The 57,671-nt window shown below is 71.8% G+C and carries 26 protein-coding genes and 1 pseudogene (1 of these 27 running past the window's edge); 18 read left to right on the forward strand and 9 right to left on the reverse strand.

The genetic code is table 11. The annotated features are described in order from the left end of the window. The 4 genes and pseudogenes from ACIBJH_RS42855 to ACIBJH_RS42870 form a co-directional block, all read right to left on the reverse strand. A pseudogene (locus ACIBJH_RS42855) lies at positions 1–98 on the reverse strand (sulfate adenylyltransferase small subunit); the annotation flags it as partial. A gap of 5 nt (positions 99–103) precedes the next feature. Then, positions 104–655 (reverse strand): adenylyl-sulfate kinase, encoded by a 552-nt coding sequence (gene cysC, locus ACIBJH_RS42860; protein ID WP_399122376.1) that lies wholly within the window; start codon positions 653–655, stop codon positions 104–106. Positions 656–785: 130 nt separating this feature from the next. Next, a complete protein-coding gene (locus ACIBJH_RS42865; RefSeq protein WP_399122377.1) occupies positions 786–1,610 on the reverse strand; it encodes a PaaX family transcriptional regulator C-terminal domain-containing protein in 825 nt (274 codons plus the stop codon). Between the two features lie 123 nt (positions 1,611–1,733). Next, a complete protein-coding gene (locus ACIBJH_RS42870) occupies positions 1,734–1,928 on the reverse strand; it encodes a DUF5999 family protein (protein ID WP_262064304.1) in 195 nt (64 codons plus the stop codon). 253 nt (positions 1,929–2,181) lie between these two features. Between ACIBJH_RS42870 and ACIBJH_RS42875 the strand changes: the two genes are divergently transcribed. Next, entirely contained in the window at positions 2,182–2,613 is a 432-nt protein-coding gene (locus ACIBJH_RS42875) for a DUF6299 family protein (protein WP_399122378.1), read from the forward strand. A gap of 60 nt (positions 2,614–2,673) precedes the next feature. Here the strand turns inward: ACIBJH_RS42875 and ACIBJH_RS42880 are convergent, their stop codons facing one another. Next, entirely contained in the window at positions 2,674–3,828 is a 1,155-nt protein-coding gene (locus tag ACIBJH_RS42880; protein ID WP_399122379.1) for a hypothetical protein, read from the reverse strand. 229 nt (positions 3,829–4,057) lie between these two features. Here ACIBJH_RS42880 and ACIBJH_RS42885 point away from each other — a divergent pair, with 229 nt between their 5' ends. Both ACIBJH_RS42885 and ACIBJH_RS42890 read left to right on the forward strand, forming a co-directional pair. Continuing rightward, on the forward strand, positions 4,058–7,402 hold the full coding sequence (locus tag ACIBJH_RS42885; RefSeq protein ID WP_399122380.1) for a right-handed parallel beta-helix repeat-containing protein: 3,345 nt from the start codon (positions 4,058–4,060) through the stop codon (positions 7,400–7,402). Continuing rightward, positions 7,399–8,661, forward strand: a complete 1,263-nt coding sequence (locus ACIBJH_RS42890) for a S8 family serine peptidase (protein ID WP_399122381.1) — start codon at positions 7,399–7,401, stop codon at positions 8,659–8,661. The genes ACIBJH_RS42885 and ACIBJH_RS42890 overlap by 4 nt, the downstream gene beginning before the upstream one ends. Before the next feature lie 311 nt (positions 8,662–8,972). Here the strand turns inward: ACIBJH_RS42890 and eccCa are convergent, their stop codons facing one another. After that, the gene (gene eccCa / locus ACIBJH_RS42895) at positions 8,973–12,914 is read right to left on the reverse strand and encodes a type VII secretion protein EccCa (RefSeq protein ID WP_399122474.1); all 3,942 of its coding nucleotides are present in this window, start codon (positions 12,912–12,914) and stop codon (positions 8,973–8,975) included. Positions 12,915–13,268: 354 nt separating this feature from the next. On the opposite strand from eccCa, the gene eccD reads away from it, so the two are divergent. From eccD to ACIBJH_RS42955, 12 genes are all read left to right on the forward strand, one after another. Beyond that, on the forward strand, positions 13,269–14,669 hold the full coding sequence (gene eccD / locus ACIBJH_RS42900; RefSeq protein ID WP_399122382.1) for a type VII secretion integral membrane protein EccD: 1,401 nt from the start codon (positions 13,269–13,271) through the stop codon (positions 14,667–14,669). Between the two features lie 198 nt (positions 14,670–14,867). Continuing rightward, the gene (gene eccB / locus ACIBJH_RS42905; RefSeq protein ID WP_399122383.1) at positions 14,868–16,448 is read left to right on the forward strand and encodes a type VII secretion protein EccB; all 1,581 of its coding nucleotides are present in this window, start codon (positions 14,868–14,870) and stop codon (positions 16,446–16,448) included. A gap of 221 nt (positions 16,449–16,669) precedes the next feature. Further along, positions 16,670–17,008 (forward strand): hypothetical protein, encoded by a 339-nt coding sequence (locus tag ACIBJH_RS42910; RefSeq protein ID WP_200717421.1) that lies wholly within the window; start codon positions 16,670–16,672, stop codon positions 17,006–17,008. Positions 17,009–17,054: 46 nt separating this feature from the next. Further along, a complete protein-coding gene (locus ACIBJH_RS42915; RefSeq protein ID WP_043678268.1) occupies positions 17,055–17,378 on the forward strand; it encodes a WXG100 family type VII secretion target in 324 nt (107 codons plus the stop codon). Positions 17,379–17,493: 115 nt separating this feature from the next. Further along, the gene (locus ACIBJH_RS42920) at positions 17,494–17,940 is read left to right on the forward strand and encodes a type VII secretion system-associated protein (protein WP_399122384.1); all 447 of its coding nucleotides are present in this window, start codon (positions 17,494–17,496) and stop codon (positions 17,938–17,940) included. 135 nt (positions 17,941–18,075) lie between these two features. After that, positions 18,076–21,084, forward strand: coding sequence for an AAWKG family protein (locus tag ACIBJH_RS42925; RefSeq protein ID WP_399122385.1), 3,009 nt, complete (start codon positions 18,076–18,078; stop codon positions 21,082–21,084). Continuing rightward, positions 21,081–21,530 (forward strand): YbaB/EbfC family nucleoid-associated protein, encoded by a 450-nt coding sequence (locus tag ACIBJH_RS42930; protein WP_399122387.1) that lies wholly within the window; start codon positions 21,081–21,083, stop codon positions 21,528–21,530. The genes ACIBJH_RS42925 and ACIBJH_RS42930 overlap by 4 nt, the downstream gene beginning before the upstream one ends. Positions 21,531–21,537: 7 nt before the next feature. Next, a complete protein-coding gene (locus tag ACIBJH_RS42935) occupies positions 21,538–21,897 on the forward strand; it encodes a hypothetical protein (protein WP_399122389.1) in 360 nt (119 codons plus the stop codon). 18 nt (positions 21,898–21,915) lie between these two features. After that, positions 21,916–49,680, forward strand: coding sequence for a hypothetical protein (locus ACIBJH_RS42940; RefSeq protein ID WP_399122391.1), 27,765 nt, complete (start codon positions 21,916–21,918; stop codon positions 49,678–49,680). 38 nt (positions 49,681–49,718) lie between these two features. Then, on the forward strand, positions 49,719–50,948 hold the full coding sequence (locus tag ACIBJH_RS42945) for a ricin-type beta-trefoil lectin domain protein (RefSeq protein WP_399122393.1): 1,230 nt from the start codon (positions 49,719–49,721) through the stop codon (positions 50,946–50,948). Between the two features lie 75 nt (positions 50,949–51,023). After that, positions 51,024–52,334: a hypothetical protein gene (locus ACIBJH_RS42950; protein ID WP_399122394.1), complete on the forward strand. Its 1,311-nt coding sequence runs from the start codon at positions 51,024–51,026 to the stop codon at positions 52,332–52,334. A 146-nt stretch (positions 52,335–52,480) separates the two neighbouring features. Next, a complete protein-coding gene (locus ACIBJH_RS42955; protein ID WP_399122396.1) occupies positions 52,481–52,843 on the forward strand; it encodes an ArsR/SmtB family transcription factor in 363 nt (120 codons plus the stop codon). 54 nt (positions 52,844–52,897) lie between these two features. Here ACIBJH_RS42955 and ACIBJH_RS42960 read toward each other — a convergent pair whose 3' ends face one another. Next, the gene (locus ACIBJH_RS42960; protein ID WP_399122397.1) at positions 52,898–53,338 is read right to left on the reverse strand and encodes a sec-independent translocase; all 441 of its coding nucleotides are present in this window, start codon (positions 53,336–53,338) and stop codon (positions 52,898–52,900) included. A gap of 266 nt (positions 53,339–53,604) precedes the next feature. Here ACIBJH_RS42960 and ACIBJH_RS42965 point away from each other — a divergent pair, with 266 nt between their 5' ends. Both ACIBJH_RS42965 and ACIBJH_RS42970 read left to right on the forward strand, forming a co-directional pair. Then, entirely contained in the window at positions 53,605–53,796 is a 192-nt protein-coding gene (locus tag ACIBJH_RS42965) for a hypothetical protein (RefSeq protein ID WP_398854581.1), read from the forward strand. Positions 53,797–53,869: 73 nt separating this feature from the next. Beyond that, entirely contained in the window at positions 53,870–54,316 is a 447-nt protein-coding gene (locus ACIBJH_RS42970) for an SMI1/KNR4 family protein (protein ID WP_399122399.1), read from the forward strand. 58 nt (positions 54,317–54,374) lie between these two features. Here ACIBJH_RS42970 and ACIBJH_RS42975 read toward each other — a convergent pair whose 3' ends face one another. Then, complete coding sequence (locus tag ACIBJH_RS42975; protein ID WP_399122400.1) at positions 54,375–55,904, reverse strand: helix-turn-helix domain-containing protein; 1,530 nt, start codon at positions 55,902–55,904, stop codon at positions 54,375–54,377. 64 nt (positions 55,905–55,968) lie between these two features. After that, the gene (locus ACIBJH_RS42980) at positions 55,969–56,166 is read right to left on the reverse strand and encodes a DUF4236 domain-containing protein (RefSeq protein WP_078532723.1); all 198 of its coding nucleotides are present in this window, start codon (positions 56,164–56,166) and stop codon (positions 55,969–55,971) included. 314 nt (positions 56,167–56,480) lie between these two features. Here ACIBJH_RS42980 and acnA point away from each other — a divergent pair, with 314 nt between their 5' ends. Continuing rightward, positions 56,481–57,671, forward strand: partial view of an aconitate hydratase AcnA gene (gene acnA / locus ACIBJH_RS42985; RefSeq protein ID WP_399122401.1) — the beginning only. 1,524 nt of this gene lie beyond the right edge of the window; 1,191 of the gene's 2,715 nt are visible here — the first part of the coding sequence; it begins with the start codon at positions 56,481–56,483; its stop codon lies off the right edge, out of view.

Consider the following 57,671-nt stretch of genomic DNA (forward strand, 5'->3'; position numbering starts at 1 on the left):
CCGCCGGAGAAGAGGATCACCGGCCGCTCGAACTCACCCGCCACCTCACGGAAGATGTGCACCGCCTCGGACTCCAGAGCGTCCAGATGCGAGAGCGAGAAGGTCACAGCAGCCCCCGCTCGGCCAGCACCGCGTACACCGCGTCCGCCGACTCCCGCGGGCTCTGCGTCTGCGTCGCCAGCGTGAGCGCCGGGTCGGTGGGCGGCTCGTACGGGTCGTCGACGCCGGTCAGACCGGTCAGCGCGCCCGCGGCCTGGCGGGCGTAGAGGCCCTTCACGTCGCGCTCGCTGCACACCTCCACCGGGGTCGCGACATGCACCTCGATGTACGGCGTCCCGCTCGCCTCGTGCCGTTTGCGGACGGCCTCGCGGCTGTCGGCGTAGGGGGCGATGACCGGGACGACGGAGAGCACGCCGTTGCGGGCGAGGACCTCGGAGACGAGGCCGATGCGCTGCACATTGGTGTTGCGGTCCTCGCGGGAGAAGCCGAGGCCGGCCGAGAGGAAGCGGCGCACCTCGTCGCCGTCGAGGACCTCCACGCGACGCCCTTCGGCTCTCAGCCGGTCGCTCAGGTGCTGGGCGATCGTCGTCTTGCCCGCACTCGGCAGTCCGGTGAGCCAGACGGTGGCTCCCTGAGCCCTTGCCGTGGTGGTCATGCGCAACAGTCCTCTTTCTTACCCGACGAGCGACGTCGTCGAAGGCTAGGTAAGAACTCTGAGAGGACCTGTTAAAGAGGCTGAGGTTTAGCTGAGTGACTGGTGGTGCGCAAGAGATCACTGCGCTTCGTCATGAACTGTTCATGATGCCCGCGAACACCGCCCCCGCGTCCCGGAGTCGTGCGTGCAGTCCCCGGAACACCTCGGCCGAGCGGGCGCCCGGCCAGTCCCGGGGGAGCAGGCCGGCGGGGAGGCCGGGGTCGACGTAGGGGAGGTGGCGCCAGGAGTCCAGGGCGAGGAGGTAGTCGCGGTAGGCCTCCTCGGGCGGGGTGTCCGCGCGCCGCTCCCAGTCGGCCAGCACGCGCGCGTGGCGGTCGAGGAACGCCTCGTGCTCCTTGGCGATCGCGGTCAGGTCCCACCAGCGGGCCACGGCGTCGGCGGTCGCCGCGAAGCCGAGGTGCTCGCCGCGGAAGAAGTCCACGTACGGGTCGAGTCGCAGCCGCCCGAGGATGTGCCGGGTCTCCTCGTACAGGCGGGCGGGCGCGATCCACACGCCCGGGGCGGCGGTGCCGAAGCCGAGGCCGGACAGCCGGGAGCGCAGGATGTGCCGCTTCTGCCGTTCGGACTCGGGGACGGAGAACACCGCGAGCACCCAGCCCTCGTCGTCCGAGGGGTCGGCCGCGTAGATGCGCCGGTCGCCGTCGTCGAGCAACTGCCGTGCCTCGGGCGAGAGTTCGTAGCCGGCGGCGCCCTGGGCGGTACGGGCGGGCAGCAGCAGCCCGCGCCGTTTGAGCCGGGACACCGACGAGCGCACCGAAGGCGCGTCGACGCCGGCGGCGGCCAGGAGCCGGATCAGTTCCGCGACCGGAACCGGGCCGGGCACGAAGCGGCCGTACGCGCCGTAGAGCGTGACGATGAGAGACCGTGGAGCATGCTGGTCGGACACGTTGATCATCTTAGGTCGTCAGCATCGCTGCTGGTCACCTCGGGTACGCAAGCTCAACCTTCACGGTTCGAAGATCACCGTGGGCGGCGCGTCCATGAAGACGATCACGCGGGAATGATCAGGTGGGAACGGTCAGGCGGCGACGGCGAGTTGGCCGGCCGGTACCCGGTGCGGGGCGACGATCCGGCCGTCGGGGAGCAGCAGGCCGCTGTCGTCGAAGACGATCGCGCCGTCGCACAGCAGCGTCCAGCCCTGCTCGGGGTGGGCGGAGACGACGTGCACGGTGTCGGTGTCGGTCACGGGGCACGAGGACTGGTGGGAACACATGGCGTACCTCCACGTCGGATGCGATCCGTTCCGGCGGCTCCTTCGCCGCCCGCATCGCATATACAGACCATCCTCCCGTCGCGAACTCATCGGAACAGGCTGCTGTGAAGCGTGACAACACGCGGACAACACTCGGACGGTTCCACGACGCTCGGTGCGGACTCGCCACCGAAGGAGTGACGATCACGGGAGTTGGGCCGCTCGACCGGTACCAGTGGACACCTCTGCTTCGGATACTTCAGGAGGTATTCCCATGTCCCTGCGTTCCGCCCTCGGTTCGGCGGCCGGTGCCGCGCTGCTGCTGGTCGCCGCCGCCCCCGCCGCGACCGCGTCCGCCGGCCCCTACGAGACGGTGACGGTCGACCCCACGGGCAGCATCGCCCCGGACGGCACCGTCACCCTTTCCGGCACCTACCGCTGTCTCGGCAACTCGGGCCCGGCCTTCGTCAGTTCCTCCGTCTCCCAGGGCGACTCCGCGGTCCGGCACGGCATCGGCGGCACCCGGGCGGTCTGCGACGGCACGGAGCACAGCTGGGAGAACTCGGGCAAGCCGTCGTCCGACCCGCTGAACCCGGGCCCGGCCCAGGTCGAGGCCACGGTGATGGAACTGTCCCCCCAGGGCGGTCTGCCGCTGCCCCGCTTCCACGCGGTGCAGCACCAGGACATCACCCTGACCGAGAGCTGAGTTCCGCGACTTCGGCCCGCCGACCTCAAGGGCGGCGGGCCGAAAGGGAGTTCAGGTCGCTCAGTGCTGGGTGTTGCTCGCCCAGATCGCGGTCGAGCCGCCCGAGTAGATCACCATGTTGCCGTCGCCCTGGAGCCGCAGGATCGAGCCGTCGTGGCCGCCGGTCTGGCTGGCCCAGACGGGCTGGTTGCTGGCGGTGTAGACGACGAGGTTGCCGTCCGCCTGGAAGACCGCGTGGTAGTTGGAACCGAAGGTCATGGTGGCCCAACGGGGCTTGTTGTTCTCGTCGTACAGCACGAAGTTGCCGTCGGTCTGCATGCGCAGCCGCGCCTTCTTCGCGTTGATGGACTGGCCCGCGCTCAGCACCCGGGTGGCCGTGACGAGGACGTCCGACGGATAGCTCGACGTCGTGGTGGAACCCGAAGTCCCCGACTTCGTACCGGACTTGGTCGTGGTGGACTTCTTCGTCGGCTTCGCCGCCGCGGCCGGCTTCTTCGTCTTCACGGTCGTCGGCCCGCTCACCGGCTGCGCGACGCTCGTCTTCCCCGGCGAGGACTTGTGCGGTTGGGCGATCTTCGGTGTGCCGGACTGCGCCGGAGCGGACGGGTCGGACGAGGCGTACGCCCCGGTGCCCTGCGTCGCGCCGTCGCCGAGGATCGTGCCCGCCTGGTCGGCGACGACCCGGTCATGGTTCTCCGGCGTTCGGTCCCCCCGGCTCATCAGCAGCCCCGGTACGGCGATCAGCAGCGCGCCGAGCACCGCCGCACCGGCCAGCAGCGGGCGGCCCGGGCGGCCGACCGACGCGGCGGCCGTGTCGCCGGGGGTGGGTCCGTCCCCCTCGGGGGCGCTCGCGGCCACCGCCACGGCGGGTGCCTCGGGCTCGGCGGCCTCCTGCCGCGCAGGTCCGGCGGCAGCGGACTCCGGGCCGGCCGGCCCGTCGGGTTCCGCCGTGCCGCGGCCGGCACCGGCGAGCGCCTCGGTCTCCGCGGCCGAGGTCGCGGGAGCGCTCAGCTCCGCCGCGACGGATTCCGCGGAGACCGTCCCGGCCGAACTGACGGCCCCTGAGCGGGACTTGGGTGTCGCACTCGCTGTGCTCGTCGCCGCGGATTCTTCGGTGGCCGAGGTCGACGCGGTGGCGGTCTCCCCGGCCGGGGTGGCCGCTGCCGAGGTCTCTGCCGCTGTCTTCCTCGCGGTCGGTCCGGTTCGGTCTGTCATCCGCCCTGTCCGCCCCAATCGCCCAACAGTTCGTCATACGCGTGTATGGACAATCCTTTCACGCGCATACACGCGCGGGTGTCAACAGCGGTTCCTTTCCCGGGAGTTAACAATCGTCACGCACAAGCTCCGGCGCTGGTACGGCTGTTGCGCGACGGCACATAATTTGCCGTACGGCATGATGGGGTTGGCCGCAACCGACAGGTGCCGACACGAGGAGGTCAGCTGAGTGCGCCAGGTACTGACGGTCTGTCCGGAGGGCACCGGGGACGCCCGGACGATCGGAGAGGCCCTGGCCAGGGCGCGTGGAGGCGCGGTGCTGAGTGTGCGCCCGGGGACGTACGAGGAGAATCTCGTCGTCACCACCCGGGTGACCATCGTCGCCGAACAGGCGCGCGGCACCGTCCGGTTGGCACCGCGCAAGGGCATCGTGATCTCGCTGCGCGTGGACGCGGTGATGCTGACCGACCTGGTGGTCCAGGGCCACGACGAGGAACAGCCCGCCGTGGACGCCTCGCACGGGCAGGTCGCGATGCAGGGCTGCGATCTGTCCGGCGCCTCGTGGACGACCGTACTGGCCCGCAACTCCGGCTCGTTGGCGATGCGCGAGTGCCGGGTCTCCAACCGCACCGGCGCCGGAGTCGTCGTCACCTCGCCGACCGAGAGCTCGCTGGAGTCCTGCACCCTCGAACACCTCGGCACCAGCGGTGTGGTGATCGGCGAGCGCGGCCGGGCCACCCTGCGCGGCTGCACGATCCGGGACGCGCGCGGCAACGGCGTGCTCGCCAACGGCGACGCGCAGGGCTCCGTAGAAGACTGTGATCTGGCCTCGACGGACAAGCCCTCACTGGCACTTGAGGAGCGCAGCGCGATCCGGGTGCTGCGGACCGTGGTCCGCGACACCTCCATCGGGGTGCATGTGACCAGCTCCGCCCGCTGCGAGCTGGAGGAGGTGCGGGTCACCGGGTCCAGCGGCCCCGGCATCATCGTCTCGCACGGCAGCGACCCGGTGCTGCGCCGCTGCCGCACCGCCCGCACCACGGGCAACGGCCTTCTGGTGACGGACCGTTCGCGCGGCACCTACGAGGACTGCTGGCTGACCGGCGCCCAGACGGCGGCGCTGCGGGTGGCCGGTGCCTCCTCGCCGACGCTGACCTCGCTGACCGTCCGGGACGGTGAGTCCGACGGCGTCCTGCTCGAAGAGGACGCGGCGGCCGAGCTGGAGCGCGTGGAGATCATCGACGTCAAGGGCGCCGGTGTGGTGATCCGCGGCAACGCCAACCCGCTGGTGCGGCGGGCCCGCATCACCGGCGCGGGCGGCTCCGGTGTCTCCGTGCGCGACGGCGGACGCGGCCGGGTCGAGGACTGCACGGTGGAGGCACCCGGCGGCGCGGGCGCGGAGGTCGCGGCGGGCGGCAACGTCTACCTCGCCGGATTCCGGGTCAACAACCCCGGCGGCGCGGGTCTGGAGATCGGCGGCGAGGGCACGGCCGCGCTCCGCGACGGCGAGCTGGTCTCGGCCGGCGGCTGCGGTGTACTCGTGGACACCGGCGGCGAGTTGACGGCCAACCGGGTGCGGACCGCGGCTTCCGCCGAACACGGCTTCCTGGTCCGCGACGGCGGCCGGGCCTCCCTGAACGGCTGCGAGGCGGCCGGCAACGAGCGCGACGGCATCCGCGTCGAGTCGGAGGCGCCGGTCTCGGTCGTGGGCTGCACGGTCCGCGACAACAAGGGCGGCGGCCTCGTCCAGGCCAAGGCGGGCGGCCGGCTCGCGGTGGAGAACCTCACCAGCACCGGCAACGAGGCCCGCGACGCCTGGGGCTTCGGCGAAGCCGAGGGCACCGACCCGGCGGGCACCGTACCGGAGTCGGAGGGCCCCGGACGCCCCGACGGACCGATGGCCGCGCTGGAGGGCCTGATCGGCCTCGACAACGTCAAGGAACAGGTCCGCACCCTCGTCAACCTCACCCAGCTCGCCGCCCGCCGCGCCCAACTCGGCATGTCCGCACCGCCGATGAGCCGCCACCTGGTCTTCGCGGGCCCGCCCGGCACCGGCAAGACCACCGTGGCCCGCCTCTACGGCACGATCCTCGCGGAGTTGGGCGCCCTGCGCTCCGGACACCTCGTCGAGGTCTCCCGCGCCGACCTGGTCGCCCAGGTCATCGGCGGTACCGCCATCAAGACCACCGAGGCCTTCGAACGGGCCCTGGGCGGCGTCCTGTTCGTCGACGAGGCGTACACCCTCACCTCCGACTCCCGTGGTTCCGGGGCCGACTTCGGGCGCGAGGCCGTCGACACGCTGCTGAAGCTGATGGAGGACCACCGCGAGGACGTGGTCGTCGTCGCGGCCGGCTACTCCGACGAGATGCGCAGCTTCCTCGGCTCCAACCCCGGTCTGGCGTCCCGCTTCTCGCGCACCGTCGAGTTCGAGAACTACTCCGTGCCCGAGCTGGTGGAGATCATGGAGAGCATGTGCGTACGCCACCAGTACGCGCTCGCCGACGAGACCCGCCACGCGCTCGCGGTCCACTTCGAGCGCATACCGAAGGACGCCGGGTTCGGCAACGGCCGTGCCGCACGGCAGGTGTTCGAGGAGATGGTGGACCGCCAGGCCGTACGGCTCTCCGCGCTCACCGACGTCACCGAACAGGACCTCTCGCTGCTGCTGCCGCAGGACATCAGCGAAGAGGCGGCCCGTACCGCCGCCGACGGCCCGAACGCCGTCGACCCCGGCGACGACGCGCTCAGCAGGCTGGACGCGCTGGTCGGACTGCACGCCGTCAAGCGGGACGTCACCGACCTCGTCAACCTGGTCTCCACCGCCAAGCAGCGCGAGGCCGCCGGACTCCCGGTGCCCCGCCTCAGCCACCACCTCGTCTTCACCGGCCCGCCCGGCACCGGCAAGACCACCGTGGCCCGCCTCTACGGCGAACTCCTCGCCTCGCTGGGCGTGTTGCCGCGCGGCCAGCTCGTCGAGGTGTCCCGCGCCGACCTCGTCGGCCGATACGTGGGCCACACCGCGCAGTTGACCCGGGAGGTCTTCGAACGGGCCCTGGGCGGCGTCCTGTTCGTCGACGAGGCGTACACCCTCACCCCGCGCGAGGCCTCCGGCTCCGACTTCGGCCGGGAGGCCGTGGACACGCTGCTGAAGCTGATGGAGGACCACCGGGACAAGGTGGTCGTCATCGTCGCCGGCTACACCCAGGAGATGGAGACCTTCCTCGCCTCCAACCCGGGCCTGTCGTCCCGGTTCTCGCGCCGGGTGGAGTTCGCCGACTACTCCTCCGACGAGCTGGTCACCATCGTCCGCGAGCACGCCGTACAGCTCGGCTACGAGTGCGCGGCCGGACTTGGACCGGTCCTGCGGCAGTACTTCGACGCGCTGCCCCGCGACCGGTCCTTCGGCAACGCGCGCACCGCCCGTCAGATCCTGGAGCGGATGATGACCCGACAGGCGGGCCGGCTCAGCAGACTGGCCGTCCCCAGCCTCGACGACCTGCGCCTCCTCCTCCCGGAGGACCTCGCCGACCCGACGGCCACCTCTCCCTCCTCCAGCGGCGCGGCCCACGCATGACGACGACACACGGCAAGATCTCCGCCGCCGCTCTGGCGCTGCTGCTGACCGCTTCCGCGAGCGCGCTCGGCACCGGGTCCGCCGCGGCGGCCGGGAACACGGTCCAACTCCCCGTACTGGCAACGCGGTTGGACGCCGACGCGGCCTGTACGGCGGGCTCGGCCGTCCGTGCCACCGACGTGCCGTGGGAACAGGTCTCGCTGCAACTCACCCGGACCTGGCCGTTCGCCTCGGGCGCCGGAGTGACCGTCGGCGTGGTCGACACCGGCGTCTCGGCCTCCGCCCCCGCCCTCAAGGGCCGGGTCACGGCGGTCGGCGACGCCGGGACCGACTGTGTGGGACACGGCACCTTCGTGGCCGGGCTGGTCGGCGCCGCCGTAGCGGACGGGGTGCGGTTCGCGGGCGTGGCGCAGCAGGCGCGCATCCTCGCGGTGCGGGGCAGCGACGCGCGCGGGGCGGTCACCGCGGAGCGGGTCGCGGACGGCATCAGGGCCGCCGTGGACGGCGGGGCGAAGGTGGTGACGGTGTCGGCGGCGCTCGCGGCCAACACCCCCACGCTGCGCTCGGCCGTCGCGCTCGCGGCGAAGAAGGACGTCCTGGTGATCGCCGCCGCCGTACCGGACACCCCGGCGACGGCGACCTCGGCGACGGACAGCCCGCCCGCCCGGAACTACTACCCGGCCGCCGACGACGGTGTCCTCTCCGTCCTCGACGTGGACGTGGACGGCAAGCGGCCGACCGGCGCGTACACGACTGACAGCGCGGCGATCGCCGCGCCCGGTGACGGAGTTGTCGGCATCGGCCCGAAGAAGGCCGGCCACTACATCGGCTCGGGCGCGTCACTGGCCGCCGGGTTCGTGGCGGGGGCGGCGGCGCTGGTGCGCTCCGTCCACCCGGACCTGACGGCCGCGCAGACCGCGACCCTGCTGCGCGGCTCCGCGTACCCGGCCGACGTGCCACGCCTCGACCCGTACGCGGCGGTCACGTCGGTCCTGACCGACGCCACCACACCCCCGCAAGGTGACTCCGCCTCCCCGGTCCACCTCCCGGCCGACAAGGCCGCCGGACCGCTCCGCCGTGCCCTGTGGCCCGCTTCGGCCGGCCTCGCCGTGATCATCGCGGTGGTGTGGCTGGGGCTGGTGCTGCCTCGGGGGCGGCGCTTGGGGTGGAAGCCGTCTGTCCGGACGGAGGGTGCAGAGAACACGGTTGCCGTGGAACCGGCGGTCCCGGCGGGCGCGGGCACGCCACTGGAAGGTTGAGCCCTTCGGCGGTGCCGGACCGGTCAGTGGGCATCTGCGGGCCGGTGGGGGCTGGTCGCGCAGTTCCCCGCGCCCCTGGGGGGGGTGGGGCTTGGGCAGTCTTGAGGTGTGGGGCGGCCGAGCACCCGGCCCGATGTACCCGCGCATGCCCAACGCCCCGCGCCGACTCAGCCGTAGCCCCTGCGGCCCACGGGCACCCCTGCCGACTCGGATCCGTACGGCGGCCCCCCGAAACACCAACCGCCCCAACCCACTACGGCCCCCGGGACGAGTCACCCCGCCCCAGGAGCCGTAGCACGGCGGCCAGTTGTCTACGCTTCCTCCTCCGCCCCCGCAGCCAGTGCCGTCTGGATGAGTGACGGCTTGCGGCGGACGATGTGGAGGGCTCGGCCCGGGGGGAGTACCCGGGGTTTGACGTTGCCGAAGACGTAGCCCTCGGACGGGGAGCAGGACATCAGGATGCCGGGGGTGTTGACCTCGTCGAGGCGGCGCAGGAGCTGGTCGTTCAGGCCGCGGCCCGCGCCGGTCGCCGAGCGGGCGACCACCACGTGCAGGCCCAACTCGTGGCCGAGCGCGAGGTGTTCGAAGAGCGGGGCGAAGGGGTGGTCCATGACCGTGCCGCCGCCGATCATGTCGTAGTCGTCGACGAGGACGAACAGGCGGGGGCCCGTCCACCAGTCGGCCTGCCGCATGCGGGCCGGGGTGATCTCCTGGCCCGGGACGCGGGTGCGCAGGGCCTTCGCCGAGCCGCCGACCAGTTGCTTGAGGGCCTCCAGGGCGACCGCGTGACCGAGGCGGTACTCCTCGGGGACCGCGTCGACCAGGCCGCGGCGGTAGTCCACGACCAGGATGCGGGCCTCGGCGGGGGAGTAGCGGGCGACGACCGAGTCCGCGACCAGGCGCAGCAGGTTGGTCTTGCCGCTCTCCGTGTCGCCGACGGCGACCAGGTGCGGGGTGCGGGAGAAGTCGTGCCAGACGGTGCCGAGGGTCTCCTCGTCCTGGCCGAGCGCCAGCTTGAGGCTCTGGCCGTCGCCGAGTTCGGGCTCGGACAGTTCGGCCGCGGGCAGCCGGTGCGGGAGCATCCGGACCTGCGGGGCGCGCGGCCCGTGCCAGGCGCTCGCGATCCGGTCCACCAGGTCCGCGACGCCCTCGCTGAGCGTCTCGGGGTCGGTGGAACCGTCGCCGCGGGGCAGCGCGGACAGGAAGTGGAGTTTCGTCTCGACGGTCAGACCCCGGCCGGGGATCTGCGGCACCGCGCTCGCCTTGCGGATGTCCACGACGGAGTCCATCGTGTCGCCGAGCCGCAGCTCCAGCCGGGTCGCGGACTGGTCGCGGACCGGGGCGGTGAGTTCCAGCCAGCGGGCGGTCGCGACGATCAGGTGGATGCCGTAGTTGAGGCCGCTGGTGGCGATCTGGTTGAACGTGGGGATGTACTGGTCGAAGTTCTGCCGGACCGCCGACCAGCCGTCGATCACCAGGAAGATGTCGCCGTGCGGTTCGTCGGGGAACTCCCCGGCCGCACGCCGGCGCCGGTAGGTGGACATCGAGTCGATGCCGTTGTCGAGGAAGAACTGCTCGCGCTGGGTGAGGACGGCGGTGACCTCGGCGACCGTACGGCTGATCCGCTCGGTGTCGAGGCGGGCCGCGACCCCGCCGACGTGCGGCAGACCGGTGAGCTGGGAGAGCGTGCCGCCGCCGAAGTCCAGGCAGTAGAACTGCACTTCGCGCGGGGTGTGGGTGAGCGCGAGCGCCATGATGAGGCTGCGCAGCACCGTCGACTTGCCGCTCTGCGAACCGCCCGCGACGGCGACATGGCCGCCCGCCCCGGCGAGATCCACGACGAGCGGGTCACGGCGCTGGTCGAACGGCTTGTCGACCAGGCCGACCGGGACACGGAGTTTCCCGGCGCCCGTCCAGCGGGACGCGGTGAGACCGCGGTCCGGGTCCTCGGCGAGACCGCCGAGCAGCGTGTCGAGCGGGGACGCGGTGTCCAGCGGCGGCAGCCACACGCGGTGCGCGGGCGGCCCGGAGTCGCGCAGCCGGTCGAGGGCCACCGCGAGCAGGCTCTCGGCGGCCTCCTCCGCCTCGGGCTCCGGGGCCGCGATCGCGGCCGGCGCCGGAGCGCGCGGCACGATGTACCCGGTCGACCAGGGCACCACCTGCGTGGCGACCCGGGCCTGCGCGACGGCACCGCCGCGCCTGCGGTACGGGCCGGAGACGTAGGCGGCGCGGAACCGGGTCAGGGCCTCGATGCCGCTCTTCAGGTAGCCGCTGCCCGGCTGGGACGGCAACTCGTACGCGTCGGGCACGCCGAGGACACCCCGGGACTCCATCGCGGAGAAGGTGCGCAGACCGATCCGGTACGACAGGTGCGACTCCAGCTGGTGCATACGGCCCTCGTCCAGACGCTGCGAGGCCAGCAGCAGATGCACGCCGAGGGACCGGCCGAGGCGGCCGATCATCACGAACAGCTCCATGAACTCCCGGTGCGAGGCGAGGAGTTCGCTGAACTCGTCGACGACGACGAACAGGCTGGGCAGCGGGGCGAGATCGGCGCCGCCGGCCCGCGCCTTCTCGTACTCCAGTGCCGAGGTGTAGTTGCCGGCCGACCTCAACAGCTCCTGGCGGCGGATGAGTTCACCGTGCAGGGCGTCCTGCATGCGCTCCACCAGGGCGGCCTCGTCGGCGAGGTTGGTGATGACGGCGGAGGTGTGCGGGAGTTCGTCGAGACCGAGGAAGGTCGCGCCGCCCTTGAAGTCGACGAGGACGAAGTTGAGGGTCTCGGAGGAGTTGGTGAGCGCGAGACCGAGGACGAGGGTGCGCAGCAGCTCGGACTTGCCGGAACCGGTCGCGCCGATCAGCATCCCGTGCGGGCCCATGCCGCCCTGCGCGGACTCCTTGATGTCCAGCTCCACGGGCCGCCCGTCCGCGCCGACGGCGACCGGGACGCGCAGCCGGGCGGAGCCGGTGTGCCGCCGCCAGATCGTGTCGGGGTCGAGCCGGTGCAGGTCGGCGATACCGAGCAGGGTCGTCAACTCGGTGTCGTTCGACAGCGGTTCGACCGCGTCTGAGGACAGACTCATCCGGTACGGCGCGATCAGCCGGGCCAGCGACTCGGCGGCCACCGGACCCACCCGGTCGGGGCGGCCCAGGACCGTGGTCTGCTCCTTGCGGCTGCGGTCGGTGCGCACCAGCGCGACCGCGTCCGGGGTCACGTCCAGGCGCAGCGTGGTGCGGCCGGGCCGCCAGGTGAGCGAGTCGGAGAGGTCGAGGACGATCGCGTTGCGGTAGCCGGGCCCGTCGAAACGGTGGCCGGACGGGATGCCCGCGCCGTCCACCACGACCACCACCAGCGGCTCGTCACGGCCGGGCACCGCGTCGGGGTCGAACGCGGGCCGCTCGGAGAACTCACTGCCGAGCTGGTCCTCCAGATCGGTGAAGGCGGAGGCCACCATGCGCAACGGCCCCGCGCCGTCCGTCTCCTGGGGGTGGTGGTTGTGCGGCAGCCACTTCACCCACTCCCACTCCGCGCGCACCTCGTCGGCGGCGCAGACCGCGATCCACAGCTCCTCCGGCGGGTGGAACAGGGCCAGTTGGGCCAGCGCGGCGCGCAGCATCCCGCGGGACGCGTCCCGGTCGCCGCGGACCAACACCCTTGACCAGGAACGGAGATACAGCGCGATGGGCTGGCCGGGAACGGTGCTGTAGGCGCGGATGAAACGGCGCAGCGCGTGCGCGCACAGCGGTTCCAGGTCCTCAACGGGCTTGCTGGAGACGGGAGTCAGCCGCATGGCGAGCTGCTGGTCGCCGACCGCGATCCGCACCTCGCCGAAGTCGTCGTCCTTCACCCGGCGTTCCCACAGCCGCGTGGTGCGGACCATGGTGCGCAGCACCCGGGGCTCGGGATGCCGCCAGGCCAGCGCGAGCTGCTGCTCGATCACGGCCCGCTGCACGGTACGCCGGCTCTGCGCCAAGTAGCGCAGATAGTCCCGGCGTTCACCGCGCAGCCGCTGCTTGCGGTCGCCCGCCTTGCGCATGACCTGACCGACCATCATCGCGCCGGCGGCCATCACCATCATGCCGAGCGCGAGATACATGAAGATGCCGTTGGACTGACCGCCCGACCGCATGAACATCATCATCATCGAGACCGACATCATCGCCATCGGCAGATACGTCCACACCGCGGAGGTGTCCGGGACGATCTCCATGAGAGTCGGCGGCTCCTGGAGGACCAACTCGCCGGCGGGCATGTCGGGTCCGCGACGGCGGGCCGGGCGACGGAACAGGACCACGCTCAACGCTTGGGGCTCCTAACGGACTTCGCGCACCGCGGCGGTACGTGGGGGGCGTGCACCGGATCAGGACTCGGCGATGCACGGTGGAGGACGCCGTCAACGTCGTTCGTGGGGGCTTCAGTTGACACGCGTCGTAGGGAGTGTCAGTAGTGTGCACCCCGTCAACTCTGTACGTCCATGTCACCCCCGCACCACCAGCGCTCTATTCCCCCCACCCTGCTCTCCCCCACCCAGCCACCCTGTTCTCCCCCACCCCGCACGCCGCGCCGCGTGCCCCCGTTTCGATGTCCAGGAGACGTGAGCCCCGGTATGACCGACACTTCCGTGACCGGCCTGTGCCATCTGACCGTGCGGGCACCGGCCCGCACCATCGACCTCGCCGTGCCGTCCGACGTGCCCGTGGCGGACCTGCTGCCCACGGTGCTGCGGTACGCGGGCGAGGAGGCCGAGGAGACCGGTCTCGAACACGACGGCTGGATACTCCAGCGCCTCGGCGGCCGGCCGCTCGACGAGGAGGCGACCCTCGCCTCCCTCGAACTGACCGACGGCGAGGCGCTCCATCTCCGCCCGCGCACCGAGGCGTTGCCCGAAGTACGCCTCGACGACCTGGTCGACGGCATCGCCGCCGTCACCCGGGACCGGCTGCACGGCTGGAGTCCGGAGGCGGCCCGCCGGCTGCTGCGCGGCCTGCTCGCGCTGGCGGTGCTGACCGGTCTCGTCCTGCTCGCCCTGCCGGGCGCCCCGGCGTCCCTGCGCGCGGCGACCGCCGTGGGAACGGGCCTGTTGCTGCTGGCCGGGGCCGCGTCGGCGAGCCGGGCGGTGGACGATCCGGCGACCGGTGCGGTCCTGGGTCTGCTGGCGTCCCCGGCGCTCGCGCTCGCGGGCTGGCTGGTGCCGGGCGGTGAGCTGAGCGGTCCGCAGGCCCACCAGGTGCTGGGGGCACGGCTGTTGGGGGCGGCGGCGGCCTGGGCGGGCGGCGCGGTGCTGGCCCTCGCGGCCTCCGCGACCCGCACCCCGCTGTTCCTGGCCTCGGCACTGGTCGCGCTCGCCGCGGCGACCGGCGGCGCCCTGATGACGGTGTTCGACGTACGGCCGGCCGCCGCGGCCGGGGTGATCGCCGCGCTGACGGTGCTGCTCGGGGGCCTGGTGCCCTCGCTGTCGTTCAAGTTCGCCGGGATGCGGATGCCCCCGCTGCCGACCACCCCGGAACAGTTGCAGGAGGGCATCGAGCCCTACCGGGGCAACGACGTCACGATCCGCACCGAACTCGCCGGCGAGTGGATGACCGCGCTCTACGGCGCGACGGGCGTGCTCTCGTCGGCCTGCCTGGTCGCCCTGGCCCGCCGCCCGAGCCTCCCGGCACTGCTGGTCGCCCTGGTGCTGTCGCTGCTGCTGCTCCTGCACGGCCGGGGCCTGGTCAACACGGCCCAGCGGCTGGTGCTCGTACTCCCGGGCGCGTGGGGCCTGTTGCTCCTCGCGTTCGGCTGGGGCCTGCGCCTGTCCGGCACCGAGCGGACCCTGCTGGTCGCCGGGCTGCTCGCGGTGGCGGCGGCGCTCACGGTCGCGGTGTGGACCGTACCGGGCCGCCGACTGGTCCCGTACTGGGGCCGCGCGGCGGAACTGCTGCACTCCTTGCTGGCGATCGCCCTGCTGCCGCTGGTGCTGTGGCTGCTGGGTGTCTTCGGCACCCTGCGCGGCATCTTCGGCTGACCGGGCGCCTCGGTCCCGTTCACGCGGGTCGGGTCAACCGGCCGCCGTTCCGGGCCGGTTGGAGAACTCCCGGTCCGGTGCACGAGGGCCGGGTGAACCGGCCCTGAATCCGCGGCGGTTCGAGAACCGCCGAACCACGAGCAAGGCCCCGGAACAGCCGGGCGAACACGAAGCAGAACGACCAGCCGGGAGGAAAACGTGCGGTCCAAGCGCGACCAGGTGCAAGCGCACACGTTCATGATGGGCCGCCTGACCTCGGGCATGCTGCTGGCCGACCCGGACGCACCGGAGAGCCCCTTGGGCCGGACCAGCAGAGGCGCGCTGGTCGGGCTGATCGTCGGTGCGCTGGTCTGCGGTGGCGCGCTGGTGTACGGGCTGATCAGGCCGGGCGGCAACGACGCCTGGCGCAGCGGCGACACCCTGATCGTCAACAAGGACACCGGCGCCCGCTACCTGTACGCCGACGGCCGGCTGCGCCCGGTGCGCAACTACGCCTCGGCCGTGCTGATCGGCGGCTCCGACCTGAAGACCACGTCGGTCGGCTCGGCGTCGCTCGCCGGCACCCCCGTCGGCCGGCCCGTCGGCATCACCGGCGCCCCCGACTCCGTACCGTCGACAGGGGAGTTGGAGTCCTCGCCGTGGCAGGTCTGCTCGACGGGCTCCGGCGCGCAGACGACCCTCGTGCCGGGTGCCCCGGTGGAGACGGCCCCGGTCGGCGCGAAGTCGGCGCTGGTGGTGAAGGGCCCGGACAAGCACACCTACCTGGTGTGGCAGGGCAGCCGGCTGGAGCTGGACGAGGACTCGGGCGCGGCGGAGTCCCTCGGCTACGCGTCCGTGACCCCCCGCCCGGTGTCGGCGGCCTTCCTGGACGCCCTGGTCACCGGCCCGGACCTGGCCACCCCGAAGGTCGAGGGCCGCGGCACGGCAGGGCCCGAACTGGGCGGCCGGGCCACCCGGATCGGGCAGGTCTTCCGGGTGGTCGCGGGCTCCGGGAACCAGGAGTACCTCCTGCAGAAGGACGGCCTGCACCCGGTGACGGACACCCAGTCGGCGCTGCTGCTCGGCGATCCGGACACCCGCACCGAGGCCTACGACGGCGGGGCCCCGAACGTCGTCACGATCGACGTCTCCGACCTGCGCGCGCACCAGGCGCCGGGGTCGGCCGGGACGGACCCCTCCGTCGCCGGCCTGCCGGACAGCCCGCCCAGCGCGCTGGCGCTCGCGGCGGGGGAGTCGGTGTGCGCCCAGGTCGACCCGGCCGACGGGCAGGTGCGGGTGACCTCGGTACGGGTCGCCGAGTCCGCGCTGGCCCCGGCGGCGCAGGCCGACCCGACGGCGCTGACCGCGGCCTGCGTGCCGGTGGACCGGGTGGTGGCCCGGCCCGGACACGGCACGCTGGCAAGGGCGTTGGGCGCGGCCGGCGAGACGGTCGGCGACACCACGTTCCTGATCGGCGACGACGGAGTGAAGTACCGCATCCCGGACGCGAACGCGCTCGCCGCCCTCGGCTACGACGGGGCGACCCCGGTCAAGGTGCCGTCCACGCTGCTGGCGATGCTGCCGACCGGGCCGGAGCTGAGCGCACGGGCCGCCGCCTCGGACTCGGGCGGGGCGGCACAGGCGCCGGGCACGGCGGCACAGTGCGGGACCGGTGGGTCCGGCACGGGTGGGACCGGCTCGGGTCCGGCCGCGATCGCCGGGCGGGCCCCGGCGGGCGGTTCGGCGGGGGTCCCGCAGTCGGCCGTGAACCCCAACTCGCTCTCTGCGTCCGGGAACTGACGGATTCACGCCGATCGGGATCGTGTTCACGCCAATCCGGAACAAGTCCAGAACCGGAATCCGCGGAGTCTCGTGTTCCGGTCAAGTTGCCTAGCAGTAAAAGCATGTGACGGGAAGCCGGATGCAACCTCAGATCTTCCTCAGTTCGTTGCGGCCGCAACTACCGCCAATCTAGGCTCAGTTGTACTCGTACTGTAGATCGACTTGCGAAAGGTGGGACGATGGCTGGAGATGGCCAGCAGTCAAGCGAAGGCTCGACCCGGAACGGAATCCAGGCCCTGGAGAGCGCCTTCAGCGGCATCGTGAAGATCCGCCAGGACGTCGACAGCACCCGTTCCGCCCTGGGCAGCGGCTACCAGGGCAGCGACGGCGGCCAGTACGGCCAGCTCCTCGCGCAGTGGGACGGCCAGTGCAACGTCATCCTCAAGAACCTTGAGGACGTCATCGACCGGCTGAACCAGAGCCTCGTGGAACACAACAAGACCCAGGGCTCCTCGAACGACTCCATCAACCAGGCCTACAACGCGGCCCAGTCGGCCTTCGACCAGCTCGCCGGCTGACCTCCCGGTCACGTCCGGTCCCCCCATCGCGTAAGAGAGGCAAGCTGTGGCAGACAACCTGTCCGACGGTGTCATCTACGTCAGCTACAACCACATGTCCAACGCCGCGGACGACATGGTGGCGCAGACCAAGGCGATCGCCCAGACGCTCTCCAGCCTTGAGCAGGAACTCGGCGAGCTGTCCAAGACCTGGTACGGCAACGACGCCGACACCTACCGCCAGAAGCAGGCGGCCTGGGACGGCGCCGTACAGAACATGGAGACGCTGCTCACCTCGCACTCGCAGCTGCTCAACGAGATCTCCAACAGCTACAAGTACAGCGAGAACTCCCTCAGCCAGATGTGGTCCGAGGTCACCATCGGCCGCTGAGCCGGCCGCACCGCACCGACCGGTCTCCTCGCGGTCGGTGCGGGTCCAGGCTCCTTCCCGTTCCGTCGCCGCGCCCGTACGCCAGGCCCGGCGCGTTCCGCCCGCGGAGGCACTCATGGCTGACCTGACCCACCTCGACTCGACCGCGCTGAAGAACTTCAAGAACACCGACGTCGCAGACTTCATCAACGATCTGCTGGCCATCCGCAAGGACAACGCGGGCGTCCGGTCACTGAAGAACCTGATCGCCGAGACCGGTGCCGGCTCCGCCCAGGGCCTCGCCAAGATCCTGCGCATCGGCCTGATGAACGGCGGCGACAGCTCGGACCCGGTCGGCGGGGGCACGCTCGTGGAGGCGCTCAAGACGCAGGCGACCGCGCTGGACAAGATCCTCACCGATCAGAAGACGCTCTTCGACGACATCGACTCCGCGCTCGACGAGACGATCACCAAGCTGCTGAAGACCCAGGGCGACAGCCTCGACTCGATCGACGGCGAGAAACTGCTCGACATCTTCGACACCGTCGACGGCGACATGGGCGGCGGCGACTCGAAGACCTGAGGCCCGTGCGCGGCCCGCCGACTCCCGCCGAGCCCCGAGCCCCGAGCCCCGAGCCCCGAGCCCCGGGCCCCGGGCCGCGCACCCCGCTCCCGCCCTGTCCTCGCCCCCACATTCCCAGCAGCGGAGTTCCGCCCCATGGCCGACAGCACTCCTTCCTCCGGGTCCCCCACCTACGACCCGGACGACTACTTCGCCCAGGCCGTCACCGACTTCACCGGCTATACGATCCCGACCCGGTCGAGCCTGTTCACCAAGCTCAGCAGCTCGAACGACGACTCCTTCGGCAACCTCAAGCTGTTCCGGATGGACATCCAGGGCATGGACATGAGGTCGGTGACCGCGGCCGACTACTCGGCGATCGGCGGCTGGCACGTCAACAGTGGCGAGGACTACGACTTGGCCTTCTACGACGCCGGCGGGGACGGCGCGCACAGCAGCGTGGACATGAAGAAGGCCCGGATCGTGATGATCGGCGTCACCGTCGACGAGAACGGCCGCGCCACGCTCTGGAACGGCGGGGACGTCGTCGGCGGCGGCGCGTTCGAGGGCTCGTACTCGCACGTCCAGTGGGACTCGGGGCCGATGGCCCAGTACATCTCGGGCAGCAAGCTGGTCCTCGACCACATCCTGGCGTCGCCGTACTCGACGCAGGGCTTCTCGTACAGCGGACTGTCGGTCGTCGACGCCAACGCCGTCGACATGCTCTCCTTCGAGACCACCGGGCAGTCCTTCGACCGGGTGGTGCAGTTCTTCAAGGACCACTCGGACATCGTCAACCAGTGGATGACCTCGCTCGGCGAGGACCAGGCGGCCTGGAAGGGCAAGGCGGCCAGCCTCTTCTGGCATCTGCTGGACGAGCTGAAGACCAACTACGACGGCTACGTCTCGCAATTGGGCGGCACCGACTACACGGCGACCAATAGCACCCTCGGCGGCTACGTCCCGAAGTCGAAGCTGAGCGACGCACTGGCCGCCGCGCAACTCGCGCTGAAGAACGCGATCACCACCCTGCAGGCCGCGTGGACCGACTGGGCGTCGGACGGCCAGCACGACCCGCATTACCACGTGAAGAAGATCCTCGACCAGATCAGTCAGTGGGTCATCAACAACAACATCAACCACGTGCTCTCGGAGGACTGGGTCTCCGACGGCGCCAGTGGCACGAGTTACTCCACCGACGCCAACTTCAAGCAGAACGTCCCCGAGTACGGCGACCTCACCCAGAAGACCACCTGGCAGAAGGTCGCCGACGCCGCCGTCAAGAGCTGGTCGGATCACGCGGACTCCAAGCTCAAGCAGCCGTCCATCGACGCGCTCAGCAATGTGAAGAACGCCTGGGCCGATGTCGAGGACGCCTTCGCCCAAGAGGTCAAGAACAAGAACAACGAGACGCTCTCCGAGGTCCTCCAGAAGGAGGAGAACGATATCGCCGAGGACAATGCGAACAAGGCCAACGACAAGCTCAACGACGACCTGAACAACCTCGGGAACAACCTCAACAACCTCGGCGACAACCTGAACAACCTCAACGACAACGTGAACGACAACCTCAACAACCTGGGGGACAACCTCAACAACCTCAACGACGGCCTGAACGACAACCTCAACAACATCGGCGACGGCCTGAATTCGAGCCTCAGCAACCTGAACGACGATCTCGGCAACAGCCTGAACAACGTCGGCAGCGGGCTCGACGACCTCAACAGCAACAGCCTTCTGAACAACGACGGTTCGGGCGGCAACGACCTGAGCAACCTCGCCAACTCCCTGCTGAACGGCCCGTCGCTCCTGAACCCCGGCAACGACCCCACCAAGGACGGCTCGACCACGCTCAACTCCCCGACCGGGGGCACCACCCAGCTCAACGGCGACGGCACGCTCACCACGACGTTCCCGGACGGCTCCACCCAGACCATCGACCCGTCGACCGGCCTGGTCACCACCACCAACCCGGACGGCACCACCTCCGTCTCCCAGCTCAACCCGGGCAGCACCATCACCAACCCGGACGGCTCGACCACCACCCTGAACGACGACGGCACCCTCACCACGAAGTTCCCCGACGGCACCAGCCAGACCCTCGACCCGACCACCGGCCAGGTCAGCACGCTCAACCCGGACGGCACCACCTCGCTGTCGCAGCTCAACCCGACCGCCGGCTCCTTCACCACCCCGGACGGCTCGACGGCCCAGCTCAACGCCGACGGCTCGGTGACCACCCACTTCCCGGACGGCTCCACCGAGACCCTCAACCCGGACACCGGTCAGATCTCCGTCACCGACCCCTCCGGCAACGTCACCACCACGCACCTCAACCCGGGCGACTCCTTCGCCAATCCGGACGGCTCCACCACCACCCTCAACAACGACGGCACGCTCACCACGAAGTTCCCGGACGGCTCCGTCCAGACCCTCAACCCGGACACCGGCGCGCTCACCACCACCGACCCCTCGGGCCACACGACCACCACCGACATCGACGGCACCGGCCTCCCCTCGTCCTCGATCGACACCAGCGGCCTCAACGGCAGCACCATCGACACGAGCGGGCTGAACAACGGCAGCGGCCTCGACACCAGCGGCCTGAACACGACCACGACCGGCCTCAACGGCGGCGGCCTCAACACGACCGGCGGCGGCCTGGATTCGGGCCTCGACAGCGGCTACGACGACTACGACAGCACCCCCTACACCGGCGGCGCGCTGCGCTCCGACGCCCTCGACACCAGCAGCCTCGCCGCCGCCTCCACCGACGCCCAGAGCGCGTCGGCCGGCGGCACCCCCCTCAACCCGATGGGGATGGGCGGCATGGGCGGCATGGGCGGCGGCATGGGAGGCGGAGGCGGCGGGCAGGGCGGCAACACCGAACGCACCCGGGCCGTCCTCACCGACCCGTCCAACACCTCCACCCGGCGCGGCCGGAACACCCGTGCCGCATCCGTGGACGAGGACGAGGACGTCGTGCTGACCCGGCCCACCACCTCCAGCGCCCCGTACCCGGTGGGCGGCCCCGGCACCAACGGCGCCGGACAGAACGGCCGCTCCACGGAGAGCGGCGACCGCGCCCGCGACGCGTGGCTCACCGAGGACGAGGACGTCTGGGGCACGGACGAGGGCGGTTCGCCGGCGGTGATCGGCCGATGAGCGGCGAGTCGATCGAGCAGAAGCTGGCCAAGGCGGTGGCCGAACTGGAGGCCACCGAGGCCGCGGTGGCCCGCGCCGAGAGCGAACTCGCCCACGCCGAGAGCACGGTGCGCTCCGCGGACCGCGCCGTCGAGGTGACCGTCAGCGCACAGGGCGACCTGCGCGCGCTGACCTTCCTGGACGACAAGTACCGCACCATGCCCGCCGGTCAGCTCGCCGCGAGCGTGCTGGAGGCGGTGCAGGAGGCCCGGGCCCGGATGGCCCGCCATGTCATGGCCACCTTCGAGCCCTTCACCAAGGCCAACCCCGAGGCACCCGAGATCGCCGGCTTCGACGTGGACTGGAACAAGATCTTCGGGCCCGGTGTGCTGGAGGGCCCCAAGGCCGGCCGACGGCGCGGGGCCGGCCGGCTCCGCGACGAGATCAGCGAAGACCCGGAGGACTGAGAAGACGATGTCGGAGAACGCCTACTCCGCCAGCCCGGCGGCGCTCATCGTCGGTACCCGGCAGATCGAGCAGATCAGCCGGCTGGCCAACGAGATGATCAGCGAGTTCATCAGCGATGTGTCCTCCACCTCCGGCTGGCCCGGACACGACGACGACTTCGCGAAGCAGATGAAGCCGCAGGAGAAGAAAGAGCGGGAGGGTTCCGTCGACACCGGCTCGTCCCTGTCCGAGGCCATCGTCAGCATCGGCGACGGCACCCTCACCAACCTCAAGAGCGTGGTGGGCACCCAGAACGGCGTACTGGACGCCATCCACGACTCCAGCACGGGCGACACCAACACCGGTTCGCACAACGGAAAGCACTGACGCGGCGGACCGCCCCTGATGACCATCCACGCGACGCCCCAGCTGAACAACCTGTTGTTCGTGCTCATCGGCGAGAAGTTCCTCCAGGCCGACGAGGACATGGCCTACGCCAACGGCAAGCCGTACGAGCGGCTGGGCCGGCGTATGCGTGACCTCTCGGACCTGATCGAGCAGACCGCCGGTGGGGTGGGGCGCGCGCTACCGCCGCAGGTCGGGAACAACTATGTGCGGGCGATGCACATGTTCCTCGACACCGACGGCGTCAACTACCTGAAGGAATTCGCCGACCAGCTCGACGGCATCGGGCAGTCCCGCACCAAGTCCTCCATGGACATCATGGAGTCCAAGTGGCAGATCATCGCCGAACTGGTGCGGCTGCTCATCGAGTTGATGGTCATCGCGGTGCTGTCCGCCTTCACCGGCGGTTCCGCCTCCAGCCAGGCCGCGGTGGCGAAGGCCCGCAGCCGGGTCGCCATTCTCACCGTGATGGACTGGCTGCTGAAGAAGACGCATCTGCTGCCGAGCCTCACCGAGGCGATCGAAGAGGCGTTCACCACCTTCGCGGTACGGCTGGCCATGATGCTCGGCGCGCCCAAGGGCCGCCGACCCCACGGCTTCGACTGGTCGCAGATCGTCCAGGACGGTGTCTTCGGCGCGTTCACCGGACTCTTCCACGGCCTGCTCACGGACGTCGGCAAATACCTGAAGAAGAACCTCAAGAACATCTTCAACGGCCACAACCCGTTCAAGGACATCACGGGCAACGGGGCGAAGTTCAACAAGAAGTTCGACAACCCCGACATCAACGCCAAGCCCAACCCGAAGCCGACCCCCACGCCGAACCCGAAGACCACACCGACACCCACCCCGACCCCGCACCTCACGCCGACACCGACACCGACCCCGAAGCCGAAGAGCTTCGGCGACAAGGTGAAGCACGAACTTGGCGAGGACTTCGAGCACTTCGTCACCGAGGGCGGCGCGGAGACACTCGGCGAGGTCGTCACGGCGTCCATCTACGGCTTCCCCATCGACTCCCTGAACACCTTCCTGGGCGGCGGACTCAGCTCGATCAGCGAACGCCACCTCGGCCAGGGCGCGAACGAGTTGGGCAGCAAGTTCAACTTCAACACCCCGACGCCGGTGAACACCCTGGGCACCGCGAACATCCCGAACGAGTCCGACTCCGACTCCGACACGGACACCGGCTCCTCGAAGAACAGCCCGTCGTCGAACTCGCCCACCACGACGGGCCCCGGCTCGGTCAACACGACCTCGGACAACGGCAGTTCCTCGACGGTCAACACCCCCCAACGCACCACCACGAACACGTCACCGCCCCGCTCGACCGACGTCGACACGGACCTCGCCGACACCGGCATCGACACCGGCACGCACTTCGACGAGGTGAAGGTCGGCGGGGGAGACCTGCAGAGTCAGCAGGGTGACACCCCGGACATCTCAACTCCGGTGTCCTCGCAGGGCGTTCCCGTCACGGGCGGGCCCGACACCAGTGTCGTACCGCCGAGCACGACCGGGGCCGGCACACCCTCGAACTCCGGCAGCAGTCCGCACACCACGGGCACCGGAACTCCGGCGCCCGTACGGACAGTTCAGCAGGGCGACACCTCGGACACTTCAACTCCGGCTTCCTCGGCGGACGTTCCGGTCGCGCCGGTCGCCAATGGGTCCAACACCGGTGTCGTGCCGCCGAGTACGAACACGAGCACAGGTACGAACACGACCGGGTCCGGTGTTCCCACCCAGAGCGGTAACAACTCGGGGAACCCTGCGTCGGGTTCTGGCGCGTCCTCGAACTCCGGGGGCAGTCCGCGTACGACGACATCGGGGCGCCCCGAGAGCACGACGTCCGACGGCGACACCGTCAGCACGGACACGACGCACGGCACCGATGCCTCCCCGAACTCCGATTCCGGCGTCGACAGCAGCACCGGTACGGACACGAACACCAACTCCGGCACCGACACGACCACCAGCGCCGATCCCACCCCCGGCGACACCCACTCCAATTCCGGCACCGACCTCCCCACGCCGGTCACCACCACCTCCAGCAACAGCGCGCCGCCCACGACCAGTTCGGTGCCGGACAGTGATCCCGCGCCCGAGACGGTGGCGTCGTCCCACTCCAGCACTGTCACTCCGGTGCCGGACAACACGCCCACGCCCACCCCCGCCGCCCCGGCACCCGTGGTCCTCACTCCCTCCGTGAACCCCAACACCGCGCCGGAGCCCGGCAGTTATGCGGACTCGCGGGCCGGGGCGGCGCCCTCGGAGCGGAGTCATACCTGGGTCGACCCGGTGTCCCGGCCGCTCGGGGCGGACGGTGCGCGGACCCAGTACGTCGTGCGGGCCGGTTTCGCCGTGCGGCGGTTCAGCCACGGCGGTGAGCCGGTCACCGATCTCACCGTCACCTACCAACTGACCGGCAACCCGAGCCTGGGGTCGCAGGTCGACGGCGTCCAGCAGCGGCTGGCGGACGGTGTGCAGCGGGTGTTCAACACCCCGGGCCACCGGCTGGGGGACGGGAGCCGGCTGCACGTCACCGTCGTACCGGCCGCTCCCGGTGAGACGGCGCACCTCGACGTCACGCTCACCGACCCGGCGGACGGTACCCCGGCCACCCACCACTCATGGCCGGCCGACATCTCCGACTCCGACCTGGCCCACGAGGTCGGCCACCAACTCGGACTGCGCGACGAGAGCGGCTTCGACTCGTCAGCCCCGCACCGCGGTGGTACGGCCAGCCTCATGGGCGACCCGACGCTGTTCACGCCCGCGGCGGACCCGTCGTACACGTCGGGCGGGCTGAGGCCCCGTCACCTCGCCCTGATCGGCACGCTGGTCGGCGACCCCGCCGACGACCACCGGGGCACCGGTCCGCGGGGACCGGTCAAGGGCTCGTTGGGCGCGGACCCGCCCGCCCCGGTCAAGCCCACCACCGACGCGACCGACACCGGACCGACCCCGGTGGCCACCACGTCCCAGCACACGGACCCGACACACACCGGTCCGACAGTGGCAGCGGCCGAGGCTGAGACGGAGACCGAGCCCGTACCCCTGGTCCCGCCGGTCCCGGAGATCGTCGTGACCACCCCGGAGGGCGACACCACCGCGCCGACGGAGTTGGTGGCCGGCGGTGGGCGCCGTCCCTCCTACCTGGGCGGCTACGGGCAGCGGCACGACGGCCAGGTGGGGCTGGTCATGATGGAGCCGTTCTCGCCGGACCTGGTCGACGGGCTGCACCGCCAGGTGCTCACCGCGCTCGGCAGGCCGGACCCGGGCCCGGACGACGCCGTGCACGCGCAACTCCGGGACGTGCTGTCCGAGCAGCAGTTGACGCAGAACATGCCGTATCTGCGCAGCCTGGGCGGTCACCGGATCGTGCTGAACGTCGACGGCGCCCGCCGTGAGGTGGACGTACGGCTGACGCTCGACAACAGGCGGCCGTCCGCGCGGCAGGGCGCGCTCGACACGAGCGATCCCGACAAGCATGTGGAGCGGCGCGGGCAGGGCACCCGGGAGATCGTCTCCGCGCAGCCGTCCGGCACGTTCTCGACGCTTCCGGTGCCGTGGACCCTGTCGGTGCCGGTCGGGGCGGCGGGCGTGGTCCGCGGGGTGGACATCGCGCTGTCCGCGACCATCACCCACAACCAGTTGGAAGGCTCCTCCACCGTCACCCAGGTCGTGCAGACCACCAGCGCCCAGCGCAGCAACGAGCCCTCCCGCGCCTACGACTTCACCGACAACTGGCAGGTGCGCCTGGACGCGCCGCCCGCCATCGCGGACGTAACCGACGCAACTGATACGGCAGTTGTCGTCGCGGACCCCGATCCCGCCCACGACTGGAGTCCGGCCGAGCAGCACGGTTCGGTCACCGTCTGGTTCCCGCAGCACCTCGTGGACGCCGACCGGGATCACGGCCAGGCACTGCCCGCGCCCGCCGAACTGCGGCAACTGCCCATCTACGGCGTGGACTCGGTGCTGAACCCGCGGCGGCTGTACGAGGGTGCCGCGGCGAACTTCGCCGACGACCTGGACGAGGAGTCGTCGGCCCAACTCGCGGACTTCCTGAGCGAACCGGTCCTGCGGGGCACGCTGCCGATGCAGGTCGAGGGCGGGCTGTACTCGCCGGTGCTCACCGACGCGCACGGACGTGCGGTCGGCATGATGCGGCTGGACGCGCGGGTCACGCGGAACACCCCGGTGGCCAAGAGCCTCGACAAGAAGATCAACCTTGAGAGCCATCTCGTCAACGTGGTCAAGAACGACCAGAACACGACGTTCACCAGCGGGGTGACCCTCGCCGGCAGCCTCGGCCCGACCTTCACGACCGACCATGGCGTGGGGCACCCGGACGCCTCCCACGGCATCGGCGGCACCGTCAACGCCAAGGGCACCGCCTCCCTCGCGGCGCAGAACGCGTTCGGTACCAGTTCCGTCGCGGGCACTATGCACGCGGTGCGCACCAACCGCAGCCATCTGCTGACCGAGGCCGACGTCGAGTACATCCTCACCCTGATCCGGCCCGACGGCACCATGTCCGCCTACACGCCCGGGAGTTGGACCCACGCGCTCGATCTGCGGGTGCTCAGCGACACGGACGCCACGGGCCACGCGCCGACGCCGGACGAGGTCCGCGCGCTGCCGCACGAGCTGGCGACGCTGGAGTCGATCGGGCAGTCCACCGCACCGCTCGGCGTGGACGGTACGGAGACGCTGTTCGCGGACGCGGAGACCTGGCTGCGGGACAACGGCTTCCTGCCCCCGGCCCCACCGGCGGAGGGCACCGCGCCGCAGCGGAGCCGGCTGCCCGACGAGAAGCTCGTGCAGGCCCAGTTGAACAATCTGCGGCGGCTGCGGGAGCTGCGTTCCCCGCTCGGGCTGCGCGCGGCGACGGACTCCATGGTGGACGGCGGCCACTCGCTGTTCCTGGAGATCCCCGCGATCACCGGGCGCCGCCGGGTACGGCTGGAACTGGGCGCCCGGCACATCGCGGGCGAGCAGCCGACGCACCGCACGGTACTGCCCGACATCCAGGTCATGGGCCTGGCGCAGGGCGGGGGCGGCGGCACCGCGCGGCTCGGCAACACCTACGGCGGCGGCCTCGGGGCCGGCGGCGGGCTCAACGGGCCCACCCCGCACGGGGGAACCTGGACCCTGAACGGGACCGGCGACTACCAGTACGTCGGCCAGGCCACGCTCGGCAACACCACCGGCAGCACGCTCGGCCACGACCAGTTCTTCATCGCCAGCGGGCAGGACACCCACGAGTTCGCGATACCGGCCCGCATCACACTCGACCTGTACGAGGGCCCGGGCCAGGAACCGGTGACCCGCTTCGGCGATGCGCTGCCCGGGCCGCGCGCCGCGGACGACGTCGAGGCCGCCGGAGCGCCGGGTGTCGCGGGCACGGTCCGGCTGGCCGTACCGCACGGGCGGACCGTGGACGCCGCGGAGCCCGCGCCGGCCGGTGAGCCGTACACCGTACGGCCCGTCGGGGCGCAGGACACCGCGCGGCTGGCCATGACGCTCCCGGGCGACGGCGGGCCGAACCCCCACCCGCGCCCGCACCCGGACGTGGTCCGCGTCCCGGACGACGCGCTGATCGACGTGGTGCGCGGCTCGGCGGCGCTGCAGGACGCCTTCCGCCAGATCGTCACCGGAGCCCATGCCCGTCCCACCGCCGGTGACGGCAACGCCCCCGCCCCCGCCGGTCCGCCCGGGCGGGTCTCCCGGCTGGTCGGTGGCGTCACCGGGTTCCTGAGCAGCTCGCTGGTCGGCAGTCCGTTCGCCGACACCACCACGGTGAGCGCCGAGTCCCGCACCACCGCGCTCTCGCCCGGTGCGCTGGTCGGCCGCGGGCACCAGATCTTCAGCGGCACCTATGTGGTGGAGGGGCTGACGCTGCCCGGGCTCGGTGCGGACGGCCAGCTCGCGATCGAGATCGAGGCCGTCGCCCACACGCCCCGCCACACACAGAGCGTGAACCAGTACCTGGAGACCGGCATCTCCGCCGCCGACACGGCGCAGCAGCTCAAGGGCCTCAGCAAGTCCCACCAGTTCGGCGTGGGCGGCTCGGCCACCCAGAACAACCCGCCGGCTCCGACCCCCGTGGCCGGGCAGCCCGCCGCCCCGGCACCCACGCCGTCCCGCTTCAACCCGTCGGGCCGCTACCAGTACGACCGCAAGATCGACAGGCCCGACACCCTCACCAGCACCACCGCCACCAACCGGACCCCCACCCAGTCCGGCCTCCAGCACCGGATCACGGCCGACGTCACCTATGTGATCACCGTACGGTCCGGACACCGCAACGTGTTCGCCAACACCTTCGGATACGGGCCCGGGGAGACCGTCAGGCTCGCCGTGGACGTGCCGCGCGGACTCCAGTTCCTGATGACGGAGAGTCAACTCCGGCGCGAAGCACGGTGGATGAGCGCCGTCACCCCCCAACTGCCCGCCCCGTCCACGATCGGACGGACGAGCCCGGCACTGCCCGAGCGCTACGTCCGCGACGGCACCCTCGGCCTGGCCACGGTCAACTCGGTCACCGAACTCTCCGACCGGGCAACGGGCCCCACGGCACCCCCGCAGGCCGAGCAGCGCTCCCGACTCCAGGACGACGTACGGCAGTTGGTGGACCGCTACGCCCCCGGCGTGACCACCCCCGGCCACGCCTCCTACCTGCCCGGCGTCGCCGCGCTGATCGCCGACAACACCGGTGTCGCCGGGAAGCGGGCGCTGATCGGACGCGGCGGCGGACAGGCCAGGTTCAGTTTCCGGCACCACCGGTTCGGCGGCTCGGCCCTCGTCGAGGTGACGTTCTCGGCCCGCCCCACGACCAACCCCGCGCACCGGGGCGGCATACGGGGCACCGCCGTGCCGGGTGACAAGTCCGGTATCGAGCAGTGGGGTTCGCACACGGCGGACGGCCGCTCGCTCTCCTCCTCGGGCAGCCGGCAGCACCGCTTCACCTTCAACCCGACGGCCCGTTTCACCCGCCCCGACGCCGACGACCGTACGGACCGCCTCGGCCCCTCCGCGAGCCTGGCCACCACCTCAAGCAAGGTCGCCAAGCAGGGCCGCACCGCCGAGGACCGGTACTGGCTGCGCACCGACAGCGCCGCCGACTTCGACGACCTGGACTACGAGTTGGTCGCCACGGTCCGCTCCACGATGGTCGTCGACTGGCCGCCCAACGTGCTGGGCGCGCTGGTGCAGCGCGGGGTCATCGCCTGGGACGACACCGACACGCCGACCCGCTCCTGGCTCAGCCGCACCCTCTCCGGCGAACTCGGCGACCAGGTACGGGTACCCGCCCGGGTGAGCCTGCGCTTCACCGGCAGCGAGACGAACGGCCCACCCGCGCTGCCCGCACCCCCGCCGCCCTCGCTGTCCCGCGTCGACCCCCGCCAACTCACCGACGGCGCGCCCGCGTTGCGCGACGCGGACCTGTTCCACCCCACCGGCAACGTCCCGGTCTACGGCTTCGACGCCTGGAGCCAGCTGTACACCGCTCTCGACCAGGTGGCCCCGACCACCGGCAGCGGCTGGCGCTCCCTGCCGGCCTCGACCTCCGACGAGAACGCGTCGGTACGGCTCGGCGAACTCATCCAGGCCGGCACGCTCTCCCTGGACACGCCCCGTCAGGTCGGCGGCATGCTGCCGACGATGCCGGGCGCGTTCCCGTTCCGCGACGCCCCGGACCAACGGCCCACCCTCGCCGTCTCGTTGTACCGGCCCAGGGCGGTCACCGACGGCGGCGACGTGACCCTCGACCGGCTGCGGATCAGCTCGGAGAACAGCGGCACGGTCTCCGGCGGCGACACCACCACCGGGCTGGCACTGCCGTTCGTCCTGAGCGCCGACGACCCCGACCGCAACCTCCTCGGCGCGACCCCGCCACTGCTCCAACGGCCCCTGCACGCAAGCAACTTCGGCAGCACCGTCTCCGGCGGGCGCCGCGACTGGCTCAAGACCGGCAGCACCAGCCTGCCCGCCGACGGCCGCGGCACCCGCAGCTACGAGGTCCGCGCCGACGTCCACATCGAGGTCTCCGGCCCCGACGGCGTCCGCCATGTCACCGGTACGGCCACGATCCGCGTCGAGGAACGCGACGCCCTCGGCCACGGCATCACCGACCCCCGTCCGGTACCCCGCGTCTACGACCTCCCGGCCCTGCTCACCGCGGGCACCGGCATCGCGCCGGAGAACTGGGCGACGACACCGCTGCGGGACGTGGCGCGCGTCCTGACCAGGGGCGTCGACCCCAAGGACAAGGGACACCAGCTCTGGGTGGCCACCGGCCCCGACCCGGACGCCTCCCGCCTGACCCTCGCCCTCTACGGCGCCTCGCGGGTGGCACGGTTCCACGGACACCCGGTGGAACTGGTCACCCGGGGCCCCGAGGGCCTGCGCATCTGGACCTTTGACCCGGACGGCATGCTCACCGGGCCGGGGACGGCGGATGCCGCACCGGGCTCCACCACCGGAGTAGCGTCCCTGGACCGGGCATGGACCGACTTCGAGAACGCCGCCGAGGTGTTCGACCAGGCCGAGCACGACCACGCCGTGGCGCTCCACGACGAGGACGTGCAGCGCGGACTGCGGGGCGAAGCGCAGGTCGCCCTGGACGCGGCAGCCGCCGAACTGAGGGACGCGGCCACCGACGCCGATCTGACCGACACGGCCGCGACCACCGCCGAGCAGCAGGCGGACCGGGCCGAACACCACCTCCACGACCTCAACACCCGCATCGGCACCCTGACCGGCGGGATCTCCGACGCCCGCCGCACGCTCGACCCGCTCCGCGACGCGATCGCCGAGGGCGAGCGCGGGGAGATCCGTCTCGCCGCCCAGCTCAACACCGCCCGCCGCAACCTGACCGACCTCACCGATCGCGCCGCCGCGGCGGCCGCGGCCTCCGGCCCGGGCGGCACGGACGGCGCTACGACGGTCGACAGCACGACGCCGGATACGGCCACGCAGGACGCGGCGACGGACACGGCGACCGACACGGCGACCGACACGGCGACGCAGGAACCGCCCGCGCCGGACACGGTCGTAGGACCGCCGGTCGGAGACGACACGGCCGCCCCCGCCCCCGCAGTGGACCCCCGTCTCCAGCGGCAGATCGACGAAGTCACCGCCGAGGTCGGCAAGTTGGAGACCGATCACGCGGCGGTGCGGGCCGGGCTGGCACGGGACCGGGCCGCGCTCCAGGACGCCGAGGCCGGGCTGCGACGCGACCAGGAGACCCTGAGTGAGGCGCGGGCGCAGCTCCCGGGCGTCCGGAGCACGGCCGACACCCTGCGCGCGAACGCGGACACGGCTCGCGGACACGCACAGGACGCGGCACGGGTCCACGAGGACACCCGCGAGACCCACGACCAGGCGGAGCAGGTGCTCCGCGAGATCGACGACCGGATCGGCAACGCCCTCGGCAGGCGCGACGACGCCGCGGCCCGCCGGGTGTCCGCGGAGACGACGCTGCCCAGGGCGACCGGCCCGGTGCTGGCCGCCGGCCCCTCGACGCTCCCCACCTCACACTCGACGCTGGCCTCTGTCACCCCGCGCTGGCCGGGCTCGGGCCGCCCCCGTACGGCGGGCCCGTCCACCGGCAACACACCGCGCGCCGGCGACACGCGTCCCGCAGGCGACGGGAACATCGCCGCCACCGGGAACGAGAACCCGGGGGGCGACGCAGTCTCGACCGAAACCACGACCGATCCGATCACCGACCCGATCACCGACCCGATCACGGACCCGATCACCGCCACAGCCTCCGAACAGGACAGTGCGTTCGACGCCCTGGTCGGAGGCAACTCGGGCGAGGGCAACGGGAGTACGTCCGCCGACCTGCACACCGCATCGGCGAGCGACGCGGACCACACGTCGTACCGCCGCATCGCGTCCCAGCCCCCGGTCTTCCAAAGGCGGCGGGCCCGAGGGAACGCGGTCGACACCCGCGGCGACGGCCGTTGCATGCTCTACACGTTCATCGGCACCGACCCGCAGCGGGTCCGCGACGCCCTGCCCGGACTGCGCGACGAGGCCCCGGAGACCTACGCCTGGCTCAGCCGGCCGAGCCAAGTCCGCGCCGGACTGCACGAGTTCACCCACTGGAATGCCGCGACCTCCCCGATGCCCCCGGCCGGCCGCCATCTGATGGTCGCGGCGGACCGGCTGCGCAGCCTCGCCGATCAGCGACTGCTGGAGGCACGCGTCACGCGTCCGTTGCCGCCCGAGGTGGTGGGCCAGGTACGGCGGGCGCTCGTGAGCTGGTTCTCGAATCGCACCGCGGCCATGAGCCGACCCGAACTCCTCAGCACCCTCGGCGAGTACGGCATCGAAGGGGTGACGGAGCCGGAGCAGCTGGACGATCTCGAAACGCGCTACATCGAGGCGTTGACCGCGGCCGACGAGACCGGGTCGGCGACGCCCGGCGCCCCGGCCATGTTCGCCTATCTGCGCGACAGCGACCGGCTGCCCACGCTGGACGACCTCTCCGACGAACAGCTCCGCACGCTGCTCAGGCAGGGCTACACGGTGAGCGAGGCACAGTTCACCGACGACGAGCTGGCCCACGTGGTGGACGCCGTCGAGAACTGGTCGGAGAGATACGAGAACGACGAGGCAGAGGTGTTCCTCCCCCTGCTCGCGGACACCCTTGACCTGGCCGTGGAGGTACTGCGGCCGGGCCCGACGGCCACCACCTCCACCGTGGCCCTCATGGGGCCGGCCACCGCCACCCGGGTCATCGAGGTCCACTACACCAACCTCAACCACTACAGCGCGACCGACGCCGACATCCTCGTCGTCGACCCGACGACCACCACGCCGTCGAGCGCGCCCCGGGGTCCGGAGGACGTCAACAGCGTTCAGCCGAGCGGCCGTTACCGTCCCGCGCCGACTCGCGACGATGCCGACGACCTGCCCGCGTCCCGTGTCGCCGACCCTGCTGCGAAGGACTCCTGGTTCGGGTTGCGTGCGTATGCCCGTCCTGCCGTGCATTCCACGGAGCGGTTCGATCCGCACGCGGATCAGTCCAGCCCGCCGCGCCCGGGGGTTCTCAGCGGTGCGACGACTCTTGTCCGTACGAGCGTCCGTCGTATCCAGGCGCCCAACGGTCAGTGGGTTCGGGACTACACGCTCAATCTTCCGGTCACCGCCAACGACCCTGCCCTCACCCAGCAGTTCAAGGAGCGCATCACCGGTCTCCTGGACGCGCACCTCAACTCCGGCCTGGAGCTGCCCAGTTCGGGCGATCAGTTGCATGTCACTCTCAATCTGATCGACGACCCGTCCCACCCCGAGGCGATCACCCTCACCGACACCGCCGACCCGGCCCGTGCCGACCAACTCCACCTGGACCTGGGCCACTCGGACGCGGACCTCCTCCACGAAGCCCTGCACTACCTCGGACTGCCGGACGAGCAGCGCGACAACGACTTCCTGCTGCGCAACCACCCGAACAGCACGACGGTCCGCACCACCGGTCTCATGGCCGACACGCAGAGCCCGGTTCACATCCCCGGCCGTTACCTCCGCACGATCGAGAACGTCACCGCCGCCGGTCCTCAACTCCACAACCACACCGGCCAGTTGACGAACGGACCCGCCCAAGACCCCGACGCCACCCCCATTCCCGCAGACGGCACCCCCACCTGGCCCACCTCCAACGCCCCGGCCGTCCCGCCGCCCGCGCGGGTCCAACTGCCGTCGACGTACGTGACGTCGTACGGCGCGCTCCCGGACGGGACGGTCGGGTTGGTGTACGCGGAGCCGTTCTCCGATGAGGTGATCGCGGGGTTGCACGGGCAGGTCTACGAGGCGCTCGGGCTGGATGCTGACGACCCGCCAGAGGCGGTGCGTGGGCAGGTGCGGGACGTGTTGAGCCGGGAGAGTCTCGCGCTCCAACTGCCGTATCTGCGCTCGAACGGCGGGTATCGGGTCACGGTTCGGGTGGACGGGCGTGATCGCACGGTCGACGTGCAGTTGACGTTGTCCGATGCTCGGGAGTCGTTGCGGCAGGGGCGTTACGACGCGCGGGACGCGGACAAGCATGTCGAGCGGCGTGGGTTCGGGACGCGGGAGAACTTCTCCAGTCAGCCGTCGGGCACGTATCGGACCTTCCAGGTGCCGTGGACCGGGTCCTGGCCGATCACCGCGCCGACCGCGGTGCGGGCGATCGACGGATCGCTGACGGCGGCCATCACCCACAACCAGGCCAGTGACGCGACGACCGTCACGCAGGCTGTGCAGACGACGTCCGCCCAGCGTTCCAACGAGCCTTCTGATCCGGTGGAGTTCACCACCCGGTGGCGGGTGCGTACCGACGCCCCGGCAGTCTCCGCGCCCGCGCCCGCCACCGCCCCGGCGGGGGACGGCTGGAGCGCGCCGGTGTCGCACGGTTCCACCACGATCTGGTTCCCCCGGCACCTCACCACCGCCGATCCGGCGCCGGGTTCGCTGCCCGCGCCCGCCGATCCGGCCGATCTCCCGCTCTACGGCGTCGACTCGGTGATCGACCCCAGGGCCTTGTACGAGCATGTTCATCAGACCTTCCACGCGGATCTCGACGCCAACGCCGCCGGGCAGGTCGCGGACTTCCTCTCCGAGCAGGTGTTGCGCGGCACGCTGCCCATGCAGGTCGACGGCGGGATCTACTCGCCCGTGATCACCGACGCCGACGGCAACGCGGTCGGCATGCTGCACCTGGTGACCGTGCCCACCGTCGGGACCCCGCTGCGGCAGAGCACCCCGGGCCAGATCAACCTGGAGAGCCACCTGGTCAACACCGCGAAGGTCGACCTCTCGTCGAGGTACACCAGCGGTCTGGGGGTCAGCGGCAGCGGTGCCGCCGCGCTCACCGGTGACCAGAGCAAGGGCCATCCGGACGCGTCCAGCGTCATCGGCGGCAGCCTCGGCCTGCGCGGACAGACCCAGGCGACCGTCACCAACACGTACAGCGCGGGCAGTTCGGCCGGCACGATGCACGCCATCCGCACCAACCGTGGCCATCTGCTCACCCCCTCCGGCGTCACCTACCGCGTCACCCTGATCCGGCCCGACGGCACCGGGACAGCGGCACCGGCGCTCACCCTGGCGCATGGCATGGATCTTCGGATCCTGAGCAAGACGGACGCCACGGGGCACGCTCCCGCCCCCGACGAGACGCGTGAACTCCCGGACTCGCTGGAGCGGTTGGACGGCATCGGGCTGAGCGCGGCGCCGCTCGGCGTCACCGGAACGGACGGTCTGTTCGACGAGGCCGAGGCGTGGCTGCGCCGCGAGGGCTTCCTGCCGTCCGCTCCCACCGGCGTCGGCGTGCTGCGCAACCATGAGCCCGAGCACCAGATCCGGCTGCACGCCCAGCTCAACAACCTGCGCCGGTTGCGTGAGGCCCGTTCCCGCACCGGTCTGCGTGCCGCCACCGACTCGATGGTGGACGGCGGTCACTCGCTGCACTTCGAGGTGCCCAACAGCACCGACACGGGCGTCCGCCGGGTCCGACTGCTCCTCACCGCCGTCCGTGACAGCACCCAGGCCAGCACCCACAACCTCGTTCTTCCGGGCATCCAGGTCATGGGTCTGGCCCAGATGGCGGGCAGCGACGCCGAGCAGCGCGGTGAGTCCTACGGTGGCGCGCTCGGACCGATGGCCAGCGTCAGCGGACCCACGGGACCCTGGGGGTCGATCGGGTTCGGGGGCGACTACCAGTACGGCCGGCAGATCACGCACGGCGACACCGTGGGCGGCGCCACCGGGCACGACCAGTTCTTCATCGCCACCAACCAGGACAGCCACGCGTTCGACGTGCCGGTGCGATTGGCCCTGGACCTGTACGCGGACGACGGCGACCGGCCCAGCGAGCGGTTCGGGCAGAACGTGAACCGGCAGGCCGCCCCGGCGCCGGTCGTCGCCCCTGCCCCCGCCGTCCCCGCGCCTGCCCACGCGCCGACCGTCACCGGCTCGCTGCGGCTGGCGGTGCCGAACGGCCGTACCCGCGCGCCTTCGGCGGCCCCTGCGACGACCTCCGCGGCGCCGCCCCCCACAACGACCGCCGCCACGCGCCCCGCTCGTGTCGACGGGGCGCCGCGTCCGGCCAACCCCGTGGACATGGCCCGGTTCGACGGCACCGACGCCCACGGTGTCCCGCGCCCGGAACTGGTGCGCATACCGGACGACGCGCTGATCGACACCGTGCGCGGTGCCGCGGCCATCGAGTCGGTCTTCCGGCGGGCCGCCGCGGACATCCGCCGCCAGGCCCAGCCGACGCCCCCCGCCACCACGGCCACCGGCACCGGCCCGATCCTCCCGGTCACCGCCCCGGCGACCACCGGCACCGCCCCGGCTCCCGCCACCGGCCCGACCGTCGCCCCGCCCGCACGCGACGGTGTCTCCCCGCTCGCCGGGCGCGGGCTGACGGACAGCAGGACGCGCGCCGCCGAGACCCGGCATGCCGCGATCACGCCGGGCAGTCTGGTCGCCCACGGCCACGAACTGTTCAAGAACTCCTACGTAGTCGAGGGCCTGAGTCTGCCGGGGACACTCGCGGACGGGCAGTACTCGCTGGAGATCCAGGCCGTCGCCCACCGGCCCCGGTTGCTGGACACCACCCGGCAGTACCTGGAGACCGGCGTCTCCGCCACCGACAGCGCCCAACAGCTCAAGTCCCTGGGAAAGTCACACCAGTTCGGCGGCAGCGGGGTCCTCACCCAGAACCCGCCCAAGCAGCCGGCGAGCCCGGTGAACGCGGCGGGGCAGGGCAACACCGGTCCGGAGTCGGACGGTTCGGTCTCCACCAGCCAGACCAGCGGCAAGTCGTACAAGGGCCTCTTCAACCCGTCGGCACGGCTCGGCCATGTCTCCCGTACCGACACCGCCGACACGCTCGCCGCCAGTACGGGCGTGAACCGCACCCCCACCGAGAGCGGCGATCTGCACCGGGTGGTCGCCGACGTCACCTATCTGGTCACGGTCCGCGCGGGCTCCCGCACACTGCTCAACGGCGTCGGCGAGCCCGGCACGGTCGCCCCCGTCACCTTCGCGGTCGACGTCCCTGACGGCCTCCAGTTCCTCATGACCCAGGGCCAACTCGCCCGCGACGCACGGTGGATGGGCTCCGTGCAGGGGCTCACCCCCGCACCCGCCCCGACCCTGACCGCGCCCCTCCCGGCGTCGTACACACGCAATCGCGAACTGGGTCTCGGCGGAGTCCTCTCGGTCATCGAGTACGACCGGCCCGTCGCCGCCCCCGTCCCCACGACCGGGCCCAACGCGGGTCAGATTCCGCTGGGGCCCGTCGCCCAGAGGGAGCGGCGCGGGCGGATCAGGCGCGAACTGCTGGCGCTGGTGGAGGCCGAGGCACCCGGCGCGGTCACTCCGGGGCACCCCGGTTACCAGCAGGGTGTGCACGGGCGCGTCGCGCAGCTCACCTCGTCCGCCGGACTGCGCTCGCTGCCCGGGCGCGGTCCGGACGGCACCCCGCGCCGGGCCACCACCCGCTTCCATTTCCGCCACCACGGCTTCGGCGGTGAGCGGCTGGTCGAGGTGACCCTGACGGCGGTGCCCCGGCGGACCCAGAACCTGGCCGCCGTGCTGGGTGCCTCAACCCCCGGCTCGGGCCTGGAACAGTGGCAGTCGCACACCGCCGCGGGTCGCACCACGACCCGTGCCTCGGTCCGCCAGACGCAGCTCCCGGTCACCCTGACCACCCGCTATCTCCGCCCGAACCAGGGCCCCGACCCCTCGAAGACGGACCGTTCGGGGCCCGTCTTCACCCCGCAGTCGGCGAGCAGTATCTCCGCGCGCCGGGCGACCACGGCCGACAACCGCTTCTGGCTGCGCACGGACAACGGCGCCGACTTCGACGGGCTGGAGTACGACTACGAGCTGTCGGTGCGCTCCGCGCTGGTCGTCGACTGGCCGCCCAATGTCATCGGCGGTCTCATCCAGAACGGTGTCATCGCCTGGGCCGACGCGGACGGCGACGTACGCCGGTTGACCGAGAGCCTGCTCGCCCGCGGCAACCCGCGCACCAGCACCGTCCCGGTCCGGCTGGCCCTGCGGTTCACCGGCACCGAGGCCACCCCGCCACCCGGTGGCCCGGCCCGCGTGAACCCACCGTCCGCCGTCTCCGGCGTCGACCCGCGCAACCGCGTGCGGCCGGCCGGCCCGTATCTCGTCCCCGCGCAGATGTTCCACCCGGTGGGGCCGACCCCGGCGTTCCACTTCGACGGCTGGGCACACCTGGAGACGGCCCTCGACGACGTGGCGCCGCGCGGCGGACGCGGCTGGCACGCGCAGATCACCTCGGTCTCGGTGGAGGGACAGGCCGTCCGGCTGGGCCAGTTGATCCAGGCTGGGCAAGTGGCCCTCGACCGCCCCCGGTTGGCCGCCGACCTCACCCGCAAGATGCCCGGCACCGCGCCCTTCGAAGGGGCGCCGGACCACCCCCCGACCATCGCGGTGTCCCTCTACAACCCGCGCCGCTCCACCAACGCCGACGACGTCACGCTCGACCAACTCCACAACACGACCGACACGGTGAGCACCGCCGCGGGCGCCGACCACTCCCTCGCGACCTCGTTCACGCAACTCCTCAGCGGCGACGACGACAACCACGAGATCGCCGGGGTCGGCGTGCCGCTCGCGCAGCGGCAGACCCAGCCGTCGACCTTCGGCGGCACCACCACGGGCAGCCGCCGTGACTGGCTGAAGTCCGGCAGCACCTCCGCACCCGCCAACGGGGCGCGGGGCACGCGCAGTTACGTCGTCGACGCCGATGCCCACTTGCTCGTCGAGGGACCACAGGGAACCCGCCACGTCACCGGCACCGTCACCCTGCGAGTAGAGGAGCGCGACCTCCTCGGTCACGGTCTGCTCACCCCGGCCGAGTCCCCGCCGAACGTCCATGACCTGCCCGCGCTCGTCCCCGACTGGGCCACCGCCCAGCCGCACACCCTGCCCGAACGCCTGAACGCGGCGATCCCGGCCGGCCGTCACGGCGTGCAGTTCTGGGTGGCCCTCGGCGCCGACCCGCAGGGCGCACGCCTCGGCCAGGCCCTGTACGCCGCGTCCCGTGCCGCCGTGCTCGGTCACCGTCCGCTTGAGTTGATGACCCGTGACCAACAGGGTGTCCGCCGTTGGGAGTTCACGCCCGAAGGTGCCCTCGTCACCGCCGACCCGGACCTGACCACCGCGTGGAACGCCTTCGACGCACAGGCCGAACTCCTGCACACCGCCACCAACATCCTCGCCGACACCCCGCAGCTCCTGAACCGCCTCACCGCCGCCCTCCAGCAGGCCAACCGCGCGCACGCCACCGCCGTAGAAACCCATCGGAAGGCGCAGCTCGCGGTCACGGGCGCGATCGACGTCCACCGGCGGGCGACGGAGACGGCCGCCGAATCCGCCAAGGCCGCGCGCAAGGCGGAGGCGCTGGTGGCACGGCTGAGGCGGGACCTCGCGGAGGCCCGGAACACCGCCACCACCCTGCCGTCGGTGATCGAGCAGCACGCGCGGGACGAGGCCAAGGGCCGTCACGATCTGCAGACGGCCCTCACCCGGCTGACGCAGACCGAGAACGCCGTGCGCGCCGAGCGGATCGCCGCCGCGCGGGCCGCCGCCGAACAGGCCGCGAAGAACGGGCGGTCGAGCGCCACCCCCGCCCCCGCGCCGGCCGCGCCGACTCCCGTCGTGCCCGGCGCCCCGCGTTCCCACGACCCGGCGGCCGACGTCGCCGACGATTCCCGGGTGCAGGCCGTGCTCCCCGCGATCGCCGCCGCCGACAACGCGGCCCGGCAGGCCGCCACCCAACTCGCCGCCGAACGGACCGCGTTGGAAAGGGCGGAGCACATCGTCGACGTGGGTCCGGCCCGTATCCGAGCGGAGGAGGCGAACCACGAGGAGGCAGTTGAGGAGGCCCGGCAGGACGCGGCGGACGAGGTCCTCCAGGCCGACAACCTGCGGGACGCCAGGCAGCGGGAGACCAACGCCCGCGGCCGGGTGACCGAGGCCGAGAACGAGGTCGCGCGGCGCAACGGGCTGGTCGTAGCCGCCGTCACCGCACAGTTGCAGGCCGCGGCCGACCAGGTGTCGGCCACCGCAGCGCTGCCAGGGTTGTCCACCGCCGTCCACGACAGTGCGCCGACCCCTGAACAGTCCCTGCGCACCACCTTCGCCACGACCCCGCCCCGTTGGCCGACCCCTGACGGTCGGCCCGCTCCTCTCCCGGCGGGCGGCCAGACCCACACCCCGCCGCCCGCCACCACCACGGCCACATCCACCTCCACGCCCACACCGACCCCGGCGAAACAGCAGCCGAAGAAGAGCGGGCCGTCCAAGTCCGGTACGAGCAGCGGCAAAACGAACAAGACCGGCAAGGCGGGCAAGGGCAAGACACCGGCCCCCGGCACCACCACCCCGGCCGCCCCGCCGTCCCCGTACATCGCCCCCACCGGCAACGCCGTCCCGACCCCCGGCGACGGCAACTGCCTCCTGTACGCCGTCATCGGCAGCGCGCCGCACCTGGTCCGCGCCCGCCTGCAGCAGGCCGACCCGGCCACCGCCGCCTGGCTCGCCCGGCCCGACGACGTACGACGGACCCTCACCACGGTGACGACCAACCCGCAGACGACACACCGGGGAGCACGCCATCTGCGCGCCGCGCAGCAGGGGGTGCAGGACCTGGTGCTGGCCCGGCTGACGGCGGCGCGCAACGGCACCCGGCCGCTCCCGGCCCAGGTGCTCGGCCAGCTCCGGGGTGTCCTCGTCGGCAACTTCGCGACGGCGGTGCAAGACATGACCCCCGCCGAGATCGACAACGAGCTGCTCCAGTACGGCATCCAGGGCGTGACCCATGCCGAGGACCTGGACCCGGTCGACCTCCAGACCCGCTATCTGCAAGCCGTCTCGATGCCGGGCGCTCCGCCCCCGCTGGCCGGTGCCGCGCCGAGCAACCGGCGGATGTTCGCCTATCTGCGTGCGGTGGACGAGCTGCCGACGCTCGCCACCATGACACCGGACGAGCGTCGCTCGCTGCTGATCGCCGGGTACCACCGGAGCACCGCCCCCCTCACCGACGACGAGGAGGCCGTACTCCGGCACGCGGTGGGCAACTGGTCGGCCGCGTGGGCACACCCGGTCGGCGACACCTTCCTGCCGCTGCTCGCCGACACCCTCGGCGCCCCCATCCACGTTTTCCAGCCGATGCCCGCCGCCGTCGCCGGCACCACCGCGACCGGCGGCCCTCGGGGCATCGTGCTGCGCTACGGCCCGACGACCACCGCCACGCCCGCACTTGAGGTCCACTACACGGGCCTCAACCACTACAGCGCCAGCGATGTGCACCAACCCGCCATCACCCCCTCGAACGCGCCCCGGGGTCCGGAGGACGTCAACAGCGTTCAGCCGAGCGGCCGTTACCGTCCCGCGCCGACTCGCGACGCCGACGACGACCTGCCCGCTTCCCGTGTCGCCGACCCTGCTGCGAAGGACTCCTGGTTCGGGCTGCGTGCGTACGCCCGTCCGGCTGTGCACAGTACGGAGCGGTTCGATCCGCACGCGGACCAGAGCAACTCGCCCCGTCCGGGCGTTCTCAGCGGTGCGACGACGCTCGTCCGTACGAGCATCCGTCGTATCCAGGCACCCAACGGCCAGTGGGTCCGCGACTACACGCTCAACCTCCCGGTCACCACCAACGACCCCGCCCACACCGCCCAACTCCAGGAGCGCATCACCGGTCTCCTGGACGCGCACCTCAACTCCGGCCTGGAGCTGCCCAGTTCGCGCGATCAGCTGCACGTCACCCTCAACCTGATCGACGACCCGTCCCACCCCGAGGCGATCACCCTCACCGACACCGCCGATCCGGCCCGTGCCGACCAACTCCACCTGGACCTGGGCCACTCGGACGCGGACCTCCTCCACGAAGCCCTGCACTACCTCGGACTGCCCGACGAGCAGCGCGACAACGACTTCCTCCTGCGCAACCACCCCAACAGCACCACAGTCCGCACCACCGGCCTCATGGCCGACACCCAGAACCCCGTCCACATCCCCGGCCGTTACCTCCGCATGATCGAGAGCGTCACCGCCGCCGGTCCTCAACTCCACGACCACACCGGCCAGTTGACGAACGGACCCGCCCAAGACCCCGACACCGCCCCCATCCCCGCAGACGGCACTCCCACCTGGCCCACGTCCAACGCCCCGGTCGCGCCGCCCTCTTCGACGTTCGTTCTCGGCTACGGGTCCCAACTGGACGGCAACGTAGGCCTGGTGCACCTCGAACCGCTGTCTGCGGAGGTCGTGAACGGGCTGCATCAGCAGGTGATGACGGCGCTCGGGCTGGCGCGGGCGGCGGACACGCATCCGGTGCGGGAGCAGTTGCGGACGGTGGCGAGTGCCGAGACGCTGGTGATCAACCTGCCGTATCTGCGCGGCAGTCTGGGCTTCCGGATCGCACTGACCGTGGACGGGCGGGAGCGGACGGTGGACCTGCGGCTGCGGCTCGCGGATCCGGTCGCGTCGGCTCGGTACGGGCAGGCCGAGGGTGCCGAGCGGGACGTACGGGTGGAGCGGCGTGGTATCGGTTCCCAGGAGTCGGTGTCGTCGGAGGCGTCCGGCAACATCCGTACCCTGCTGCTGCCTTGGACCGCGCTGTTCCCGGTGAGCAGGGCGATCCCGGTGCGCGGGGTCGACGCCGCGCTGACCCTCGCGCTGACCCTGAACCAGCTCTCGTCCTCCGCGTCGGTGACCACGGCGGTGACATCGACGACGGCGCAGCGCAGCAACGAGCCTTCGGAACCGTACGACTTCACCGCCCTGTGGGACGTACGGCTGGACACTCCGGCGCTGGCCGCGCCCGTCACCTGGGGAGCGCCGCAGTCGCACGGGCCGGTGACCTTCTGGTTCCCGCAGCATCTGGCGCGGGACGAGGAAGGGGAGTTGCCCGCGGCGGCCGGTCTGGACGATCTGCCGGTGTGGGGCGTGGACACGGTGGCGGAGCCGGGGCGGCTGCTCGCGGAGGCGTTGCAGCGCTTCGACGCGCGGCTGCGGACGCTGGACAAGGACTCCCTGGGCGAGTTGGAGACGTTCCTGTCGGAGCCGTTGCTGCGGGGCACCCTGCCGATGCAACGGGCGGGCGGCGTCTTCTCGCCGGTGCTCGTCGACACGTCGGGGCGCGCGCTCGGCATGTTCCAGTTGCTGACCGAGGTGGAGGTGGGGGAGCCGCTGCGGCGGAGCGTTGCCGGGAAGGTCAACCTGGAGGCCCATCTGACGCAGGTGGTGAAGATCGAGGCCCAGTCGAAGTTCAGCAGTGGTGTGTCCCTGTCGGGGAGTGTCGGTCCTGCGCTCACCGGCGACCACGCCGAGGGGCACCCGGACGCCACCCGGCGGGTGAGTGGCGGTGTGCTGGGGCGGGCCGCGGTCCAGGCGGGGACGAGCGACGCGTTCGGCCAGAGCGCCAGTGCGGCGCTGATGCACCAAGTGCGCACCACCCGCAGTCACTTGCTGGCACCGGCCACCGTGCGGCACACACTGGTGCTGCATCTGCCGGGCGGCGGGCGGGAGATCTTCGAGCCCGGCGACTGGGCGCGCGGGATGCATCTGCGGCTGATGACCGCCGAGGACGCCCTCGGGCATGCCCCGGCCGAGGACGAACTGCGGCGGCTCCCGGCGGAGTTGGAGCATCTGCGGTCGGTCGGCGCCAGCGTGACACCGCTGGCCGTGAGGGGTGCCGAACCGCTCTTCGTGGAGGCCGAGAACTGGCTGCGCCGCGAGGGCTTCATCCCCGGCGACGCCACCGCGCGCAACCGGGTGCTGCCCGACGAGGCGCTGGTGCAGGCCCAGTTGAACAATCTGCGCAGGTTCGAGCAGACCCGGTCCGCGATCGGGCTGCGGGCCGCGACGGACTCCATGCTGGACGGCGGCCACTCGCTCTTCCTGGAGCTGCCGACGCTGACCGGCGGCACCCGCCGGGTACGGCTGGTGCTCAGCGCGGTGCGCGGTACGGGCCGGAGCACGCACACCACGGTGCTGCCCGATGTGCAGGGCGTCGGCCTGGCCTCGCTGTCGCTGGCCGGGAGCGACCAGAACGGGTCGCAGTACGGGGTGTCGTACGGCGCCGGCGGTTCCTTCGGGCTGCCGGTGCGCGGTGGCGCGTGGACCCTGGGCGGCACCGCCGACCATGTGCGCGGCCACCAGGTGCAGCACGAGAACAGTGTGCAGTTGTCCGTCGGGCACGACCAGCAGGTCGTCAGCAACGGCGCCGGACAGCGCAGCGAGGTGTTCGACGTGCCGGCCGAGCTGGCGCTCGACCTGTACGAGGGGCCGGGGGAGACGCCCCGAGTGCGGTTCGCGCACGGGACGGTCCAGCAGCCGTACGTCCCGCACGGCGCCCAGCAGGTCCCGCCCGCGACTCCGCCGCCGGACCGGATCCCGGGGACCGTGCGGCTGTCCGTGCCGACGCTCCGTACGCTGCCCGCCGATCAGCCCGTCCCGGCGGCGCCGCCCGCGCCCACCGTGCGGGCGGCCACCGACGCCGACACCGCGCTGCTCGAACTCGCCGACGAGCAGGGCCCGTTGCAGGACGCGGTGCCGCTGCCGGACGACTCGCTGGTGGAGGTGTTCCAGGCGTCGGCCGCGCTGGACGAGGCGTTCCGGGCGGTGCTCGGCAACACCTACCAGGGGCACCCGGCGCGCGGTCTGCTGGACGGGATGCGGGACACCGCCGCGGAGTACACCCCGCGGCCGGTGGCGCGTGCCGGGCGGGCCGTGGGCGAGTCGCTGGCCGGCGCCGACGCCACCGACCCGACCACGGTGGCGGCCGAACTGCTGACCGCCGCCCGCAGCCCCGCCGCCCTGCTGAACCGCGGCCACCAGGTGTTCAAGGGCGCCTATGTGATCGAGGGACTCACCCTGCCCGGGCTCGCCGCGGACGAGGTGCTCTCCGTGGAGATCCGGGGCGCCCTGCGCCGGCCGCGGGCGCTGGACACCCTCACGCAGCAGTTTGAGTCCGGCCTCAACTCCGTGGACGGTGCCGGGCAGCAGCGGGGTGTGGCCGGCACCTCGCAGTGGGCGGCCGGCTTCACCTCGGTCCGCAACATCTCGTCGGGCGCGACCCCGAGCGCCGACCAGGCCGCGGGCAACGACGGAGACGCCGGCGGCCTCGACGACGGCACCCTGCGCCGCCGCGCCGACGAACCGGAGCAGCAACAGGGCGGCGGCACAACGGGATCCACGTCCCGGCCGACGGTCCTCAACCCCTCGGCCCGCTACACCCGTACCACCCGGACCGACCAGGCACGCGGCCTCGGCTCCTCGACGGTCGTCCACCGCACCGCCATCGAGAACAGCCCTCAGTACCGCATCGCCGCCGACGCGACCCTGCTGGTGACGTTCCGCCGGGGCCGCCGCAACGTCGTCGGCAACGCGCTCGGGCAGGGCGAGGGCCGTGCCGTGACCGTGGTCGTCCAAGTCCCGGACGCCGTACGGTTCCTGGCCACACCGGCCCAACTCCGGCGCCACGCCGCCTGGTTCACACCGGTGGCCGGTCTGACGGTGCCCGCCGAGACACCGGGCTCGGTGCCGCTGCCGCGCCGGTTCACCGCCTCCGGCGAGGTGGGCTTCGGCAGCGTCAAGGCGATGGACCAGTTCACCGACGCCACCCGGACGGTGCGCCGCCGCGACGCGCTGCGCCACGAACTCCTCACCCTGATCGAGGACGAGGCACCCGGCACCACCCGGCCCGGCCACGCCTCGTACCTCCCGGGCGTGGCCACCCGTATCGCGGACCTCACCTCCACCGCGGGCCTGCGCACCCTGCCCGGCCGCGGCCCCGCCCACATCCAGCGCTTCCGCTTCCGGCACGTCGGCTACGGCGGCGCCCGCCTGGTCGAGGTCACCCTCACGGCCAGGCCGGACGCCGACGACCACGCGCTACGACAGCTGCGCGGCCACCCCGCGGCGAAGGCCTCCGGCATGGAGAACTACCTGGGCCACACCCCGTCCTCGGTCACCGACCGGACCGGCCGCAGCACCCGGCACGCGGGGTTCGTCCAGCTCCAGACCCGGATCCCGAGGCCCACCGGCGGCCCCCGCACCGACCGGGCGGGCGCCCTGCTCAGCGCCGACACCGTGCGCGGCAACTCCGCGCGGGTCAGCCGGACCGCCGAGGACCGGCACTGGCTGCGCACCGACAACGTCGCCGACTTCGACGGCGTCCCCTACCGGATCACCGCCACCGTACGGTCCACGGCGACCGCCGACTGGCTGCTGGACCTGCCGGGCAGCGTGTTCCAGCACGGCGTGCTCAGCCTGACCGACGCCAACACCCCGCTCGCCGACCGCGTCGCCCATCTCCTCCTCGGCCGCCCGACGCGCACCACCACGGTGCACGCCACCGCCGCGCTGCGCTTCACCGGCAGCGAGACCGCCGAACCCGCCCCGGCCGAGCGGCAGTTGACGGCGGGCCGTGCGGAGCGCCGGCCGACGGCGACCGGGCACCGCTTCACCCCCGGCGGCCCCGCGCCGGTCTTCGGCTTCGACGCGGGCACCCAACTCGCCGCCGCGCTGGGCGAGGTGGCCCCGGCGCTGACCAACTCCTGGCAGTCGCTGGCCGCTTCCGACTCTGCGGACACCACCGCCGTACGGATCGGCGAACTCCTCCAGGCGGGCACCGTCTCGCTGGACCACCCGCGCGGCCCCGGCGGCCTCACCACCACGATGCCGGGCGCCCGCCCGTTCCAGGGCGCCCCCGGCACCCCGCCCCGGCTCACCGTGGAGCTGTACCGGCCGCGCCCGGTGACCGACACCGGCGATGTGACGGTGGACCGGGTGCGGCTCAGCACATTCAGCGCGGGCTCTTCCTCGCACGCGGGCCTCACCGGCGGCCTCTCGGCGCAGGGCGGCTTCAGCGCCCACGACTCCAACCGCCAGATCCTCGGCTTCACCATGCCGGTGGTGGCCCGCCAGGCGCAGGACCCCGGCTCGGGCGCGGGCGTCGCCGGCACCCGCCGCGAGTGGTTCAAGCACGGCGACACCAAGACCCCGGAGGGCTCGCGCGGCACCCGCAGCCACGAGATCCTCGCCGACGCGCTGCTCACCGTCCACGGCCCCAACGGCACCCGGTACGTGTCCGGCACGGTCCGGCTGCGCCCCCTGGAGCGCGACCTCCTGGGCCACGGCGTCACCACCCCGCGCACCGACCCGGGCGTCTACGACGGCGCGTCCCTGACCCGCGCGGCGGCCGACGCCCAGGCCCCGGACGGCCGCGCCCCCGACGTCCTGCGCGACTGGCGCACGGTACCGCTCCGCGACCTCCCCACCCTGCTGGCCCAGGGCATCTCGGCGGCCCAGGACCCCACCCCCGACACCGCCGCCACGCTCCAACTCTGGCTGGCCACGGACGGCACCGCGCCCCAGACGGCCCGCGCCCTGTACGCCGCTTCGAGTACGGCCGTCCAGCTGGGACGCCCCGTCGAACTCGCCCTCCGCGACGGCGAGGGCGTGCGCTTCCGACGGTTCGACGTGAACGGGGACCCGGAGGTGACGCCGGGGGGTGAGGAGCGCGGCGCGGGGGTGGGCGACGAGGAGCGGGACGGGGAAGGGTGGGGCGAGGAGGCGTGGGACGCGGAGGAGCTGGACGACCGGGGTTCGAGTAGCGCGGGCCCGAGCAGTGCGGGTCGCCGTGGGGCGGACTCGGGCGGCAGTCGTCGGCGTGGGCCGGGCTCGGGCGGTGCGGGTCGGGGCGGCGCGGACTCGGGCGCTGGGCATCGGCGTGGGCCGGGCTTGGACGGCTCGGGTCGGGGTGGCGTGGGTCAGGGTGACATCGGCCCGGGTGGCGCGGGTCAGGGAGACGCCGGTCCGAGCCGTGCGGGCCGGGACGGTGTGCGGCAGGGTGGCCGAGGTGGCCTGGACGGCTCGGGTCGGGGTGTTCGGGGCCGGCGTGGTGTGGTCCAGGGCGACGCCGCTCACGACGCCGGCTGGACAGCCGTACGCGATCAGATCCGGATGTTGGAGGCGGCCGGGCAGGCGGAGGACGACGCCCGGAGGCGGGAGGCCCGGCTCCAGGAGCGGATGCCGGAGGCCCGACGCGTGCTGGCGGAGGCGTTGCCACCGGTGGCGCGGGCGGAACGGGACGTGTTCGACGCCGGTGCCGCCGCGGACACCGCGGCCGACGAACTCCTCCTCGCCGAGCGGGCTGTCACGGACGCCGCCGAGGTCGATCGTGAACGGCGTGCCCGCGTAACGGAGTTGACCACGGACCTCCAGGGCCACACCGAGCGGTTGACGGTCGCGACCCGGGCGGCGGCCGAGTCCCACGGGACGGTCCGCACGGCTGAGGGAGAACTCGCGGCGGCACAGGAGGCCGCGCGCGAAGCGGCGGAACGGGCCGCCCGGCAGCCCCGCCAGTCTGCCGACTCGGCCGCGCGGGGCGGGAGTTCGGCTCGCGGTGAGGGCAACTCCACCTCGGGCGGGCCCACTTCGCTCGCCCGGAGCGAGTCGCGCCGCAACCGGGCGCAGCGCGCGCTGGACCAGGCGCGGACGGCGGCCGCGGCAGCGGACCGCGCCGTCGAGACCGCCCGGCACGCCGTCGACGACACCAGGGCCCGGCTCGGCCTGGCCCAGGACGCGGCCCGTTCCGCCGCCGACGCCCTGACCCGGGCCCGGAAACTCGCCGTGACGGCGACCGCGACGGAGCGTACGGCCCGGGCGGCGCTCACCGCGGCCACCGCACTCCACGACCGGGCGGTCGCCGTGCGGGTTGCGGCCCAGGAGTCGTTGGACGCCCTCGGCCTCGACATCACCGACGCGCTCGCCGAGCAGGCCCGGCAGGCGGCCCGGCAGCGCCACGCGCAGCGGGACCTCGGCGATGTCGTGGCCCTCCTGGAGGCACAGCGAGCGGCGGCGGGCGACGGCACGGCACTCCTGACGACCGGCTCCCTCGCCGCCACCCCGGCCGCCTGGCCCGGCCGTACGCCCCGTCCGACACCGGCCCGCAGCGGTGCCCGTCCGACACCGGTTCGGAACGGGGCCCGTCCGTCGGTCGAACCGACGGAGGAGCCGGTGCGCGAGCCGGAGACCGAGCCCCAAGCGGCGCCCCAGGAACCGGAGTTGCGGCCGGGCGGAGCCGGGAACGAGGCCGACGAGGAACTCGGAGGGATCCGTCACCGCCCCGCCGTGTCGCGGGCGCAAGGCCCGGAGACGTTCGCCCGTTCACTGGCCCAGTTGCTCACCGCCCCCGGCACCACCGCCCCCGGAACCACCAGCCCCAGCACCACCGCCCCCAGCACCACCGCCTCCGACACCGCCCCCACCTGGCCCCGCACCGACGACCCCCACACCGCGCTCCTCACCTGGGCCCAGGCCGACGTAGCGGCTCATGGCGCTCCCGACGACGCGGGGCTCCCGGCCCCGGACACCTCGGTGCCGACCGGCACGCTGGCCGAAATCGGCGCTCTCACCGAGGAGTTGCGCGCCCAGTCGATCCTCCAGAGCGGCACCGTGACCGTGGCGGACGCCGGACTGGACGACCCCGCGCGCCTCGCCCTGGTGCTGGCCCGCCCCGACGACACCCTCGGCTACGTGTCCACCCTGGCGGCACTGGTCGCACGGGACACCGGCCGACGGATCCAGTTGCTCGGTCCCGACGGCCGCACCGACCGCTTCGGCCCGGCCGACGGCACCCCGCTGACCCTCTACTTCGACGGCAACCGGTTCTCGGTCAACCCGCCCGCCCCGGACGACAACTGACCGGTCGTCACCCGATCATCCTTCTGGAAGGAAACAGCATGTCCGGCAAGAACAGCCCGCAGCACCAGGCAGCGACGGGCGGGACGGAGCCCGCCCCGGCCCCGGACACCACCACGGGCGTCGCCCCCGAGACCGCGACGGCACTCCCGCCGACCAGCGGTGAGACGACGACCGGCGCCTCGGAGACCGCGGCCCGGGAATCAGGTGCCGGCGTCGGCGCAGGCACCCGCGCGGCAACGGAACCGAAACCGGAATCGGAACTGGAACCAGAACCGGAACCGGAACTCGACACCCACGCCGCCCCCACCCCGACCGCTGCCTCCACCTCCGCCTCCGAGCCGGACCCCGACCCCGACCCCGACCCCGAGGCCACCACGGCCACCGCGACCGCAGCCTCGTCGGAATCCGGTGCCGGTGCCGGTGCCGGTTCCGGCGCCGACGAGGGCACCGCCGCCGCGGCCCCCGCCTTCGGCCGCCCCTCCCGGGGGCTCCTCGCCGGTGCCGCGATAGCCGGCGCGCTGCTGATCGGCGTGCCGTTCCTGGTGTCAGGCCTGCGCGGCGGGTCGAGTTCGGACGGCAAGCCCTCGGAGCAAGTGGCCGACGCCGGAACCGTGTTGAACGGCGCGACGGCGAACATCGGTGCCGGCGCCTACGGTTCGGCCAGCCCGGACTCGGCCTCGCCGAAACCGACCCCCTCGAACACGGCGGGCGGCGGCAAGAAGAACACGGTGAAGAACGATGGGGGAGCCGCGGCCGCCGGTGCCGGTTCGGGTGCCGGAGTGATCGCGGGCAGTTCCGCCGAGGCCCCCAAGAAGGCTTCCTCCGGCGGGAGTTCGAAGAAGTCCACCACCAAGGTCACGGCCACCAGGACGGTGACCACCGCGCCCGGCACCACCATCTACAGCCACGCCTCCAACAAGTGCATCGAGATGGTCGCGCACAAGGGCACCGACGGCTCGCCGCTGCAGATCTGGAGCTGCGGTACCAAGAACTGGCAGAAGTGGGACTTCCGCTCGGACGGCACGGTCCGCTCGATGGGCCTGTGCATGGACGTCGCCTGGGGCTCGTCGGCGAACGGCGCGGTGATCCAGCTCGCGGTGTGCAGCGGCAACCCGGCCCAGCAGTTCCGCCTCAACTCCAGCAACGACCTGGTCAATCCGCAGGCCAACAAGTGCGTGGACGTCAAGGACCAGAAGACCGGCAACGGCACCCGGCTCCAACTCTGGGACTGCAACGGCCAGGACAACCAGAAGTGGAGCACCCGCTGACGGAGGCGGCACCACCTCGCCGTTCTCGTCCGCCGCGGACACGTACCCTGCTGCAGGAGAAAACAGGGGGAGACGATGAGCGACGACCGCAGGACGACCGTGCCCGTGTGGACGCTGGCGACCGCCGACGTGAAGGCCCCGGGGTTGCCCGCGGGCGAGTCGATGACGGGTGAGCGCCTGGCCGAACTGCGCGGAGTGCTGGCCGTCATGGCCGACGAGCCGATCGTCACGCTGGAGGCGCATCCGCTTCCCGACAGGATCGACCGCGGCCGTGGCATCCCGCTCGACGCCGCGAGCCCCTTGGCCCAGCACCTGTCGCAATTCATCACGCAGTCGGCGCGCACGTCCCTCACGGCGGCCAGGGCTACCGCCTCCGGCGAGTGTCTGTACCGCATGGTGGTCCCGGCGAAGGTAGCCGCCCAGCTCGGGCAGGGCACCGTTCGTTCGATGGTGTCGAAGGCGGGAGCCGGTGGCGTCCTGAGTCCGCTCGTGGGGCCGTCGGGAAAGATCGCCGCCCACGCGAGCTACGTGCCGGTCGGTCGCGCGGCCGCGGTGGGCACGGTGGGCGGGGCCGGTGCCACCGCCGGTGCCGCTGCCGCCGGCGGTACGGCGCTCACCGTCGCCGCCCCGCTCGTGCTCATGGCCGTCGCGGTGGGCGTGAGCGCGTACGCCGACCAGCAGCGCCGGCAGGCCATCGAACACATCACGGAACTCCTGGAGCAACTCCAGGAGGACAAGCTCGACGACGAGCGCAGCGCGCTCAACGGCTGCCGTGCCGCCATCGACAAGGCCACGGCCATCCTGCTCGACCAGGGCAGGCTCGGTGTCTCGCTGGGACTCGACTCGGCGGTGCACACCATCGACACGGCCCTGAGCAAGGTGGAGATCCGCCTGGGGCGTTGGCGGAGCGCGCTCGACGGAATTCCCGAGGACGCGGCCGTCGAACTCGCCACGCTGACCAAGGCGTTCCCCGGCATCGACGACCAGGGCGGCGCATTCCGCGTGCACCTCGAACTCGCTGCCCTGGCCGTCGCGTTGAAGCGCCGGGTCGTCGTCCTCCAGGCCGTCGAGCACGCCCAGAGCGATCCCGGCAACCCCTTCGAGAACTTCACCCGACAGCTCAAGCGCGATCAACAGTGGCTCGACGAACTGGAGTTGGGCGTCGCCGCTGTCCTGGTACGCCTGTCGGCCGTGAAACTGGCCCGCCCGAGCGGTCTGCGACCCGTCTTCACACCGAGCGAGGTCGATCGCCTCATGAACGCGGCACACCGGATCCATCAACTGGGCGTCGGCGTCACGGTCGACGGTCGCCCGACGGACGTGGCGATCGAGATCGCCCGCGACAAGGACGGCTCGGTGACCGTGTTCCCCGCACTGCCCGCGTAGACGAAGCGGCCGGTGGCCGACGAGCGGGAGTTGCTTGTTTGCGCAAGTCCAGGGACGGCGACGTGTCGCCGCGCAACGCCACGCCCCTACACTGGGTGGGCGCGTGAGTATCGGCTGTGACGTGGGCACGACGGAGAGAGCGGACTGTGGCGGAGAAGGTCGGTGGTCACGGGGATCCGTCCGCCGAGGTTCTGGTGGAGGCGGCCGCGGCGTTCGGGCTGCTCGCTTCGGCGGCCCGGCTGCACATCATGTGGGCCCTGTCCCAGGGGGAGTGCGATGTCACGCACCTCGCCGACCGCGTGGGCGGCGCGCTGCCGGCGGTCAGTCAGCACCTGTCGAAGCTGAAGCTCGCCGGACTCGTCCGCTCCCGCCGTGAGGGCCGCCACCAGGTCTACTACGTCGACGATCCCGACATCGTGACGGTCGTGCGGGTGATGGTCGGGCAGCTGACCGCCCGCTCGCATCAGGCCCTCGCACCGGTACGCCGGCTGCACGAGGTCGGCGGCTGAGACCACTGCGGCCGGTCACCCAGGGCACCACCGCCGTCCGAGCCGCACGCCGTCTCAGGTGGCGTCGGGGTCGAAGGCGGAGCGGGCGGACGCCTCGGGGCGGTCGGTCTTCTTGAGCGTCACCGGCGGTGCCGCCGTCGGTGAGTCCGTGTCGGCCGCGGCATTCCGTACGGCGTCGGCCACCTCCGTCAGCTCCTTCCTCGGGTCCAGGGCGCTGCGGATGTCGTCCAGGCCCAGGTCGAGGCCGCTGCCGTCGCCGTCCAGGACGTGCTTGCGCACGAATGTCTTCGGGTGCAGGTCCTCGAACTCGAAGTCCTTGAACTCCGGCCCCAGTTCGGAGCGGATCTCCTCTTTGGCGCTGTCGGAGAACGCCCGTACCTTGCGGATGAACTCCGCCACGCTCTGGATGATCTCCGGCAGCTTGTCCGGGCCGAAGAGAAGGACGGCCAGGATCGCCAGTGTGAGCACTTCCGGCAGTCCTACGTCCGGGAACATTCGCCGCTCCTCGTTGTCCGCGCCGCCTGGCTCGCTGTCGCCGGGGTCCGCCCCGGTGATGTCACTTTAACTGTTGCGCAAGTATGAGAAGTGTCGCGGTGGGCTCCGCGTCGGAATCCGGTGACGTACGGACGGCGCGCGGTCGGGAGAAACGAGCGGCGGGAGTCTCCCTGGGCGACGTCGGGAGCAGGCCCTGACGGCCAACGCCCGCGACGGCTCATTAGGCTCCCCCTGTGAACAACATACGGTGCACCCAGTGCGGTGCGGTGGGACTGGAACCAGGCTTCGTCGAGGACTCCGGCCAGGGCGCCCGCGGGTTCGCGCGCTGGATCGCGGGCCCCCTTCAGCGAGGCCCGCTCGGCAACGCCAAGAGGATGGGCCGGCCGCACTGGCAGATCGACGCCTACCGTTGCCCCACCTGCGCACACCTGGAACTGTTCGCCGCCCAGCCGGACTGAGGGGCCCCGTCGGTTCAGCCCCGACGGGCTTGTTGCCGTGACTACCTCCGTGAGGTGATGGATCCGTGTCCTGTTGTCGTTGATGGCACCCGAGGCGTACGTCGGTCCCGGCGGCGAGCCCGCCTGCATGGGCATGCGGCAGGAGTCGGCGAACGCCGAGGCCGTGTGGCGAGCTGCCGGGCCAGGGGTGGCCGAGACTCCGCGCCTCATCGCCTGGGGAGCGGATTCCAGCGCGGACATTCTGTGCCGGCCGGCCACGGACAGCGATCCGGACAAGTGGCCCGTGGTGGTGTGGGGCCGGGGCGACGCACGATGGACCGCATACCCGTGCGGAATGGTGGAGTTCCTGTGCCGCCTGTTCCGCGCGGAACTCGACGAGTGCCCGCTGGGCGCTGTCTCCCTCTGGGGGGTCGGTTCCGTCCGCTTCCTGCGCAAGGAGGAGGAACAGCGGCTTCGGAAGGCCGGATTCTCTCCGTGGACCGGCGAACCGGACCCGTATGCCGGAATGTTCGGAGACTGAACCGTCGCGGATGCCGCCGCACCAGTGAAAGGCACGGCGGCATCTCCCCGGGTACGACTCAGATGTCCCGGAAGATCTCGATCTGCGCCCCGATGGAGTTGAGCCGCTCCGCCAGGTCCTCGTAACCCCGGTTGATGACATACACGTTCCGCAGCACGGACGTGCCCTCCGCCGCCATCATCGCCAGCAGGACGACCACGGCCGGCCGCAGCGCAGGCGGGCACATCATCTCGGCGGCGCGCCAGCGGGTCGGGCCCTCGACCAACACGCGGTGCGGGTCGAGGAGTTGGAGGCGTCCGCCGAGGCGGTTGAGGTCGGTGAGGTAGATCGCGCGGTTGTCGTAGACCCAGTCGTGGATGAGGGTCTGGCCCTGCGCGACCGCCGCGATCGCCGCGAAGAACGGCACGTTGTCGATGTTCAGGCCCGGGAACGGCATCGGGTGGATCTTGTCGATCGGCGCCTCCAGTTTGGAGGGCCGGACCGTGAGGTCCACCAGGCGCGTACGGCCGTTGTCCGCGAAGTACTCGGGGGTGCGGTCGTGGTCGAGGCCCATCTCCTCCAGGACCGCGAGCTCGATCTCCAGGAACTCGATGGGGACGCGTCGTACCGTCAGTTCCGACTCCGTCACCACGGCGGCGGCCAGCAGGCTCATCGCCTCGACCGGGTCCTCGGAGGGGGAGTAGTCGACGTCGACGTCGATGGTCGGCACGCCGTGCACGGTGAGCGTGGTGGTGCCGATGCCCCCGACCCGTACGCCCAGCGCCTCCAGGAAGAAGCAGAGGTCCTGGACCATGTAGTTGGAGGACGCGTTGCGGATGACCGTGGTGCCGTCGTGGCGGGCGGCGGCGAGCAGCGCGTTCTCGGTCACGGTGTCGCCGCGCTCGGTCAGCACGATCGGCCGGTCGAGGGTGACGGACCGGTCGACCTGGGCGTGGTACAGGCCCTCGGTCGCCGCGATGTCGAGGCCGAAGCGGCGCAGCGCGATCATGTGCGGCTCGATGGTGCGCGTACCGAGGTCGCAGCCGCCCGCGTACGGCAGCTTGAAGCTGTCCATGCGGTGCAGCAGCGGGCCGAGGAACATGATGATCGAACGGGTGCGGCGGGCCGCCTCCGCGTCGATCGACGCCATCTCCAGCTCGGCCGGCGGCACGATCTCCAGGTCGACGCCGTCGTTGATCCAGCGGGTGCGGACGCCGATCGAGCCGAGTACCTCCAGAAGGCGGTACACCTCCTCGATCCGCGCGACCCGGCGCAGCACTGTGCGCCCCTTGTTGAGGAGCGAGGCGCACAGCAGTGCCACGCACGCGTTCTTGCTGGTCTTCACGTCGATGGCACCGGAGAGCCGACGTCCGCCGACGACCCGCAGATGCATCGGGCCGGCATAGCCCAGTGAGACGATTTCGCTGTCCAGCGCTTCACCGATTCGAGCGATCATCTCAAGGCTGATGTTCTGGTTGCCGCGCTCGATGCGGTTGACGGCGCTCTGGCTGGTGCTGAGTGCCTCGGCAAGCTGTGTCTGTGTCCAGCCCCGGTGCTGGCGGGCGTCACGGATGAGCTTGCCGATACGTACGAGGTAGTCGTCTGCCATGAGGCCGAGGTTATCTCAGATATGAGATGGCGCCTCTTGAGGGGGCTGTTCGGGTGACGCCCGGTCAGTCGTCCTTCTTGGTACGAGTCTTGCGCCACCCGAAAGGTCCGGGCAAATCCATCGATGTCGTACGACGTCCTGATGTGCTGCGCGTGTAGCGCGGACCCCGCTTGCCCCCTGTCGTGAACGACATGGACCCCTTGTTGATGTTCAGTCGGAGCCAGGGAAGGATCCGGAAACTCTTGCGGAACGTGAGCGGCATGCCCGCCCCCTTTCGTCCCGCACCGGGTACCCCGAACTCCCGGGAATATGGCGTCGGTTCAGCGGAGCGGGCGCCGGGGTGCCGTAGAAGGTGATCGTGAGCTGAGGGGGTGGGGGCGGCCGGGCATGACCAATCCGCCCCCGTGTACTAGAGTTATCTCGACATCGAGATATCTGCCGAGGTGCACCGCAGCCGCACACTCCGCCGGTCCCAGCAGTAAGGCTTGCCTAACTTAGCCTTACCTTAGCGGATCGGCCAAGACGTTGTGGCGGCAGGATGCGGTGGGAACGCGCACATCAATGAAGGAGACTGTCGTGTCGGCGAACAGCTTCGACGCCCGCAGCACGCTGCAGGTGGGCGACGAGTCGTACGAGATCTTCCGCCTGGACAAGGTGGAGGGCTCGGCCCGGCTCCCCTACAGCCTTAAGGTCCTGCTGGAGAATCTGCTCCGCACCGAGGACGGCGCGAACATCACCGCCGACCACATCCGCGCCCTCGGCACCTGGGACTCGCAGGCCCAGCCGTCGCAGGAGATCCAGTTCACGCCGGCCCGTGTGATCATGCAGGACTTCACCGGCGTGCCCTGCGTGGTGGACCTCGCGACCATGCGTGAGGCCGTGAAGGAGCTGGGCGGCGACCCGGCGAAGATCAACCCCCTGGCGCCGGCCGAGCTGGTCATCGACCACTCCGTCATCGCCGACAAGTTCGGCACTCACGAGGCCTTCGCGCAGAACGTCGAGCTGGAGTACGGCCGCAACCGCGAGCGCTACCAGTTCCTGCGCTGGGGCCAGACCGCGTTCGACGAGTTCAAGGTCGTCCCGCCGGGCACCGGCATCGTCCACCAGGTCAACATCGAGCACCTGGCCCGGACCGTCATGGTCCGAGGCGGCCAGGCGTACCCCGACACCCTGGTCGGCACCGACTCGCACACCACGATGGTCAACGGCCTCGGTGTGCTGGGCTGGGGCGTCGGCGGCATCGAGGCCGAGGCCGCGATGCTCGGCCAGCCGGTCTCGATGCTCATCCCGCGCGTCGTCGGCTTCAAGCTGACCGGCGAGCTGACCCCGGGCACCACCGCCACGGACCTCGTGCTGACCATCACCGAGATGCTCCGCAAGCACGGCGTGGTCGGCAAGTTCGTCGAGTTCTACGGCGAGGGCGTCGCCGCCACCTCCCTCGCGAACCGCGCCACCATCGGCAACATGTCGCCGGAGTTCGGTTCCACCGCCGCGATCTTCCCGATCGACGACGAGACCCTGAAGTACCTGCGTCTGACCGGCCGCAGCGACCAGCAGGTCGCGCTCGTCGAGGCGTACGCCAAGGAGCAGGGCCTCTGGCTCGACCCGGCCGCCGAGCCCGACTTCTCCGAGAAGCTGGAGCTGGACCTCTCGACGGTCGTCCCCTCGATCGCAGGACCGAAGCGCCCGCAGGACCGCATCGTCCTCGCCAACGCCGCCGAGCAGTTCAAGAGCGACGTACGCAACTACGTCGCCGACGACGACGAG

The sequence above is a fragment of the Streptomyces sp. NPDC050548 genome, assembly GCF_044457385.1.
Lineage (GTDB): Bacteria > Actinomycetota > Actinomycetes > Streptomycetales > Streptomycetaceae > Streptomyces.

Excerpts from the sequence above, each read along its gene's own strand:
- ACIBJH_RS42920 (WP_399122384.1), top strand. The coding sequence starts at position 17,494 with ATGGCTGACCTGACCCACCTCGACTCGACCGCGCTGAAGAACTTCAAG.
- ACIBJH_RS42890 (WP_399122381.1), top strand. The coding sequence starts at position 7,399 with ATGACGACGACACACGGCAAGATCTCCGCCGCCGCTCTGGCGCTGCTG.
- ACIBJH_RS42980 (WP_078532723.1), bottom strand. The coding sequence starts at position 56,166 with ATGCCGCTCACGTTCCGCAAGAGTTTCCGGATCCTTCCCTGGCTCCGA.
- ACIBJH_RS42935 (WP_399122389.1), top strand. The coding sequence starts at position 21,538 with ATGTCGGAGAACGCCTACTCCGCCAGCCCGGCGGCGCTCATCGTCGGT.
- ACIBJH_RS42925 (WP_399122385.1), top strand. The coding sequence starts at position 18,076 with ATGGCCGACAGCACTCCTTCCTCCGGGTCCCCCACCTACGACCCGGAC.
- ACIBJH_RS42940 (WP_399122391.1), top strand. The coding sequence starts at position 21,916 with ATGACCATCCACGCGACGCCCCAGCTGAACAACCTGTTGTTCGTGCTC.
- ACIBJH_RS42975 (WP_399122400.1), bottom strand. The coding sequence starts at position 55,904 with ATGGCAGACGACTACCTCGTACGTATCGGCAAGCTCATCCGTGACGCC.
- ACIBJH_RS42875 (WP_399122378.1), top strand. The coding sequence starts at position 2,182 with ATGTCCCTGCGTTCCGCCCTCGGTTCGGCGGCCGGTGCCGCGCTGCTG.
- ACIBJH_RS42930 (WP_399122387.1), top strand. The coding sequence starts at position 21,081 with ATGAGCGGCGAGTCGATCGAGCAGAAGCTGGCCAAGGCGGTGGCCGAA.
- eccD (WP_399122382.1), top strand. The coding sequence starts at position 13,269 with ATGACCGACACTTCCGTGACCGGCCTGTGCCATCTGACCGTGCGGGCA.
- ACIBJH_RS42950 (WP_399122394.1), top strand. The coding sequence starts at position 51,024 with ATGAGCGACGACCGCAGGACGACCGTGCCCGTGTGGACGCTGGCGACC.
- ACIBJH_RS42880 (WP_399122379.1), bottom strand. The coding sequence starts at position 3,828 with ATGACAGACCGAACCGGACCGACCGCGAGGAAGACAGCGGCAGAGACC.
- ACIBJH_RS42865 (WP_399122377.1), bottom strand. The coding sequence starts at position 1,610 with ATGATCAACGTGTCCGACCAGCATGCTCCACGGTCTCTCATCGTCACG.
- cysC (WP_399122376.1), bottom strand. The coding sequence starts at position 655 with ATGACCACCACGGCAAGGGCTCAGGGAGCCACCGTCTGGCTCACCGGA.
- ACIBJH_RS42910 (WP_200717421.1), top strand. The coding sequence starts at position 16,670 with ATGGCTGGAGATGGCCAGCAGTCAAGCGAAGGCTCGACCCGGAACGGA.
- eccCa (WP_399122474.1), bottom strand. The coding sequence starts at position 12,914 with ATGCCCGCCGGCGAGTTGGTCCTCCAGGAGCCGCCGACTCTCATGGAG.
- ACIBJH_RS42870 (WP_262064304.1), bottom strand. The coding sequence starts at position 1,928 with ATGTGTTCCCACCAGTCCTCGTGCCCCGTGACCGACACCGACACCGTG.
- ACIBJH_RS42945 (WP_399122393.1), top strand. The coding sequence starts at position 49,719 with ATGTCCGGCAAGAACAGCCCGCAGCACCAGGCAGCGACGGGCGGGACG.
- ACIBJH_RS42960 (WP_399122397.1), bottom strand. The coding sequence starts at position 53,338 with ATGTTCCCGGACGTAGGACTGCCGGAAGTGCTCACACTGGCGATCCTG.